This is a genomic window from Vibrio anguillarum, assembly GCF_001989995.2.
Taxonomy (GTDB): domain Bacteria; phylum Pseudomonadota; class Gammaproteobacteria; order Enterobacterales; family Vibrionaceae; genus Vibrio; species Vibrio anguillarum.
Window position 1 is genome coordinate 1 of sequence record NZ_JAHGUP010000095.1, and the last position, 52,411, is coordinate 52,411.

Annotated in this window: 40 protein-coding genes, 1 pseudogene and 1 riboswitch; of the genes and pseudogenes, 29 read left to right on the forward strand and 12 right to left on the reverse strand. The window is 43.9% G+C overall.

What is annotated here, in order from left to right; translation table 11 throughout:
* Positions 1 to 114: 114 nt before the first annotated feature.
* Positions 115 to 312 (reverse strand): PA3496 family putative envelope integrity protein, encoded by a 198-nt coding sequence (locus PL85_RS16375; protein ID WP_017043498.1) that lies wholly within the window; start codon positions 310 to 312, stop codon positions 115 to 117.
* Between the two features lie 354 nt (positions 313 to 666).
* Between PL85_RS16375 and PL85_RS16380 the strand changes: the two are divergent.
* A pseudogene (locus tag PL85_RS16380) lies at positions 667 to 1,121 on the forward strand (transcriptional regulator).
* Positions 1,122 to 1,310: 189 nt separating this feature from the next.
* Here the strand turns inward: PL85_RS16380 and PL85_RS16385 are convergent.
* On the reverse strand, positions 1,311 to 3,287 hold the full coding sequence (locus PL85_RS16385; protein ID WP_017043500.1) for a replication initiator protein RctB domain-containing protein: 1,977 nt from the start codon (positions 3,285 to 3,287) through the stop codon (positions 1,311 to 1,313).
* A 1,229-nt stretch (positions 3,288 to 4,516) separates the two neighbouring features.
* On the opposite strand from PL85_RS16385, the gene PL85_RS16390 reads away from it, so the two are divergent.
* Together PL85_RS16390 and PL85_RS16395 are read left to right on the forward strand one after the other, a co-directional pair.
* Positions 4,517 to 5,734, forward strand: coding sequence for a ParA family protein (locus tag PL85_RS16390; protein WP_026027506.1), 1,218 nt, complete (start codon positions 4,517 to 4,519; stop codon positions 5,732 to 5,734).
* 7 nt (positions 5,735 to 5,741) lie between these two features.
* A complete protein-coding gene (locus PL85_RS16395) occupies positions 5,742 to 6,713 on the forward strand; it encodes a ParB/RepB/Spo0J family partition protein (RefSeq protein WP_096037213.1) in 972 nt (323 codons plus the stop codon).
* A 72-nt stretch (positions 6,714 to 6,785) separates the two neighbouring features.
* Here PL85_RS16395 and PL85_RS16400 read toward each other — a convergent pair whose 3' ends face one another.
* Entirely contained in the window at positions 6,786 to 7,820 is a 1,035-nt protein-coding gene (locus PL85_RS16400) for an ABC transporter substrate-binding protein (protein ID WP_115339964.1), read from the reverse strand.
* A gap of 173 nt (positions 7,821 to 7,993) precedes the next feature.
* Between PL85_RS16400 and PL85_RS16405 the strand changes: the two genes are divergently transcribed.
* The 14 genes from PL85_RS16405 to PL85_RS16470 all read left to right on the forward strand — a co-directional run bounded on the left by PL85_RS16405 (position 7,994) and on the right by PL85_RS16470 (position 23,923).
* Complete coding sequence (locus PL85_RS16405) at positions 7,994 to 10,057, forward strand: tRNA(Met) cytidine acetyltransferase TmcA (RefSeq protein WP_115339963.1); 2,064 nt, start codon at positions 7,994 to 7,996, stop codon at positions 10,055 to 10,057.
* Positions 10,058 to 10,366: 309 nt separating this feature from the next.
* The gene (locus tag PL85_RS16410; RefSeq protein ID WP_013868220.1) at positions 10,367 to 10,630 is read left to right on the forward strand and encodes an STAS domain-containing protein; all 264 of its coding nucleotides are present in this window, start codon (positions 10,367 to 10,369) and stop codon (positions 10,628 to 10,630) included.
* Positions 10,631 to 10,653: 23 nt separating this feature from the next.
* Complete coding sequence (locus PL85_RS16415) at positions 10,654 to 11,013, forward strand: response regulator (RefSeq protein WP_026027193.1); 360 nt, start codon at positions 10,654 to 10,656, stop codon at positions 11,011 to 11,013.
* A gap of 59 nt (positions 11,014 to 11,072) precedes the next feature.
* The gene (locus PL85_RS16420) at positions 11,073 to 13,229 is read left to right on the forward strand and encodes a chemotaxis protein CheA (RefSeq protein WP_115339962.1); all 2,157 of its coding nucleotides are present in this window, start codon (positions 11,073 to 11,075) and stop codon (positions 13,227 to 13,229) included.
* Positions 13,230 to 13,250: 21 nt separating this feature from the next.
* Entirely contained in the window at positions 13,251 to 13,781 is a 531-nt protein-coding gene (locus PL85_RS16425) for a chemotaxis protein CheW (RefSeq protein WP_017044938.1), read from the forward strand.
* Positions 13,781 to 14,245 (forward strand): chemotaxis protein CheW, encoded by a 465-nt coding sequence (locus tag PL85_RS16430; RefSeq protein ID WP_017042330.1) that lies wholly within the window; start codon positions 13,781 to 13,783, stop codon positions 14,243 to 14,245. The genes PL85_RS16425 and PL85_RS16430 overlap by 1 nt, the downstream gene beginning before the upstream one ends.
* Positions 14,246 to 14,255: 10 nt before the next feature.
* Positions 14,256 to 16,274 (forward strand): methyl-accepting chemotaxis protein, encoded by a 2,019-nt coding sequence (locus PL85_RS16435; protein ID WP_115339961.1) that lies wholly within the window; start codon positions 14,256 to 14,258, stop codon positions 16,272 to 16,274.
* Positions 16,259 to 17,119, forward strand: a complete 861-nt coding sequence (locus PL85_RS16440; RefSeq protein ID WP_017042332.1) for a CheR family methyltransferase — start codon at positions 16,259 to 16,261, stop codon at positions 17,117 to 17,119. Before PL85_RS16435 ends, PL85_RS16440 begins: the two co-directional genes overlap by 16 nt.
* A gap of 10 nt (positions 17,120 to 17,129) precedes the next feature.
* Positions 17,130 to 17,771 carry a chemotaxis protein CheD gene (locus PL85_RS16445; protein ID WP_017042333.1) on the forward strand — a complete coding sequence of 214 codons (642 nt, stop codon included), beginning with the start codon at positions 17,130 to 17,132 and terminating at the stop codon, positions 17,769 to 17,771.
* Positions 17,768 to 18,811 carry a protein-glutamate methylesterase/protein-glutamine glutaminase gene (locus tag PL85_RS16450; RefSeq protein ID WP_017042334.1) on the forward strand — a complete coding sequence of 348 codons (1,044 nt, stop codon included), beginning with the start codon at positions 17,768 to 17,770 and terminating at the stop codon, positions 18,809 to 18,811. The genes PL85_RS16445 and PL85_RS16450 overlap by 4 nt, the downstream gene beginning before the upstream one ends.
* A 44-nt stretch (positions 18,812 to 18,855) precedes the next feature.
* Positions 18,856 to 20,034: a methyl-accepting chemotaxis protein gene (locus PL85_RS16455; RefSeq protein WP_115339960.1), complete on the forward strand. Its 1,179-nt coding sequence runs from the start codon at positions 18,856 to 18,858 to the stop codon at positions 20,032 to 20,034.
* Between the two features lie 11 nt (positions 20,035 to 20,045).
* Positions 20,046 to 20,345: an STAS domain-containing protein gene (locus PL85_RS16460; RefSeq protein WP_013868210.1), complete on the forward strand. Its 300-nt coding sequence runs from the start codon at positions 20,046 to 20,048 to the stop codon at positions 20,343 to 20,345.
* A gap of 18 nt (positions 20,346 to 20,363) precedes the next feature.
* On the forward strand, positions 20,364 to 22,058 hold the full coding sequence (locus PL85_RS16465; protein ID WP_115339959.1) for an ATP-binding SpoIIE family protein phosphatase: 1,695 nt from the start codon (positions 20,364 to 20,366) through the stop codon (positions 22,056 to 22,058).
* Between the two features lie 188 nt (positions 22,059 to 22,246).
* The gene (locus tag PL85_RS16470) at positions 22,247 to 23,923 is read left to right on the forward strand and encodes a DUF342 domain-containing protein (protein ID WP_013868208.1); all 1,677 of its coding nucleotides are present in this window, start codon (positions 22,247 to 22,249) and stop codon (positions 23,921 to 23,923) included.
* Between the two features lie 81 nt (positions 23,924 to 24,004).
* Here PL85_RS16470 and PL85_RS16475 read toward each other — a convergent pair whose 3' ends face one another.
* The 4 genes from PL85_RS16475 to PL85_RS16490 are packed head-to-tail and all read right to left on the reverse strand — an operon-like array spanning position 24,005 to position 30,149.
* Complete coding sequence (locus PL85_RS16475; protein WP_013868207.1) at positions 24,005 to 26,119, reverse strand: type I secretion system permease/ATPase; 2,115 nt, start codon at positions 26,117 to 26,119, stop codon at positions 24,005 to 24,007.
* A 15-nt stretch (positions 26,120 to 26,134) separates the two neighbouring features.
* A complete protein-coding gene (locus PL85_RS16480; protein ID WP_094149265.1) occupies positions 26,135 to 28,045 on the reverse strand; it encodes a bifunctional diguanylate cyclase/phosphodiesterase in 1,911 nt (636 codons plus the stop codon).
* Between the two features lie 5 nt (positions 28,046 to 28,050).
* Positions 28,051 to 28,713 carry a transglutaminase-like cysteine peptidase gene (locus tag PL85_RS16485; protein ID WP_026027195.1) on the reverse strand — a complete coding sequence of 221 codons (663 nt, stop codon included), beginning with the start codon at positions 28,711 to 28,713 and terminating at the stop codon, positions 28,051 to 28,053.
* A gap of 44 nt (positions 28,714 to 28,757) precedes the next feature.
* Positions 28,758 to 30,149, reverse strand: a complete 1,392-nt coding sequence (locus PL85_RS16490) for an HlyD family type I secretion periplasmic adaptor subunit (protein ID WP_017046873.1) — start codon at positions 30,147 to 30,149, stop codon at positions 28,758 to 28,760.
* 297 nt (positions 30,150 to 30,446) lie between these two features.
* Between PL85_RS16490 and pdxH the strand changes: the two genes are divergently transcribed.
* Positions 30,447 to 31,082 (forward strand): pyridoxamine 5'-phosphate oxidase, encoded by a 636-nt coding sequence (pdxH, locus tag PL85_RS16495; protein WP_013868203.1) that lies wholly within the window; start codon positions 30,447 to 30,449, stop codon positions 31,080 to 31,082.
* Positions 31,083 to 31,121: 39 nt separating this feature from the next.
* Here pdxH and PL85_RS16500 read toward each other — a convergent pair whose 3' ends face one another.
* From PL85_RS16500 to PL85_RS16510, 3 genes are all read right to left on the reverse strand, one after another.
* Entirely contained in the window at positions 31,122 to 31,838 is a 717-nt protein-coding gene (locus tag PL85_RS16500; protein ID WP_088729799.1) for a helix-turn-helix transcriptional regulator, read from the reverse strand.
* A 310-nt stretch (positions 31,839 to 32,148) separates the two neighbouring features.
* The gene (locus PL85_RS16505) at positions 32,149 to 33,969 is read right to left on the reverse strand and encodes an SUMF1/EgtB/PvdO family nonheme iron enzyme (RefSeq protein WP_115339958.1); all 1,821 of its coding nucleotides are present in this window, start codon (positions 33,967 to 33,969) and stop codon (positions 32,149 to 32,151) included.
* Positions 33,970 to 34,125: 156 nt separating this feature from the next.
* The gene (locus PL85_RS16510; protein ID WP_026028446.1) at positions 34,126 to 35,229 is read right to left on the reverse strand and encodes a PEGA domain-containing protein; all 1,104 of its coding nucleotides are present in this window, start codon (positions 35,227 to 35,229) and stop codon (positions 34,126 to 34,128) included.
* A 426-nt stretch (positions 35,230 to 35,655) separates the two neighbouring features.
* On the opposite strand from PL85_RS16510, the gene PL85_RS16515 reads away from it, so the two are divergent.
* The 8 genes from PL85_RS16515 to PL85_RS16550 all read left to right on the forward strand — a co-directional run bounded on the left by PL85_RS16515 (position 35,656) and on the right by PL85_RS16550 (position 46,865).
* Positions 35,656 to 36,480 carry an AraC family transcriptional regulator gene (locus tag PL85_RS16515; RefSeq protein ID WP_017042345.1) on the forward strand — a complete coding sequence of 275 codons (825 nt, stop codon included), beginning with the start codon at positions 35,656 to 35,658 and terminating at the stop codon, positions 36,478 to 36,480.
* A gap of 291 nt (positions 36,481 to 36,771) precedes the next feature.
* On the forward strand, positions 36,772 to 39,894 hold the full coding sequence (putA, locus tag PL85_RS16520; RefSeq protein WP_115339957.1) for a bifunctional proline dehydrogenase/L-glutamate gamma-semialdehyde dehydrogenase PutA: 3,123 nt from the start codon (positions 36,772 to 36,774) through the stop codon (positions 39,892 to 39,894).
* A 21-nt stretch (positions 39,895 to 39,915) separates the two neighbouring features.
* Positions 39,916 to 40,614: a 1-pyrroline-5-carboxylate dehydrogenase gene (locus tag PL85_RS16525; protein WP_017042347.1), complete on the forward strand. Its 699-nt coding sequence runs from the start codon at positions 39,916 to 39,918 to the stop codon at positions 40,612 to 40,614.
* 68 nt (positions 40,615 to 40,682) lie between these two features.
* Positions 40,683 to 42,173: a sodium/proline symporter PutP gene (gene putP, locus PL85_RS16530; RefSeq protein ID WP_017044927.1), complete on the forward strand. Its 1,491-nt coding sequence runs from the start codon at positions 40,683 to 40,685 to the stop codon at positions 42,171 to 42,173.
* 215 nt (positions 42,174 to 42,388) lie between these two features.
* A complete protein-coding gene (locus PL85_RS16535; RefSeq protein ID WP_013868195.1) occupies positions 42,389 to 42,616 on the forward strand; it encodes a hypothetical protein in 228 nt (75 codons plus the stop codon).
* A gap of 218 nt (positions 42,617 to 42,834) precedes the next feature.
* A complete protein-coding gene (locus PL85_RS16540; protein ID WP_013868194.1) occupies positions 42,835 to 44,724 on the forward strand; it encodes a methyl-accepting chemotaxis protein in 1,890 nt (629 codons plus the stop codon).
* A 221-nt stretch (positions 44,725 to 44,945) separates the two neighbouring features.
* Positions 44,946 to 45,428 carry an Lrp/AsnC family transcriptional regulator gene (locus tag PL85_RS16545; RefSeq protein ID WP_010317305.1) on the forward strand — a complete coding sequence of 161 codons (483 nt, stop codon included), beginning with the start codon at positions 44,946 to 44,948 and terminating at the stop codon, positions 45,426 to 45,428.
* A gap of 21 nt (positions 45,429 to 45,449) precedes the next feature.
* Positions 45,450 to 46,865 (forward strand): coniferyl aldehyde dehydrogenase, encoded by a 1,416-nt coding sequence (locus PL85_RS16550; RefSeq protein ID WP_115339956.1) that lies wholly within the window; start codon positions 45,450 to 45,452, stop codon positions 46,863 to 46,865.
* On the opposite strand, the gene PL85_RS16555 is transcribed toward PL85_RS16550, so the two are convergent.
* Positions 46,862 to 48,760, reverse strand: coding sequence for an SgrR family transcriptional regulator (locus PL85_RS16555; protein ID WP_115339955.1), 1,899 nt, complete (start codon positions 48,758 to 48,760; stop codon positions 46,862 to 46,864). The genes PL85_RS16550 and PL85_RS16555 overlap by 4 nt on opposite strands.
* Positions 48,761 to 48,905: 145 nt before the next feature.
* On the opposite strand from PL85_RS16555, the gene PL85_RS16560 reads away from it, so the two are divergent.
* From PL85_RS16560 to PL85_RS16570, 3 genes are all read left to right on the forward strand, one after another.
* Positions 48,906 to 49,043, forward strand: coding sequence for a hypothetical protein (locus PL85_RS16560; protein ID WP_013868191.1), 138 nt, complete (start codon positions 48,906 to 48,908; stop codon positions 49,041 to 49,043).
* Between the two features lie 182 nt (positions 49,044 to 49,225).
* Positions 49,226 to 49,382, forward strand: a riboswitch (FMN riboswitch).
* Between the two features lie 92 nt (positions 49,383 to 49,474).
* Entirely contained in the window at positions 49,475 to 50,131 is a 657-nt protein-coding gene (gene ribB, locus PL85_RS16565) for a 3,4-dihydroxy-2-butanone-4-phosphate synthase (protein WP_115339954.1), read from the forward strand.
* Between the two features lie 170 nt (positions 50,132 to 50,301).
* Entirely contained in the window at positions 50,302 to 50,784 is a 483-nt protein-coding gene (locus PL85_RS16570; protein WP_038148283.1) for a YehS family protein, read from the forward strand.
* A gap of 130 nt (positions 50,785 to 50,914) precedes the next feature.
* Here PL85_RS16570 and PL85_RS16575 read toward each other — a convergent pair.
* Positions 50,915 to 52,411, reverse strand: a 1,497-nt coding sequence (locus PL85_RS16575; RefSeq protein WP_208895738.1) for a methyl-accepting chemotaxis protein, incomplete at its 5' end; no start/stop codon positions are given.

Consider the following 52,411-nt stretch of genomic DNA (forward strand, 5'->3'; position numbering starts at 1 on the left):
TCAGATCATGAAACATAAAATTAGTTCAAAAAAATCCCCAAGCAGAGGCTTGGGGATTTGTGTATAAGAGACAGGGCTATGCACCACCCTTAGGAGATTAATGGTGAGAACTCGTCAGTGAAGTATGCCTAGCTCCTTCGCTTCTTCAATGGTTAAACCACTTTCTCGAATCTCTCTTAATGCTTCAATACGACGGCGAGCTTCGGCTGATTTAAGGTTTTTAACTGGTTTTTGAGTTTCTACTTCTTCCGTGAAGTCCCACTTATTTGCAATATCAGTCATTTCGTCATGGTCAATAGAATTTATGGACATTGTTACCTCCGAACAAACCACGTAAGGGACATGTAATCTGTAGCAAACGACATTTGATTTGTTAAGCATATTTCGTCCATATTGTGATTTTGGCGATGGTTTAGAAACCTTATTTTTAAAACTATTAATATTACTTTGCCAACCTTGCTAGACGAGGCTAAATTTAAATATTGCATACATGAATTCAAGCGTTTTAGCGCTCATTTTATTCTGTTGCATACTGTCGCAGCCCCCCTACCCCACGCTCTTTCAATGTGCTGATTTTTAGCACATGGTTCCCCATTTCTGTTTGGCAAATAAGCTTGAAATGCACCAGACTGTAGCTAATACATTTAAAGTTGTAGGTAAGACGCGATGTGTAAGCTTCACGACTGGTTAACCGAGATCCATCAATGGCATCTGAACAAGCGCTATGATCAGGTGGCTCAATTACAACCTCTGATCCTTAATGCTCCACAAGAGATCTGGGGGCCGGATCTGAGTGATGATCAAAGTAAAGCAATTGCTTGTTGGCTTGATGCTTGCCTGCGCCAATATGAGTACTACAAGCTCATTGACGGTGAGCTTGCCTTCCAATATCTGCAGCTTGTTACGCTCGTTTTCAGCGTTGTGTCTCGGAGCCGAGTAGTGAACTTGAGTTAAAATCTTGGTGTATAAAACGGATGCAGCAGTTGATGGTACTGAGTTTGGAGCATCTCAACCAACAGCACGTTGATGAGGCCTTATCCCGAAGTTTAATTGATGCTCATGTTCGATTTCTTGCATATTACGCGTGGAACGATGATCAAGGTATAAAGCGAGGGTATTAATTGATTGCAAGGATCAACAGATAAAAAAATAGCGAGTTATATAACTCGCTAAAAACATATATGAGCCAATCTATTAATTCATCAGATATGACAAAAGGTTGTCTATTCGTTTTCTATACTAACGAACCTTCTAAAACAAAATGTCAGCTACATGTCAAGGTTGTGTTGTAAATTGGTTTTAAATACCTTTTAAATACCAATAGCGACTTCATCAAGTGCCCGGAATACGGATTCATCTAAATGCCCCTCGTACACTTGCTTGCACACTTTGCGGCGTACCGCGAGACCCGAGATCAAACGTTCGATCGATAAATGTTTATTCTCGTTTTTCGTGTTATAGAGCTCGATCAATTTACTTAACGTCTCATAAGAGATCGCCTCATTTCCAACCCTCAGCCAATCCAGCTTATCAATCAGCTCTGTACACTCTTCCTTGATGGAGGATGGTGGATGCCCAGTCATTGCTGATAACGCCGTTATACTGCGTTCTAGGGCCTCTGGAGAGGTATATTTAGATAAGGTAATCGTAATTTCATCGGCATTGATCTCTACTAGGTGTTTGCGCTGCTTGACTCTTCGTCCTAGCTTACCCTTTGGAGACGGTGCTTTACGTTGAATCGGTTCAAATTCACCATCAATGATCTCAGAAAGCTCTTCTAGTTTTTGCTTAGAAACCATCTCATTGCGCAGTGGGTTAGGCAACGTTGGAGCCATGTTGCGTTTGCCTGCATTGGTGGTACGAGCGCGCGAGTAGCGCAGGACTTCTTCCACATCGCACTTAATGTCGACTTGGTAATCCATCACTTTTTCTTTATCCACCAGTGTGGTGACCGTCAAATGATAGCCCCAAAGATTCACGACAAATAACGAATCGCTGCCCTTTCCTTCCGATAATCGTTTTAGCTCACGGACAAGATCCATCGAAAAACGACGCCATTCGATATTACGGGCCAACTTTTGGTTCAATTCACTCAGTAGCATGCTGTCGGTATGGCGACGCGACATGCGACTGCGGAAATAGGAGTAGAGTTGGAAGACCAACGTATGTTGCTTTAGGATCTCTGGTGGAAACAAGAAAAAGTAATCGCGAGTGAGTAACTCTTCGTAGAATGAAGGCTCCCACACCAAAATGTACAAATTAGGTTTGATCCTAATTTCACCATCAGCGCCTTCCGTTGGCGCTTCTTCAGAAGCGGTGATCGTTCTTGCTAGGAACCGAAAACGATCACTCTTAAATCCTTCTGGCATGTTTTCACTCAGCCAACGGCCTGTTAACTCATGTAGTTGGAAGTCTGTAAATTCAATCCGATCAATACTATCGCGAATAGAATCTCTTGCTGGGCCACTATCTTTTTTACCGCGAAGCGACAAAATGTCAGTAATGTACAATGGGGTTTTATTCGGTGTGTGTTTGGTATTAAGTTGGTAATCTTCTTGGTGATGATCGTGGTATTGCACCGTTAAGGTGAACAGTGCAAACAGTGTCATTAGATCATCGACTGTCATGATATTTTTAGAAGAACGAGTTTCAATGATCGCACGGGTACCAGAAATCGACACCATTGATTTCTGGTAGCTTTTACGAGTTCTCGGTGGAGCTAATGCTTGATCAATGATCCCAGCCCAATTGGTGGGTGAAACCACAAACTGATCCGCTTCGTCTTTCATCGCTGGTGGAATATTTAGCCCATGTTCTGTCAACAAACGCTTATTGACCTGAGTTTGAGCCAGCGCTTTTGAACGCTTGCGTTTTTCTGTCTGTTTTACTGATTCAGTTACCAGACTGGTTGAACCAAGCACAGAGATGAGCTTATTTGGGTTAACAAATTTATGCAGCATTGTCTTGCCAGCTAAACCTTCTTCAAATCTCACCGGGATCTGTTTAAATAAACCAATACTTACTGCAGCACGCAGCCGTTGCTGAATAGCCGCTCTGGTCAATTGGCCATCGGTTGCTTCAATTAACTCTGTTGTTGAGACTAACCCATCTTGGCTGCGGAAACCTCTTAATGAGATCAGGTTAAGAAGTTCAACGATACTTTTGGTAACACCTTTAAAATGTTGGTATTGATCAACCCAATCAACAGCAGTTTCTGAAACTTCAAAAAGATGCCCATCTTTGTGGCTCCTTGGTGCTTTGATCAATATTTTTTCGTCTGCGTTCATTATTAGATCCGTATCACACTAGCCGTAATATCGCTATAGTTCCAATAGAATAAAGAAAAAGAGATCATAAATAAAGAAAAACTTATTGCTTTTAAATAACTGATCTTTTTGATTATTCTGATCTATATTGCTTATATGATCTAATGATCAGGCCTTAATGAGCAGCCTAGTTGATTGTTTTATAAGGAGAAAAAAAAATCCCCTTCAGAAGCATGATCATAGAAAACTGAAAACATGATCATTGTAGAGAAGAAAGCATGATCAATCACATTCCGAACGATGATCATCAGACGAGTGAATCAATGATCAAACACTTTCTTAAAGCATGATCATGGTTCATGCACAACTTATCCACATGATGAGTTGAAGTGATTATTTTATTTGAGCTAGATGAAGAATATGGGCTTGGTTTTTCTTTGGAAAGATGATCAAGGAAGTGCATTAAATGTTCTTTCAAAGTCGATTTTGGCATAAACACGAATTGAAATGACAAATAACTCTTTTAACGGCTTCTATTATAAGGAGTGAGAGTGTGTCGAAAGCATGATCAAGAGCGTATTGAAGAAGGTTTTGTTATTTGGTGTGTTTTAAATTTTACTTGTTATGTACTAGGTATCTTGCTCAGCCCCTACTCCATCTGCAATCACCCGTAATTATGCGCTATTTTTACATGCTTCCGAGCTTAAATCACACTTGATCATTGATCCGATGAAGATCCATTTGTTTTCTGATTATTTGCCGATAAGGAAGGCGCTAATTCCTCTTGATCATTGTTCCTGTGGCGAGGGATCTCTTCGGACGCATGATCATCATGTTAGCCTTGATCATGCGTCCTGCTCCCCTGACGAAAAGGATAAGTTTCCCCTGCCCTGTCGCTCTAGTTATTATTATTCATGTTCTACGATTATTTAATTGATCTGCCGGGGGAACATCATTCCAAATGACACATACCGTAAATTATGCTGCTCCTCTAATCGTTCCGGGTATTTTAAGCTTATTTACAATGTAAATAAGTTACGTTGTAATACTTTAAATGTTCAAATAAATAATGGACTACGTTAGCTATTATTTAAGGAAAAACGATGACCATAATGAGGTCAATTCATTAAATTCCGATATATTTTTCTATTTATTGTGATATTAACCCAAAAGTGAATGTTCACCTTTTTGTTGAGTATTAAATTGTTTGCTGTACAATCTGCGTTAGGTACTTATTATGGAATTTGGCAATGAAAAGAGAACAAACCATAGCGAATCTCTACCAGCTCGCCGAGCAAACTCAACAGGTGCAAGCTGACCGAATTGAAATTGTTTTAGAAGAACGTAGTGATGACCATTTCCCAGCGATGTCAAAAGCGTTAATGGAAACTCGTTCAGGCTTAACACGCCGTAAGCTAGATGATGCCATTTCCAAAATGGAACAAGCTGGCCATCAATTTACTAAAAACAATGCAAATCACTATTCAATTTCTTTAGCGGAAGCCCATATGCTCATGGATGCCGCTGGTGTGCCTAAATTCCACCAAAGGAAAAAGCATGGTGATCATAAGCCTTGGGTCATCAATGTTCAGAACCAAAAGGGGGGGACAGGTAAATCAATGACGGCTGTCCATCTGGCGGCGTGCCTCGCCCTGAATTTGGATCAGCGTTACCGTATCTGCTTGATTGACTTAGATCCGCAAGGCTCATTACGGTTATTTCTCAACCCGCAAATCAGTTTATCAGAGCACAGTAATATCTATTCTGCCGTTGATATTATGTTAGACAACGTGCCTGAAGACACTGAAGTGGACAAGGCGTTCTTACATAAGAACGTGATGTTACCAACCCAATATCCCAATTTAAAAACCATCTCTGCATTTCCTGAAGATGCAATGTTTAACGCAGAAGCGTGGCAGTATCTTTCGCAAAACCAATCGCTTGATATTGTTCGACTGCTGAAAGAGAAACTTATCGATAAGATTGGCGATGATTTTGACATCATTATGATTGATACTGGCCCACACGTTGATCCATTGGTATGGAATGCAATGTATGCTTCCAATGCATTGCTGATCCCGTGCGCGGCTAAGCGATTAGATTGGGCGTCAACCGTCAATTTCTTTCAACACCTTCCTACGGTTTATGAAATGTTTCCAGAAGATTGGAAAGGGTTAGAATTTGTACGTTTGATGCCGACGATGTTTGAAGATGATAATAAAAAGCAAGTCTCGGTATTAACGGAAATGAATTACCTGTTGGGTGATCAAGTCATGATGGCGACGATTCCGCGTAGCCGAGCATTTGAAACCTGTGCTGACACCTACAGCACCGTTTTTGATCTCACCACCAGCGATTTTGAAGGTGGTAAAAAGACGCTAGCGACTGCGCAAGACGCTGTGCAAAAAAGTGCACTGGAGCTTGAGCGAGTGCTTCACAGTCATTGGTCATCACTAAATCAGGGGTAAGTAAAACATGGCAATTAAAACGTCTGAACTAAATGCGAAACTGTTTGGTAAAGCGAATAAGCGACGTGCAACCACCCCGCAAGAAGCCCAAACGGCAGCGAAAGAACAAGCGCAAATCATCGAATTGGCGGTTGCGGGAGAAGAGTTAGTCACTTTCGAACTGGTCAGGATTCCCGCTGATCAAGTAGCGGAAAAGACGATTGTTTTTACGCAGAATGCGCGTGAACAAGCTTTTCTGAATGAGCATGCTCTATCTGATGTATTGAGTACATTACGCGAGCGTGGTCAGCAATATCCTGCGGTTGGTCGTAAAACCGCTGGGGGCAAAATTGAAGTCCTTGATGGCAGCCGTCGTCGAATGTCTTGTATCTTGGCGGGTAAAGAATTTTTGGTTTATGTCGCTGAAGACATAAACTCGGAACATGCGAAGTTTCTTTCGGATGTGGCAAACGCGCACAAGCCGCTTTCTCTTTATGAGAAGGGTAAAGAGATGCAAGCGAAGCTGGATAACGGTGAAGCGGAAGACCAAAAAGCTTTAGCCAAGATATTTCAGTGCAGTGAGGCCCTAGTAAGTGGTGCTCTAAAAGCAGCGGCTTTGCCACTTGAGCTGTTGCAAGCTTATCCAAATGTGGTTGAATTAGGTCGTCCAACCATAGTTAAATTGCATAAACAATTTAATGAACTCGATGCAAAGCAACAAGCAAATTTGTTGGAAAAGTGTCAATCTGAAGATGGATTTGTTTGGCAGCGTAGTAGCGTACAAGGTGTTGCCCGATTGACGAAAGAAGTCACAGAGACAATTGAGTCTTGGATACAAGAGTTGTTGCCACCTAAGCGCTCTGAGCATGTAAAAATTGATCTGATCAAAGGCCGCGTAAGTTACAGTCGTAAAGGCAGTAATTTAGCGCTTAATTTGAAAAAGGTGGATGATGCTACGGTGCAAGAAATATTAGATTTTATCCAATCTAAGCTTGATTAAGCATCCATCATGTAAAGAATAAAAAACCCGCCACGGCGGGTTTTTTAGTAACTAAGTCTATTCAGTTCGAATCTATTGATTTCTTAAACGCTGCCAGTATTTTTCGTAGATAGCGAGCGCTTCAGGCCCAACATCATTAATGAATTCTCCTTTAGCCATATCTTCATCGGCTGGAAAAATTGTTGGATTGTCGCGAAGTTCTGCTGGAAGCAACGCTCGGCCGCTTTTTGTTGCCGATGCATAACCTAAGCTATTCACAATCTCAGCTTGGTTCTCTGCTTGATACATGAAGTTGATGAATTTATTCGCCAACGCTTTGTTGTTGCTTCCTGATGGAATAGTAAAGTTATCCATCCACAAGACTGCGCCTTCTTCCGGCATTACAAATTTTAGCTCTGGCATCTCAACTTGGCCTTGGTAGGCATTCCCGTTCCATTGCATCCCTAACGCTGCTTCACCTGAGACATAAGGCACATGTGGCGCATCAGAGTTATACAACAGTACATTATCTTTTAACGCGACCAATGATTGGTAGGCTTTTTCAATCTCTTTTTCATTTTTTGTATTAATACTGAAGCCATTTAAGATCAGCGCCATACCAAAGACATCGCGAATATCGTCAATCAACATCACTTGTTGGCTATATTTCTTATCCCACAAATCAGCCCAGCGAGAGATACCTTCTGGTACTAATGCTTCGTTATAGCTGAGGCCAGTGATCCCCCAAATATAGGGCAGGGAATAACTATTTTTGGGATCGTGTGCTTGGCCGAGTAGTGAAGGCATGGCATCTTTCATGTTCGGGATTTGTGCATGATCCAGCTCGGTTAGTAACCCTTCACGTCCCATTTTTTCAATGAAATACGCTGAGGCAAAAACCACATCATAACCGCCACCTTTGAGCAACTTGAGCTTGGTATACATTGACTCGTTATTTTCAAAGGTCGAATAGTTAATCGTTACCCCTTCCTGCTGCTCAAACTGCTTGAGGGATTTTTCTGGAAGATATCCTCCCCATGCATAAACGTTGAGTATTTTGTTGTCCGCGCTTACGTGTGAAGAGGCTAGAACTGCTGTCAAAACCAATCCTTTGATGAAAGTTTTCATTGCATTTGAATTCCTTAAATAGCCCAGAAATGTACTGGGGTGTAGGTGAATAATTAGTTAAAAATGGTCACGATTAAAGCAAATATAATTTGTCGTAAAGAAAAATATTTTTAACGACGCACAGTGATTATAGCGGCTGTGCTACCATTGCGTTTCAGCGAGGTGGCGTAAATATGAACATGATAGCGGCTTATTTAGATGATTTAATGGTGCAGGCTGAGAATAGCCTATGGCGTATGGGGCTATTAATCCGTGGTGAGCCTCAATGGCAACAACACGTGCTTATGCATTTTCTCGCAAAAAATGAGGGGCAAGCCATATTTCAGTTAGGCGGAGAACCGTTACCATGCGTTCGTTATGCCCCCTTCAACAAAGGGCAGCAGTTTCTTGGTCAAGAATGCCATTTACTTATTTGTGACAATTACCACGGTTTTGATGCGAACAGTTTCAGTGCTGCGCTGGGTTCATTGGTCGGTGGTGGGTTGCTGTTGATCATTGAAGCCCCTCAGCGTAACGACTCTTTTGCTGAGCGCTGGTTAACGCGAGCGTTCGAGCAGCTCGTTGTTATAGAGCAGAATCAACCCTGCCCTCCTTTACCCGTTTATCCACGAGTCAGTTCTCAATCACCGATTTATGAACAGCAAGTTGATGCGGTTTCAGCAATTCTTCGTGTGATGGATGGGCATCGCAAGCGACCATTGGTTCTCACTGCCGATCGGGGACGAGGGAAAAGCAGTGCGCTTGGTATTGCTGCGGCTAAATTGATGGCGTCTCGTTCATTAGATATTGTGGTCACGGCACCCTCAATCCATGCCGTAGCGCCGATATTTGAACATGCGGCTAAAGGTTTAGCAGGCGCTCACGTCACCAGACAATCCCTTACTTGGCAAAACTCGTCATTGACGTTTGTGGCACCGGATGAGCTGATTTTGCATCGGCCACAGTGTGATCTCCTATTGGTAGATGAAGCGGCCGCGCTGCCTTTATCAATGTTAAAAAACTGGGTTGAACACTATCATCGTGCGGTCTTCTCTACCACCATTCATGGCTACGAAGGGTGTGGGAGAGGGTTCACGCTTAAGTTTCAAACTTGGTTAGCACACCATCGAGCTGGGACTCGAACTCTCCATTTAGATCAGCCGATCCGTTGGCGTCAGGATGATCCGTTAGAAGCGTGGCATTACGATACTTTCCTCCTTCGCTATGATTTAGCGACATCGCCGACGATGACATCAGAACAGTTAGCGACACTTAAAATTGAGCATCTGGATAAGGCTCAACTCATTGCCAACCCGACACGCTTAGCCGCTATTTTTTCGTTATTAGTGAATGCTCATTACCAGACATCACCAAACGATCTATTTCATTTTTTAGCGGACGATAAAGTTCAGCTAGTTGCTGCAATGGTAGGCGAGGTTTGTGTCGGTTGTTTGCTGACAGTACGTGAAGGTGGGCTTTGCAACGCTTTAGTGGAAGAGATCCAACGAGGAAAACGACGCCCTAAAGGCCATCTTGTTCCAGTCTGCTTAGCTAATCAAGTTGGTATTACGCAGGCAGCGCAGAGTGTTTGTCAGCGCATCATGCGTATTGCAGTTCATCCCGAATTACAAAATCAAGGGTTGGGCAGCCGCTTGATTGAAGCGTGCATGCTGGAAAATGATGCCGACTATTTAGCGACGAGTTTTGGCGTAACGAGCGATTTAATGGCTTTTTGGGCTAAGAACCAATTTGTTCCGATAAAACTAGGGAGCCACAGAGACAGTGCGAGTGGCTGTTTTTCCTTAATCATGGTTCAAGCGAAAAAATTGGATTGGTTAACTCGGGCAGAACAGATTTTCGAACAGCATTTCATTTTCTCGCTATCTGATTCTTTGCAAAGTTTAGAGCCGGCTTTGGTTCGTACCATCTTGTCATTAGTCCGAGATCGTGTCGCATGCGCGGATTCAAATGAAGTTAATTTCCTACCTTATTCATTGCTGCGTTGTTACGCACAAGGCGGTGCGGATTATGAGAGTGTGAGTGTATGGATTCATCGGCTAATTACTTCATTGGATAAAGCTGCTCTATCACTGTTATCTGATGTACTTATTGTCAAAGTGTTGCAAAAGAAAAGCTGGCAAGAGTGTGCCAGTCAATTAAACCTCACTGGACGGAAAATGATTGAGGCTACCCTCCGTCATGACCTTAATCGACTATTAGATGATTTACACTGTAAAGTTGATCATTCAACGCAATGAACTGCAGCCAATTTACAGTGTAAAGCGTGAATAATGTAAGAGCAGACACTTTCTCCAGGTGTACTGTGCTTGTCATATGACAAAAAAGTCCTACTACTTACGTCTTAAGAGTAGGATTTTTTTGTTCTAGTCACAGAATAAAAAAATCCAAACCATATTAATGAGTTAACCATACGGTCCCCCTTATTGTGAGGTTTTTATTTTTGTTCCTAACGTGTTCAATCATTTGCTTAATGAGTATTCCCTCCTACACTCAAAGTCAGGTGTTCTCCTAAAAAATAGAATATAAATAGCACGTAAGGATGAGATATGGATCTTTTGTTGGCGGAGTCTTTGGAAATTTCAACGGTACTAGATTCCAAAGCAAATTATCTTCAATGGCTAAGCCTAACTCCTCCTTTAACAATCGATGCATCACGAGTCAATAGCGTGGATGCTGCCGGTCTACAACTGCTTGCTTCTTTGTTTATGACAGCAGAGCGAGCTGGAATTGAGATCACTTTAGTTAACGCAACAAACACGCTCAATGAAGGTATTGCGCTACTGGCTTTAGAAAGCTTGTTCGCAGAGTAATGAGATTTTGCAAGGAAGGGGCTATGACAAAGATCCTCGCGGTTGATGATTCGGTTTCAATTCGTCAAATGCTAAGCCATACATTGAAAGATGCAGGCTATGACGTTGAAACCGCTACTGATGGAAGTGATGCATTACGTAAGGCACAACAAACCAAATTTGATGTTGTTATTTCTGACGTCAATATGCCAGTGATGGGTGGTTTTGAGTTAGTTAAAGCAATACGTGGTAATGCTCAATATAAGTTTATTCCTATTTTGATGCTAACCACCGAAACGAGTATGGAAAAGAAACAAGAAGGAAAACTCGCTGGAGCTACAGGATGGTTGGTTAAACCTTTCAACCCTGAGACGCTATTGAAAACACTAAAACGGGTCATATAGAACACCGTATTTTATTAAAAGCTTCATTCGTTAAACGACGTTAACTGGCAGGAAGAGCTATGGCTTTAGACATGGAACTGTTGCGCAAGATGTTTTACGAAGAGTGTCGTGAAAATCTTGAAGTGCTTGAAAATGTACTGCTTAATCTTGACCCTAATCAGGTTGAGAAAGAGACTATTAATACCATTTTTCGGGCTGCCCATTCGATTAAAGGTGGCGCTGCGACCTTTAGTTTACTGGATATCAGTGAATTTACCCACTCTGTCGAAGCGTATCTTGACCTCGTCCGTAACGAAAAATCAACTCTCACCGCTCAAAGTGTGGACATTTTACTGAAAAGCGGTGATTGCATTCGCAATATGCTCGCGGGGCATGAGAGCCACGGTGAGGTTGATAGTGAGCTTCAGCAGAGAGTCAGCCAGTCATTGCATACTTTACTTGCCGACAATTCAACAGTTGATCATGAACTAGCAGACCATCACTCACTTGACGCCGAAGATGAACAGACGTCATCGCTCTTAAAGGCTTCTGACAACGAGAACCACTTAGGTTGGAAAGTCGTTTTTACTCCGCATAGAGAACTTTATTTCAGTGGTAATGATCCACTTCGGTTGCTGCGAGAGCTTTATGAACTGGATGATCAGTGCAGGGCGGAAGCTCAGCTTGAGCACTTTCCCGAATTGGCGGAAATAGAGGCTGAGCTTTGTTATTTAAGCTGGACTATTTTTCTCAGTAGCCAAGTGCAAGAGAGTGATATTCGCGAAATCTTTGAATGGGTTGAAGATGAATGTGACTTAATTGTTGAACCTTTAGTACAAGAATCGACGACCCAAGATATGGTCAGCGAGAGCAAGGAATCTTTGGCCGAGGCGCCACCTACGTTTCATGCGAACGCTGTTCCCCCTACCGAATCAGCAGAGCAAGTTGATCTCATAAAACCCATCGATCTCATAAAATCAATAGAGTCTATGCCCGCTGTTGCGCCCAAAGTGGCGAAAGCAGAATCCAGCGTAAGCTCTATTCGCGTCGATATTGAGAAAGTCGACAGCTTGATTAATTTGGTTGGGGAACTTGTTATCACCCAATCAATGCTGACCGAAATCGGCAACGATTTCACTATGGATAAATTAGAAAAGTTGCAAGCAGGCCTAGTTCAGCTTTTGCAAAACAGTAAAGATTTACAAGAAAATGTGCTCAATATTCGCATGCTGCCGATGAGCTTTGCTTTTAGCCGCTTTCCTCGCCTTGTGCGAGACTTGTGCGGCCGACTTGAAAAAAAAGTAGAACTGAACATCATTGGCGAGCACACCGAGCTCGATAAAACCGTCCTTGAACGTATTGTTGATCCATTGGTTCATTTAGTCAGAAATGGTATTGACCACGGAATTGAGCAGCCACACATTCGCCTTGAACAAGGCAAACCAGAAATCGGCACAATTGAACTACATGCTTATCATCAAGGTGGCTCGATAGTGATCGAAGTGAAAGATGATGGCGCGGGGATCAACTGTGAAAGAATATTTCAAAAGGCGCTAGAAAAAGGTGTATTACCTAAAGATACATGGCGTGAAGAGATCACCGACAAACAGATCCTTAACCTTATTTTTGCCGCAGGGTTTTCAACAGCAGAACAAGTGTCTGATATTTCAGGTCGTGGCGTCGGTATGGATGTTGTAAAACGTAATATCGAAGAGTTGGGTGGGCATATTGATGTTGAATCCACGTTAGGTAAAGGCAGCCATTTCACTATCTGTTTACCACTCACTTTAGCCATCCTCGATGGGCAATTGATCAAAGTAGGCGGGGAAGTTTACATCATCCCACTGCTCACTATTATCGAATCTATTCAAATCAACTTAGCTAATGTGAAGTATGCCGCCGGTGGGGTTGAGCTGTACCGGCTTCGTGACGAAAACATTCCTATCTTACGTCTGCAAGATGAACTGGAAATGGGATCAAGTGGTGCTTTGCCCGATAGAATACTCTGCTTTGTTGAAGCTGCTGGGTGCCGCGTTGGCTTATTGATTGATGAGCTACTAGACCAACAGCAAGTGGTTATAAAGAGCTTGGAGTCAAATTACTGCAAAGTGGCAGGCATATCAGGAGCTACGATTTTGGGAGATGGTTCCGTTTCGCTCATTTTAGATATTCAAGGGTTAATCGCCACGTACTCAAATCGACGTTCAAGTTTATCTCCCAAGATTATTGCCGCTTAGTGAAGGTGACAGGGAAGAGCCATGGAATATGATTATTCACCAAATCATCAACAAGAGAATCAAACACAGAGTGTTTTGAATGCTGTGTATGAAGAAAGAAGCTGTGAAGCCGATTTTCTGAGTTTCCGGTTAGCGAATGAGTTGTACGGGGTAGCAATTCAAGATGTTGAAGAGATTCGAGTATGGGAGCCACCTACGCCTATTCCTCGAGCGCCTAGCTTTGTGAAAGGTGTGATTAATTTACGCGGCATGATTGTGCCTATTATCGATCTGCGCCTTCGATTTGGTATGGAGGCTTGTGGCTACTTTCCCACGACTGTGGTGTTGGTACTTCGTAGCCTGCAACAAGAGCGGCCTCGTATTATGGGCTTAGTCGTTGATGCAGTGAGTGATGTGATTGGCCAGGGAGATAATGTGCTGTTTCCTGCCGTGGGGGAAACACCTGCCGCTGCGTATTCGCTCGGTTTGCTCAATGTTGGCGAAGAGGTCATGTCACTGCTCGATACCCAAGGGCTCCTTGATATGCACCGAATACTGAGTGAGGAACCCTGATGTCTAAACAAGAGTTCCTTAGTTTCGTGCTGGATAACGATGAGTACGCTGTGCCAATCCTTGAGGTCCGAGAAGTTCGCGGCTGGAGTGATGTGCGCTCTGTACCCAATGCCCCGGATTACTTAGTTGGCTTACTCAATATCCGTGGTGAGTATGTACCGATTGTTGATCTTCGAATTCGTTTTCATCTGCCACCTGCACAGATTGGGGCCACGACAGTTGTTATTGTTTTGAATGACGCGCAACGCAATCCGCTCGGCATTATTGTCGATGGTGTTTCAGAAGTGTATGACTTAGCCGCTGAAGAGATAAAACCTGTACCAGCCTTATCCACCACGGTTGAACCACAATTTATGAAGGGAATTGCTAGTGTGGCTAACGGTCATTTGATCCTAATTAATATCGAGACCCTTTTTGATGTACCTGGGTTAAATCAGACATTCGTAGAAGACGCTATTTTGTGAGGGAATACTCATGGCATTTTGGAACCGCAAACCAGAACCAAAAAAATTTGTTGAGCAGATAGAAGATCCATTGGTCGATGAGAATGAAGGGCTCTCCAATCAGCAGCTTCTTTCTGCTCTTAATGCAGCAAAAACCGCATTGATGATGATTAACCGAGATTTTCAAATCACCTATCTCAATAAGCAATCATTGATTTTACTTAAGCAGCATGAAGTGCTTTTTCAAAGCGTATGGCCGGGTTTTAAAGCAGAAGAGTCGTCATTGATTGGATACTGCATTGATGGTTTTCATGTCAATCCACAGCATCAACGCCAAATGTTGTCGAATCCAGCCAACTTGCCTTTCACTACCATGATTACTATTAAAGGAGTGAAGATCGAGCTTAATGTTGGCGCCATTATTGATGAAGACGGTATTTATATCGGGAACACATTAGAGTGGCGTGATGTCACTCAAGAGATTGCAAAAGAGCAAGAAATTGGCCGCTTAGCTTCGGCAGTCGAGGGGATGACAACCAACCTAATGATGGCCGATAAAGAGGGTATTATTCAATACTTAAATCCTTCATTGACCAAGTTGATGCGTACAAGAGAAAGTGAGTTGAGGACAGTATTAACAAGCTTTGACGTCAATAATCTGGTCGGACAAAATATCGATATCTTTCATAAAAACCCGGGCCATCAACGTAGCATTATTGCCAACCCTGATCGTTTGCCATTTTCATCCAACATCAAAGTGGGGGCGCTGCAATTTAATTTAACTTGTATTGCGATGCACAATCACAAAGGGGAATATATTGGCCCTGCATTGCAATGGATCGATATTACCGAACAACAAGATGGTCAATACCAAGTAGAGAGCCTCATTCAAAAAGCGATCGCAGGGCAGTTGAATGAACGAATTGATACCACCGTGTACAGCGGATTTATGCGGGAGTTGGGCGAGGGGATTAATAACTTGCTTGATACCTTAGTTTCACCGCTGGCTCAGTGTATTGACGTCATGAGCAAAGTGGCAGATGGCGATTTGAATACCAAGATGGAAGAGGGCAGCCAAGGTGAGTTTGGTCAACTGCAAAATGCGGTCAATACCTCGATTGCTAACCTGCGCGATATGGTTGAAAAAATCACCATTTCTTCTGCCAGAGTGGCTACGGCGTCAACAGAAATCGCGCAAGGCAATAATGATTTGAGCCAACGGGTGGAAGCTCAAGCATCCAATTTAGAAGAAACGGCCGCGAGTATGGAAGAGATGACAGCGACCGTGCGCCAAAATGCAGATAACGCCAAAGGTGCGAACGATCTAGCGAGTGATGCTGCCAAAAAAGCCAGTAAAGGTGGTGAAGTGGTGGGGCAAGCGATCTCGGCCATGTCGGAAATTAATCGTTCGAGTAAGAAGATTGCCGATATTATTGGAGTGATAGATGAGATAGCCTTTCAAACCAATTTATTGGCTTTGAACGCAGCGGTAGAAGCGGCAAGAGCCGGAGAACAAGGGCGTGGATTTGCTGTTGTTGCTGGAGAGGTTCGAAACCTTGCGCAGCGTAGCGCAGCAGCGGCGAAAGAGATTAAAGGGCTGATTAAAGATAGTGTTGAGAAAGTAGAAGAGGGATCGCGTTTAGTTGATGAGTCAGGAGCAACATTGAATGAGATTGTGGACGCTGTAGCAAAAGTATCTGATCTCATCGCCCAAATTGCATCATCCAGTATTGAACAATCGACGGGCATTGACGAAATCAATCGTGCAATTACAGCCATGGATGAGATGACGCAGCAAAATGCCTCTCTTGTTGAACAAACCTCTGCGGCCAGCCAATCGTTGAAAGATGAAGGGAAAGAGCTGATTAGCTTGATGAGCTATTTCACCACCGATGACAACATCAAAACGTTCGAGCCCAAAAGAACAGCCATCTCCGCCCATCAACCCAAACCCAAGGTCAAGAAAGTGGCAGGCATTAAAGCCACCAATAACGTTGCCAATTCTGGGCTCAACCTCAATGAGGATGGAGATGAATGGGAAGAGTTCTAACAGATAGCCATCCAATCATGATGAACAATGACCAAGAATTTGAACTCACCGTAAAGGATTTCAAATTCATCCAGTGGTTTATGCACAAAACGGCCGGCATTTACTTGTCGGATGCGAAGCGAGCGATGGTTTACGGCCGTTTGAGCCGTCAGATGCGTCGACGGGGGATTCAGCGTTTCTGTGATTACAAGGAGCTTATTGAGCATAATGAGCAAGAGCGGATCCACTTTATCAATGCGTTAACGACTAACAAAACCCAGTTTTTTCGCGAGTATCACCACTTTGAGTTTTTAGAAAAAGTACTGCTCGATGAGTGGCGATCACAGGGCGTGCGTCATCCTAAAATTTGGTCTGCTGGCTGCTCTAGTGGTGAAGAGCCATACAGCTTTATTGCGTCGCTATACAGCAGCGGTTTATTTGATTTCGCGGACAATGTTGATATCTACGCAACAGATTTAGACACACAGGTTTTGGCACATGCGCAAGCGGGCATTTATACCGATGAGGCTGTGGTTACTATTCCACAGCACTATCTTAAAAAGTGCTTTGTAAAAGGGCGCGGTATCAAACAGGGAAAAATAAAAATCGCCAGTCAATTGCAACGTTTTGTCCATTTTCAGCAACTGAATTTATTATCTCCTTGGACGCTACCTAAGAATTTAGACCTCATTTCGTGCCGAAACGTGATGATCTACTTTGATAAACCCACTCAGGAGGCTTTGATCGAAAGGTTCTATGAATGGTTGAAACCGAATGGGATTTTATTTTTGGGTCATTCAGAAAGTGTGGGGCGCTGTGCTGATGTTTTTCATCATCTCGGCCACACCATTTACGTGAAAAAATGAGGAACAATTAATGACCTCGTTGGCGATGCATTTGGCAACCGACAATCGGAATTTCAGCCGATTTTATCATCCCCAACAAAAAGTGGATTGGGTAAAGGTTTTGCCCGGTGGGTTGTACTGTACGATGCAACAAGAGGTTATTTGTACCGGTTTAGGTTCTTGCGTTACCGCCTGTATGTGGGACCAAGAGGCCAAAGTCGGGGGGATGAACCATTTTTTATTACCTTTTGATCAGCATTCGCAAATTGATCACTGGCATCCAGATGAAATTGAGTCCACGGCTTCTCGTTATGGTTGTTACGCAATGGAGTTACTGATTAACCAGTTGATCAAAATGGGGGCTGAGCGTCAGCGCTTACGAGTAAAACTCTTTGGTGGAGCACAAATGCTGGGTTTTAAAGCCATGATTGGCCAGAAAAACATAGATTTCATCAAAAACTATGTTGAGCAAGAAAGGCTTATTGTCGAAGCCAGTGACTTGGGGGGTGACGAACCGAGAAAAGTCATTTTCGAACCCATGACAGGTAAAGTGTGGCTAAAAAGAATTCCATTGACCGAAGTGAGCCGGTTAAGTTTTCAAGAAAAGGTTTATGCCACACAGTTGGATCGTAAAGCGCATAAAGAGAGTGATGATGTGGAGCTATTTAAATGAAAAAAATCAAAGTGCTGATTGTCGATGATTCTCCCGTTTTTAGAGCACTGCTCTGCGAGCTGATTAATGCTGACCCTATGTTAGATGTCGTCGCAATGGCACAAGATCCTTACCAAGCCCGAGAGCTTATCAAGCAGCACAACCCTGATGTGCTAACGCTAGATATTGAAATGCCAAAAATGAATGGCGTGCAATTTTTAAAAAATATTATGCGGTTACGCCCTATGCCGGTAGTGATGATTTCAACCTTGACCCAGCATGGCGCTCAAGCCACGTTAGAAGCATTAGAGCTTGGTGCAGTGGATTACTTCCCTAAACCATCGGTCGAAAACACGGCTGAAATGGCAAGTTATAGGGAGCTGGTGAACGACAAAATAAAAATGGCGGCAGGGGCAAATGTCGTTCAATCGCATCATTCTGCGGCGGTTAATCAGGTCGAACTGATAGCGGCTAGCCACCAAGAGGCGCGTTATCAGTTGATCGCAATTGGAGCCTCAACGGGCGGAACAGAAGCATTAAAAAGCATATTCTCTGTTTTACCAGCAGGGTTGCCACCGATCGTGATCACTCAACATATCAGTGCGATGTTTACTCGCCCCTTTGCAGAGCGTTTGAATCTTTGTAGCGCCGTAGAGGTGAGAGAGTTGTCCGCTAATCAAGCGCCTTTAGTGAATGGATGCGCTTATGTTGCTCCCGGAGATAAGCATCTGATGGTGATAAAAAAAGGCACTCACCTTTACTGTCAAGTTGACGATAGACCTGCGGTCAATCGTCATAAACCCTCAGTAGATGTGATGTTTGATACGGTTGCTGAAAATGTGGGAGACAAAGCCATCGGTATCCTCTTAACCGGGATGGGTAAAGATGGGGCGCAAGGCATGCTCAAAATGAAGTTGTGTGGTGCATTGACTTTAGCTCAAGACGAAAAAACATCAGTGGTGTGGGGAATGCCCAAAGCGGCAGTAGAGATTGGCGCAACACAGAATATCAAAGCGTTAAATGCCATACCACAATGGATTTGTGATGAGCTCTATCGCTAGTGTTGTCTCATTACATAAGCTCAACATAGAGAAGCAAGGAATGGGTGATGATAAATAAAACAGTTACACCAAAAGCAAAATATATTTTAGCTTTAGTTTTGCAGCTAATGGCCCTTTTTGCCGTCATGCTTCACTCCCCTAATTTATGGAACATGGGGCTAATGATTTTTGCGGCAGCAATACCTTGGCTAGTATTGTCTATGAATTTTAGTGAACAAAACAAAGCTAAAGCCAACCCCAATAAGGTTAAAGAAGAGTCCACTCTTGAAACGCAGCAACATCTACAGAGTATTGAAAAACTGTTCAAAGAGACGCTACCTAAAGTGAGTAGCCCTTTAACCATGCAGCACACCGTGATTGAAGGTTCAGTAGAGACATTAAATAACGCATTTTTTGGCTTGCAAGATATCAGCCAAAAACAGAGTCATGTCTCAAGTACCTTGGTCAATAACTTATTGGCAAACCAAGGCAGCGAATATGATCTCACCACCGTACTGCCAAGGACTGAAGCGATTATTGATGGCTTTGTACAAATTCTGATTGATATTTCGGAGAAAAGTATTTCAGCGGTACACAGCATTCACGACATGTCAGAAAAATTGGATATGGTCTTTAAACTGTTAAATCAAGTGAGAAGCCTATCGGAACAGACCAACTTATTGGCGCTGAATGCGGCGATTGAAGCAGCGCGAGCGGGCGAGGCGGGGCGAGGCTTCGCGGTAGTAGCTCAAGAGGTACGTGATTTGTCGGTTAAAGCAAGAACGCTGAATACCCAAATTGAATCCGAGATTAATGTTGCTCAACAAACGGTACAGCAAGCAAATAAAACCGTTGGCGATATGGCATCAATAGACATGACTCACGTCATTGAATCGAAACAGAATGTAGACCACATGCTACGTGGTGTCCAACAAGTGAATATAGAAATAGAGCAAGAAGTGCAAAAAATTCAAGAGTTAGGACAAGAATTAACCCAGCAAGTGAGTAACGGTGTTCGAGCTCTTCAGTTCGCTGACATAGTGGTTCAACAAAGTGATTATGCGCATGCATCTATTGATTATTTGCAAGAAGCAAATGAGCTATTGAACGCTTTACTAACACAAAGTATGACCAAAGCAGCATGGGTAGAACAACTTCACCAATTGACAGAGCGTCTGCACAATCGAAGCGGTCCCGCCGCAATCCAAACCAATATTGACGAAGGCGAAGTCGAGCTTTTCTAGGAGGGAGTACGATGAGTATAGAAACTGAAATAGATAGCAATGCGAAACACATTACTATCGCGATTGATGGTGCTTTTGGCTTTAACCTAGTTAAGGAATTTCGTAATAGTTATTCACCCTATCGAGGTTTTAGATTCACCATTGATTTACGTAAGGTGGACTATATTGACAGTGCTGGTCTTGGCATGCTGCTCAATATGCAGAAATATCTTGAGCAAAGTGATGGCATGATCCGAATTACCAATACCTTACCCCAAATAAGGAAAATCTTACTGATTTCTCGATTTGATAAAAAATTTAGTATCGAATAATGCTTAAGGAGTGAGCCGATGCGCGTAACGATTGTTGATGACCATAAATCAAATAGAGAGCTCTGTCGGTTTATTTTATCGCCTATTGTTGAGCACATAGATACCTTCGAAAATGGTGCTGATGCTGTTGAGGCGATGCTCGTCATGGACGTCTTACCCGACGTTATTTTGTTAGATGTGATGATGCCAGTTAAAGATGGTTTCACCACCGCAAAAGAGATCCGCGACTCTTTTCCAAATCACCATATCCCAATTATATTTTTGACCGTGCTTGATGATCATGATTCGTTTGAACGCTGTTTATCGCTGGGCGATGATTTTATTCTTAAACCAGTAGAGCGAAGCGTACTGCTCGCTAAAGTGCAGGCTCATTACCGTATTGTGAAAATGCATAATGAAGTTACTCAACAGCGAGATAAACTCAATTATTTCAACGAACAAGTACAATATGACTACGCCATCGCCGAATCCATTTTCACCAACTTAATGGAGGAGATGAGTGCAAAAGTCAGCAATATCTATGGCATCAGTTATATCTCCACACCTTCGACCATTTTTAATGGTGATCTCATCATTGTGGCGAACCGGCCCTATGGTGGCGTCTACATCATGATCGCCGATGCTACTGGGCATGGATTACCTGCCGCGATTTCAACGATCCCTGCTACGCGTACTTTTTTTTCAATGGCAGAAAAAGGGATGTCGCTTGGCGAAATGGTCGCTGAACTTAATAGTGCGCTGGTAAAGTTTTTGCCTGTTGGCATGATGCTTGCGGCCAGTGTATTTGAGATACGTGCCAACGGCTTCGAGGTTTCGTGGTGGGGAGGTGGTTTGCCTGATGGTTATTTACTGGATGAAGAAAGCAACATCGTTCGTCGTCTCGTTTCCACACATATGCCGTTGGGAGTTCTGGATGCTGATGAATTTGAAGTAAATTTAGTTCATCTCAAATTAAAACCTAACCAAACTATCCTCTGTTATACCGACGGTATTACCGAAGCGATGAATGAAAACGGGGAACAATTTGGCCAGTTGCGACTCGAACAAGTTTTGCAACGGAACGGTAAGACTCAGATTTCAGATTTGTACGATGAAGTATGCCAGTTTTCCAATCGTGGCCATGGTGATGACCTCTCAATTCTTTCAATGACATTTCCAATTACCAATAATAATGAAATATTAGCGTCGCAAAAAAAACAGTTTCTTAGCCATATACCAATGCAAAGCCATCTCTTTTTTCCTGCTTCAATTCTTAAAAAGATTTCAATTATGGTCGAGATGCGTAACATTGTTCGCGGTTTTATCAGTGGTGGCGAGCATCTTGACCTCGTTTGCTCTGTATTGTCAGAACTGTTTGCTAATGCCATTGAGCATGGGTTATTAAAACTTAATTCTTCACTAAAAGATGACCCAGATGGATTTCTCACTTTTTACCAACGACGTGAAGAGTGTATGGATGAGTTAGATGAATCGTTATGGATTAAACTAGACATTGATTATGACCCAACGGTGGGACAATTGAGCTTTTCACTTGAGCATAATGGCGAAGGCTTTGACTACCAACATACGGTTGTAGACGGTAACTGTACACACGGTCGAGGGATTATTTTGGTCTCTAAATTGTGTGAGTCATTGGAATATTCAAAAGATGGTTGCACTGTTAAGGTGACTTACGCCTTTAACAGTAAACATGATTTTCCGATATTGTCTTAATACTGAACAGATTATTTACACTGTAAAATTCTGCGTAACTCATTCTTTCGTTTATTTTTAGGTTATGTGGTTCGTTTCGTCGTGACTAAGTGATGTAGCCCTTAATTTGGTTGCCTAAAGATTTAGTCCATACTGTAAATTGTATACACTGCCATACGAACGGAATCTAACCATATGGGTTAAGTAGTATGTGGAAACGCTTAATTTCGCTTTCAGAGGACAAAAAACAAGTCATTGCCCAGCTGCCTGGGACAGAGTCCATCGACAAAAATTTTGACCAAGCAGGCTTGAAAGAAGCATTGTTTGAGTTATCTGCATCGACATTTTTCTTAAATGAAACTGAAGTTACCCGCTTTATCAACTGTGCAAAAGAGGGGAAGGGTGAAGCATTCTCTGGAATCACCATTGCAGAGAAGAAGAACGCTTCGGTTGAGATTGAATTTAGTGATCGAGATATGTTAGCCAGCATGGTCGTGACGGGTGCATACGGGGGCAGAGCATTGCGCGGTAGTGAGTTGGTGTATGCATTGGCTCATTCCCACGTGACAAAAGGCATCAACAAACTGGCTTTAAAGAAAGTGTTAATGGTAAGTAATACCTTGAAGCCAGGGGAAGTATACACTCAACCTGTTGCGCAGGGGCGCGAACCCATTCAAGGTAAAGACGCACAATTTGTTCCTTTGGTTGAGGATGTCAGTAAGCGCGTGTTAGCACCGACCAAAAAGCAAGGACAGAACAAAATTGATATGCGCAACTTAGGTGAAACCATCACTGTTGGTCAAGATGATGAAGTGATGCGTCGAATTCCTGCAACAAAAGGAACGCCAGGCTATACCGTGCAGGGAAAAGTGCTGGATCCTAAACCAGGTAAAGACTCGGCCTTAGTTGCAGGAAAGGGGTCTTACATCTCACCCAATGACCCGAATGTGCTACTGGCCAGTCAAGCGGGCATGCCTATCCTGAAAAGTAAAACGGTTGATGTCGATAACGCTTTATGTTTAAACAACGTCAGTGTAGCGACTGGCCACGTGAAATTTAAAGGATGTGTTGTCATCACGGGCGATGTCGAGCCTGGGATGATCGTGAGAGCGACGGGCTCAATCACCATCGGTGGGTTTGTTGAGTCTGCTGATGTTCAAGCCCAAGGTAATATTGATGTTGGTAAAGGCATTATTGGCCATACGGTGTTTGATGATGAAGCAAGAACATGCATTATCAAATCAGGAGGCTCTATCACGGCTAACTATGCTCAATTTAGCGAACTGCAAGCGGCAGATGACATCAATTTAGCGGTTCACAGCATGAGCAATGAATTGCGCTGTGGCAATGATCTAAAAGTATTAGATAGTAAAGAGAAGCAAGGCACACTCAGCGGTGGCCACGCGAAAGTTGGTGGTAAGATCGTTTGCTTCAATCTAGGCGTTGAAGGCGATACCGCCACGGCTGTGCAGGCTTTTGCTCGTTATGCTGTGTATAAAGAACGGGTCGCGAAACACAAAGAGCATTATAAACAAGCGCAAGAAGCGACGATGGAAGTGATCCGCCGTGAGATTGAATTTAAGAAAAAGCCTAAAGCGGAACGCTTGGAAGAGGAACTGCTAAAAATTGATGAATTTAAGAAACAGACTAATGATCGTTTAGAAAAAGCAAAATTGGCGTTGGATATGCTGGGAGAGGAATTTGAGCAATTGCTCGAAATGAATACGATCGAAGTCAAAAATAAAGTTTATACCCATGTGTCGGTGCAATTTGATGATGAGCGGATCATCACCAAGCGGGCTCATGGCGCTAGTATCTTCTCATTTAACCAGTATGAGATTAAATGTGCTTCGATGCTTGAAGATGAAGATGTCGGAGGGATCTAACATTCTTATCTCAGAGTGCTAAGCAAAAAACGAGGCATTTTGCCTCGTTTTTTGCTGATTATGCTATTTCTAGTAAGGTAGCTATTGCACTGATCTCACTTTGCCCTGTTTGAGATCGTTTAACACCATCGATTTAGGACCATCGGCAATGACACAGCCTTTCTCCATCACAATGACGCGATCAACCACATCGAGCATTGACGTTTTATGAGTAATTAATATTAACGTCTCACTTGGCGTCAATTGAGACAGTTGATGTTTGATGTGCATTTCAGAGCGATTGTCCATGGCGCTGGTGGGCTCATCAAGTAGCAAAACGGGTGGGCGTCCGAGCAGTGCACGAGCAATGGCTACCGCTTGCCTCTGACCACCAGACAACAGCAAGCCGCCTTCACCCACTTGTCGTTCTAACCCCGCAGGGTCTTGCTGTGTGAACGCGGTAACTCCCGCTCGGTTAGCGGCATCCATCACATCTCTATCATCAACTAAGGGACGCCCGAGCGTGATGTTATCGCGAATTGAACCGTAAAATAGGTTGCTGTCTTGAGGTACGCAACCAATATTACGTCTCACATCAATGTGATGCAGTTGCGCGATATCGGTGTCATCAATGCGAACATTCCCCTCGGTCGGTTGATATAACCCCATGATAAGGCGCTCTAAGGTGGTCTTCCCTGAGCCGATGCGGCCTATGATCGCTACTTTTTCACCCGGATGAATCGTTATACTTAAGTCACGTATTGATGCAACAGGCGCATTAGGGTAGTGAAAAGTGATTTTGTCTAGCTCAATTTTACCTTGAACAATCGGACGATGAATATAGCGTTTACCTTCTTCTTGCTCATCGGGCATTTGCATCACTTGCTCAATGATTTTTAAGGACGATTTGGCTTGGTTGTAGCGTGTTGAAAGTAATGATAGTTGCACCATTGGGCCAATCGCACGGCCGCTGAGCATGGTTGCGGCGATGAGCCCACCCATAGTTAAATCGCCGTTGGATATCAGATAGACGCCTAAGATGATCATGCCAACGTTCGCGGCTTGCTGAACAAAGCCGGCAGTATTTTGAATACCATCAGTAATTCTACGGCTTTTAATGTTCCAGTTCGCCATGTGCGCGACCGCTTCTTCCCAGCGATATTGAAACTGACTTTGAGCGCCAAAGAGTTTCACCGTTTCAAGTCCAGCTAAACTTTCAATCAGGTTGGCGTATTTTTGTGATGCCAGTCGAGAGCCCTCTTCAATCGCCCGTCGTAGAGGTGCTTGGATGAGCAGAGAATAGATAGCAATGATCAGTACACCAGCGATAGGTACCAGCACTAAGCTGCCTGCCATTAGCCAGATCAGCACTAAAAAGAGCAGTGCAAATGGCAGGTCAATCAATGATGAGATGGTTGCTGAGGTAAAGAATTCGCGTATGGATTCGAACTCTTGTAAATGTCGTGCAAACGCACCGACAGAAGGAGGACGAGACTCCATTCTGATCCCCATCACTTTACTAAAGAGCTTGGAAGAGATCAGAATGTCAGATTTTTTGCCCGCTACATCAATAAAATAACTGCGAAGTAGTTTGAGGAGCAGATCGAATAAGAAGATCACAAAAATCCCGCTCGCTAATACCCACAAGGTTTCAAACGCAAGGTTAGGCACGACTTTGTCATACACTAAACGGCTGAACATTGGTGCCGCAATGGCAAACAAATTGATTAAAATGGAAGCGATCAACACATCGCGATAAATGTGCTTTGACTGCCATAACGTACCCCAAAACCAGTGGCCATCACGGGTCTTTAATATTTCTGGTGATCGCTCGTCATAGCGAAACTGTTTTTTCACCATGAAGTAGCGGCCAATATAGCGTTCAGTCAGTTCCTCTAAGGGAATAGCTACGGGGATTAGACCAGACTCCGCAGTGACGACCTCAGCTTCTTGATTCGCTTCGTTGATGCTGCTGAGCACACAGGCCTCACCGCCTTTTAAAATTAAGATAACGGGGAAAACCAACTTTGGGATTTGATCCAATGCTGAGCGATTTTCCTTGGCGATTAACCCCGCTCTTTCGGCTGCTCGAGGAAAGAGAAAAGGCGTCAGTTTCCCATCTGATAAAGGTAGGCCGTTGATCAGTGCTTCTGGGGAATTCGCCAATCCATAATAACGACTCACATAGATAAGCGAATTGAGTAGCGTGTCTTGCATTACATCTGACCTTTTTTATTTATCCACAATAAAGCCTTGGAAGACTTCTATAAAATGCTCGGAAAGGAAATCAAGTTGAGTTTGCGTTTCTACCCTTGACGCAATTGTGGTGATTCCTAAATTGTGTGCTGTGCGAGAAATCGACGTTAAGGTGAACTTTTGCTTTTCATCGTCGAGATGGTGAGTAAATAGATAATCGAGTTTCACGTATTTTGGACGGTACTCGTTGATGTAGTCTAATGATTGGAAATTCCGGCCATAGTTATCGACACCAAAGTCTGCGCCGGCTGCTCTTATGGCATTACAAAATAGCGCCGTATGGTGAGGGGCGTTGAGGAATGCGTTTTCCGGTATTTCAAAGTGTAGGTTCTCACAGATAGAGCGATGCTTCGCCAGAGTCTGAGTGACCCAACGAATAAAACTGGGTTGAGAAAGGCTGCTTTGAGCGATATTAATGGCTAATGGTTCGGCTATCTCTCCCGTTTCGAGCTTGTGAATCATCGTTTCAATAACATATTCATCAAAAATATGGCTGGCATTGAGTTGGTCGAGTGCAAATAAGTATTGGTTAGCGCTGTAGCGTTTGCCATCGTGCTCAATCGCTGAAAAAACTTCGCGGTGGAAAGTTTGTCCCCAGCTATTATTGGCTGACTGCAAACGGAAACTGAACCAATCGTTATGGATAGCTTCTTCAACCAATGCTTTCCATTGCTGTTTACCCATCACAGTTTGTTTGGTTTCACTGCTGACAAAGCCGTAAATCAGCTCTGGATTTGCAGTTGCAATGGCTAACGCGTTGTCGAGCAAGGAAAGTAACTGTGTTGAAGATTTTGGTTCTTTATTATGAACAACACCTAAAGAGACTTTAGCTGATGCCATGCCAGTTGGGTCGGCTAGAGTGTCTTGCACAAAATTCATAATACTATCAGCGATGATTTTGAGTTCACTCTCTTCCATGTTGGGCAAAATAAAGCCAAACTCTTCGGTAGAAATGCGTGCCAGAGTCACATCAGGTGAAGTAATCGACACTTTTAGATGCTCAGCCAAATGGCGCACCATACCATCGCCTGCTTCATAACCCTTTTCTTCGTAAAGCTCTTTGATAAACTCTGCTTGCAAAATAGCAGCGCCACCTATGGCACTTTCTGATAGCCAACTACTGAGTTGACTCATGTAATAGGCGCGGTTGCCAAGTTGAGAAACTGGGTCAATATAAGCACGCTCACGCAGTTGCTGCGCTTCTTGCGCCTGAGCTTTGAACGCTTTTTCAACCTGCGCTGACATGCTATTGATACCATCAACTACATAAATCAGATCTTTGGTCGCTGGCCGCGGTAGCGGTTCACCAAAATGGTTGCGTGCGACTTGCTCCATTTTTTCGACAATCATCTGCAGCGGGCGTAAAGCGCGCTTCAGAATGAAAGCGATGGCGGCAAGGCCAATCACAAAAATAGCGCTAAACGCGATAAGTAGCCGAATCAGCGCCTTCCATAATTGCGCATAGGCCTCGCCAGGGTGGCTGACAATTTCGACTTCAGCAAGCTGCATCCAACCACTGGTTACAACGCGTTGATCATGGATCGGTGCAAACAGGTGTAAATTGGTAAACCATTGCGGAACGTTATTAGGTTTTACAGGGTAAGATCGCAGAATCTCTTCGTCATCGTCTAGAAAAATCAATCGTACGACTGAGTAAGAGCTGCCATCAAACAAGGCATTGATAACCGACTCAACCGCAATCTTATCTTTCTTCTCCAAATAAGGTGCCAGCGCCAAACCGACGGTGTTGATGGTGTTGTTGACTTCAGAGCGCTGCTGCTGCTCTAAGTTGTTGCGGGTCGTATTGAATTCAATAATAAAGACTGAAGTCATCAGCATAATGAAGACGGCAATCATTCCCGCGACAAGTTGTTTATATAGCGTCATATTACTTACTCATCGTAACTTACAATTGGTTTATTCAATTTTAGCGAGCGTTCCCGTTCACGTAAGTCATTCCAAAGACTTAATCGTGAAGAGTCTCCTGCAAGCTGGCCATTTTTGGATTTCATTAGCCATAAATTTTTACCGTTAAAGCTGTAGATCGGTAACAGATCACGGCGTGTTGATGCTGGCTTAATCTCAGGGTTTATATTGTCTAAAATTAAGGGCTCGGCATTGGGTGTTGAATAGTACGCAAGAACCATATGAAACTGATTTAATTCAATGGCTTTAACATACACGAGGCGCAACTTTTTATCATCGATACCCAGTTCAAGCAGGGAGAAGTACTTCGCAATTGTGAAATCTTCGCAATCCCCTGCGTTGCTTCCTAGAAACTCAAGTGGTGTCGCCCAGTAGTCATTTTTCCCCCATAAATCGATATCATTAACAAAGTACAGCTGATTGAAAAATCGATTTATTTCGGTCAATTTGTCACGTTCGGGAGCATTTTGGTGCTTGGCAATTTCTTTGCGCCATGTTTCGACGCGTTTTCCCGCTCTTGTGCCATAGGTAAGCGCGACCGCATCGACCCACTGCTGCTCTTTGGTGTTGAGCGCTTGGGGGGATGAGGGCATAAATAGCAATAAAACCAATGGCAGCCAAAACTTCATCAAAAACCGTCAATCATGAATATATTAAAAAGCATAAGTGAACCTTATTCTCTTAGCGCATTTTTTTGTGCACTGAGTATGGGCTTTAGTAGATAATCCATCACGGTTCGTTTACCCGTAATAATATCAACAGAGGCCGTCATTCCTGAGATGATAGGCAGGTTAGCATCATGCCCTAAGCTGGTTTGATTGGTCCTTACTCGGACTAAATAATAGCTTTTGCCTTCTTCATCTTGAGTTGTGTCGGCACTGATATGCTCAAGTGTCCCTTCCAAGCCGCCATATTTGGTGAAATCATAGGCGCTGAATTTTACGATGGCGGGCAACTCTGGTCTTAAGAAGGCGATGTCTTGTGGGGCAATTTGCGCTTCAACAAGCAAGGTATCCTCTGTTGGGACTACTTCAACAATATCCATACCGGGCTGGATAACACCGCCAACGGTGTTGACGTAAAGCGTCTTAATCGTTCCTGTCACAGGCGATAGCACAACAGTGCGATTTACCTTATCTTCAAGCCCGACGGCTGATTCTGTGATTGCTGAAAGTCTATCTTGGGCTTCGTTCAGTTTGTCTTGCTGCTGTGAGCGAAACTTTTGAGCCGCATCAATACGGTTGAGCACCGCTTCGCGAATCGCTGATTTTAATACTGGGATGTTAAGCTCGCTGGTGGTCATTTCACGGCGAGTATCGTTTACTTGGCGCTGTAGTTTCAGCAGCTCAATTCGTGGCACGACACCTTCGTCTGCTAAAGGTCTAGTGATCTCAAGCTCTTTATTCGCAAAATCATAACTTTGGCGTAAATTTTTCACGCGCGCTTGTATTTCAACCAACTCTTGTAGTTTCTGTTTGACTTGTTGATCTAAAAGAGAAAGTTGGTTGCGTAAGTTATTAAGATCTTGCCGGTAGGCGGCCCTTTGTCTATTAACTAAATCGGGTTGGTTGTCTGTTAACAGCGGTGGAAAGGCGAGTTTGTTATAGTCAATTTTGACGCTATTTTGCCAGTTGTCATCATCAATTTCTTCGTTAATCATCACGCTAGTAATGGAAGCGGATAGCTGTAGAACACTGGCGGTAAGGTTAGCGACTTGTTGTTCACGTTCGCGGTAGTCTGAGCGGAAACGTGTGTCATCAATTAATAACAGTTGTTGGCCTTTTTGCACTCGTTCACCTTCGCGAACCAATATCTGTTTGACTAAGCCTCCTTCCAAGTTTTGAACCACTTGAACTTGCGATGACGGAACGACTTTGCCTTGTCCAACTGTCACTTTGTCGACCTGTGCCCATGAGGCCCAGACGATGGCTAAGAGAAAAAAACAGACCATAACCCAGAGCATCACGCGTGCACTGTTGGGCGTGTTCAGTAGCAGAGCCGCCGTTTTGTCGTCTACGTACTCCAATTCTGTCGAAGAGAGTTTGTTATAACTCTTGTTGCTCATCGCTTATCCTTTGCGCCTAATCGTAGTGTATTTCCCTTTTCTACTTAAAGCTGTAGAGGGAGGCTACAACTGTAAGTTGTTTGGGTATAGTTGCTTGATTTTATTACTTGTCTAGCAAAATGTTAAGGATTTGCCACTCATCATGAGATTACTATTCACCATTTGAATTGATTGTACTTCCTATTGCGTACGTTCTACAGAGTTTAGCTGTGAATTACTGATTTTGTTGAACCTTAGCACTCTTGAGTTATGACGATGATAGGCGCACAATCGTCAAAAATTTCATAAGGAGCAGAGATGGAACTTTCAGACATCCGCCGCGAATACATAAAAGGCGGTTTAAGACGCAAAGATTTGCTTTCAAATCCCATTGAGCAGTTTAACCTTTGGCTGCAACAGGCCATTGATGCCGGTCTTACCGATCCCACAGCGATGACAGTGGCAACGGTTGATGAAAATGGACAACCTTTCCAACGTATAGTGCTATTAAAAAATGTCGAAAAAGACAGTTTTGTTTTCTACACCAATTTAGGCAGTCGCAAAGCACAGCATATTGAACACAACAATAAAGTCAGCTTGCACTTTCCTTGGCACCCATTAGAGAGACAAGTGCACATCACAGGAACGGCTGAAAAATTGTCGGCTTTTGAAAACATGAAATATTTTACTTCTCGTCCTAAAGATAGCCAAATTGCCGCGATAGCGAGCCGCCAGAGCAGCCGTATCTCAGCTCGTGGTATTTTGGAAGGTAAATACTTGGAGTTAAAAAAGAAATTTGAACAAGGTGAGATCCCAGTTCCGAGTTTTTGGGGAGGATATCGCGTTAAAGTTGAATCGATAGAATTTTGGCAAGGTGGTGAGCATCGTTTGCATGATCGCTTCTTGTTTACGCAACATGATCAACAATGGGACGCTGAACGTTTAGCACCATAAGGCCTACTTGTTAAAAGTCAGTCGCAATGAATGCCTCATTTATATGGGGCATTCACTATTGAGTACCACGGATAATTGCGTTTTGAGCAAGGTCTTGGGGATATTTGAGCCATAACCTTGGTCTAGAGCCATATCGATAAGTTGCTCTTTACTGTGGGCTGCAAATTTATGTCGCAATTTTGCTTCATAGCCTTCCACTGTTTTTATCGAAATCTTCATCACCCGAGCAATGTGTTTGGGCTTTTTTCCGTAAAGCAGAAGAAAAAGAACTTCAGATTCTCTCGTGGTTAGGGGCTCGGAAATGGGCTCTAGAACACCTGTGGAATGCTGTGTGGTCGTTAAACCTGTTGCTCGGCATATCCAATGGCCTACTTCCAAAATAGCGGTATCAGTTAGCTCTTGCCCGAAAAAAATTGTACCTTGAACCTCACCTTGTGCGTTGAACCATGGGGTTTTGGTGAAAATATGAGCGCGCCAAGAACCGTCAGCATAGGGGTGGATATCCAGCACTTTTAACGGTTTTTTTGTGGAGATTACACAGCGATCTTGTTGCTGGAATTCTGCGGCGCAAGCGGTTGTCGGGCTTGGCATTTCAAAGTCAGTTAATCCAATGCACTGTTTTGCATCACTAACACCAATTAATTTGCCATAAGCATTGTTTGCGTAAACAAAAACCGAATTAAGATCTTTGCAACCCCAATATCCCGGAAGCTGTTGAAACAATGAAATTTGTTCTGCGCTGAGGAAATTGACCATAGCGGGTTCTCCTAACAATGATATTGATATAATACCAATGGCATGGCGGGTTGTAATCCATAGCGGCATTTGAACATAAAAAAAGCCAGCCTGAAGAAGGGCTGGCATAAATACAAGAATTGCTTCTTGTCGACGAGTAGAAGAGGTTCTATGAATGCTGCGAGGGTGTTGCAAATTCATAGGGATACCACATGGATATCAAATATCAAACGTGTTTGATATTCAACACCACTTTAGACGACGAGAGTGCAATAACAAAGGGGGGAATTCCCCCCTTTGTTATATAAATGGTTGGGCTAGTTCAGCTTACCTAAAGTTCCCTAATGACCCTGAAGCCAACATAATTTGCCGAAGTAGCAGGAGCAATAAACAAATTACCATAAGCCGCCGCCGTTGCAGGGGAGAAGCTCCATGCTCCACCTTTTGCTTGACCTCTTGAGTCATTTGTCCATTCCCACACGTTACCGACAACATCATAAAGGCCTAGGCCATTGGGAGCGAAAGACTTCACAGGAGAGGTGCTTTTATTTGACCAAGGTGTACCACTCCAGCCAGTATTCGCTTTCCCAGTTCCGAAATCATCTCCCCACCAATAGTCTGTTTGTGTACCAGCGCGAGCGGCAATTTCCCACTCTTCTTCAGTCGGCAAACGGTATTTATAGCCAGTTTCCTTACTTAGCCAGCGAGTATAGGCCTTCGCATCATTTTGGCTAATACACACCACTGGCGAGTTGCTCAACTGCTTAAAACCAGGGTCGCGCCAATAGCTACCTGCAATCGGGGTAATTTCAGATTCGGCGACTGCTGTGCACAGTTTTTGTAGCTCAGCATCAGTTTGGTAGGTGGTTTGGTTCACAAAGGTTTCAAATTGACCCACAGTTACGGGGGTTGAACCAATTGCGAAAGCATGATCAAGGAAAACTTGTTTCGATGCGTGCTCGCCAATCAAATATTCGCCTGAGATCAAAGTGACTAACTCAGGAGCTTTAATATCCCCTTTGAGGGAATCAGCAAATTTATGTCCAGGTTTAAGTAGGTTGTCTTTTTCTCGTAGGTTCGCTCTTAATGTATGATCTGAGGTAATTTTCAGCTCTTGATTAAATGAGTAATACCCTTCTTTCTCAATCGTAATCATGTGCGGTCCCACTGGAAGCATCACTTCGACGGGAGTACTGCCATAGTTCACATTATCGATAGAGACTTTATCACTGTATTGGTTCGAGCGAATCGATAGGGTAACCCAAGCAATTTCTTTCTGTTTTTCTGTATTGGCTGAGTATTCGCCTGGGGCGAAACAGTATTGTGATTCGACATTCAGCAACCGACATGGTGTGTTTTCATCCGGTCTTGCATCAAGCTGAACATCTAGTACGGCTTTGTACTTATTGCCATTGTAGAAACCTGAATCTACGGTTTTATGGCGCAGTACATGAATATTAAAAGAGACATTGGCCAGATGTTGTTGGACGAGCTTGGCCTCACTTGTGGCCTCTATTAACTTGGTTTGATACTGGTTTACCGCTTTCTGGAGCGCTAAGTCAGTGGTCTGTTTCGAGCATTGAGCCAATGTCATATCGGCACTACAAGCGTTAGTAAAGCTAACTTTCTCGGTGCTACTCTGTTTGAGTTCATCTCTTAAGCGCTCAACTCGCGCGCGTAATTTATGCTGTTCTAGCTCATTGATATTTTTGCTGACCGTGTTCTGCTCGGCCCTTTTTTGTGCCAGCAGTGCTTCTGACTCTTGGCGTTTTTGCTCAACTTCTAAACGGTTTTTTTGATTCTGCTTTACATTAGCCCAAGCTGCTTGGTAGGCATTTTGTGAAGGCATGATGTCCAGTTCAGGATCATCAATCATTTTCATGTAATCGCGTTCTAAGTCAGTTTTTGCTTTTGCAAGTGCCTTATCAAAGAGTTGGGCTTGCTTTGTTAGCCTGTCTAACTCACTGTTGTGGTTGTTCACAACCACTTGTTGTTCATGGGTGGCCTTCTGGGCTGCCTGTAATTCGGACTGTTTAGTAAACAACGCATCATCAATGGCAATTACTGAGGAAGGCGTTCCTTCTGCCATCGTCGATGTTGCCACTAAGCAAGGCGAAAGTGCTAATAAGAGAGCGGGTAAACCTTGTCGCATTATTATCTACTTCAGTTAAGTTATTAGTTCATTGTGTCTATTCTAAACGAAAACACCATTTTGTCTGAAGTCATCTTTCAATAACTTAATGACAAAATGGCGTTTTAACCGCATCTTTGTGAATTACGACAGAAAAACAGAGTTTTTTTGAGGTAATTAACCCTCTTTATTCGGTCTTAGCTTTATCCAAACCGTATCATTGCCGTTAATTGTTAATACCCGGTTGTAGGTTTCGTAGCCATCTTTAGAGACGGTAACTTGGTGGCGGCCATTGGGCAAAACAATCTCAACAGGTGTACTGCCGTAGTTAATACCGTTGATGGTTACGGCATCGTTGTATTGATCCGACCTTACGGTCACATTTGCCCACTGTTTGTCATTTTTTTGCGTACCTTCAGACACGCCGCCTTTCAAACAGTATCGAGTTGACACGTTAAGCAGTTTACACGCAGCCACCGCTTCTGGTTTCGCTTGAAGCTGAGCTTGCATTTGGGTGAAGTATTCGTTGTTGCCTTCAAAACCACTGCGAATAATTTGGCTATCTTGTACATGGATATTAAGTTCCACGCCTTTCAGGTTTTGCTTGGCAATGACCGATTCGGTTAGGTCATCAAGCAACTTGGCCCGAAACGTTTTTACCGCTTTTTGTTTGGTAAGGTGCTGTCCCTGATTTGAACACTCACCGAGTGTCATTGTCGTTGAACAGGTGGTTTTATAGCCAGTTTCAAGAACACTACTTTCACGCAGTTCGGCTTCGAGACGTTTGACCCTAGCTTCAATACGCGACTCTTCGAGATTCGCATACTCATTACTGAGACGAGCTTGCTTCTGTTTGATTTGAGACAAGCGCATTTCAACTTCGGTCATCGCTTGATTATTCTCAAGGCCTTCAGCTTGGTTCTGCTTCACTGATGCCCATGTTTCTTGGTACTTCTTTTGAAACGAGGCTAAATCTGTGTCTGGATCATCTAAAAGACGGCTATATTGTTTGTCCAAAGCAGACTTGGCTCGATTGCGTTTAGCATCAAGTTCTTCACTTTCTCGTTTAATACGAACATGTTCATTTTTAAGTTGTTGAAGCTTGGCTCCCTCTGCTTCGTATTCTGCAGAAATCGCGTCGATTTCCGTCTGTTTAGTAGTCATTTTTTCATCGATAGCGGTGACAGGATCTACCTGAATAACTTCTTCCGCGTACACCGATGCAGATACCCAAAAAGGGCTTAGCGCAAGCAATAGCGCTGGGATGCGACGTGTGATCATAGGTCCCTGCAACAAATTAACGTTTAACCACAAAAGTGGGAAAGACAAACTTTTGACAGCTTTAATGGATAAGCTGTATTCATAATGCAAAATTTATTCCGAACAATAGCAAAATTCACTTAAATCTATTACTAGGTGACTGATTTTGTAAATTTTATAATTGTGCATCTTCATTTTGAGCCTAATAGCGAAATATGCAAGTCTCTATTTTCGATCTATTTAGGGGTTTTGGGATTGAACACACATTGACCGTAATTTATGTGCACTTGATCATTGTTCCGTTTTGAAAAATCGATCTCATTTCACCCCTAAACTTAAGCTTCATATGCACTTTGATGTTTAATTTTTAAAAAAATACAGCTTTGTTTTCGCTCCTGATAGTTTTGTTATAACATCAGCTTCTAACCTCAACCATGATGCAGCAATATGAGTGACTTTTCTTCGGCTAAGCTATCTAACTATCAACAAAATGACAAAGTTTTGTCGCCTAGGCCGGCAGAGTTAGTGACATTACCCTCGTACATGGAGTGTCATGATCATAGTTATACCCAAGTCGTTATCGGATTAAAAGGCCAAGCTGAGTTTGAAGTACAGGGTGTAGGCAATTTGGTGGGGCCGGGGCAAGGTTGTGTCGTTACCTCTGGAACTGGCCATGCGTTTGGTGGTGTCGTTGGGCAGTCGGATATTTTAGTGCTTAATCTTCCAATCTCCTGTGGAGATGACCCTTTGCTTTTACAAAAAATGAATGAGTTGTCGAATGCGGATATTTACTTTCAGCTGGATGGGCAAATCCAAAAGCTGATCCAATTGCTAGTTAAAGAGATGCAATCGAGCCCTGATGATTTACTGTTGAGCCGTGCCTGCAATGACACCGTTATGGCATTACTGCAACGCCATATTTCTGTATTTGAAACGCATCGCAAAGAGTCTCGTTTTGATCTTGAAGCGATTGATCGTTATATCGATCTGCACCTTGGTCGTAAAATTTCAGTAGCTCAATTAGCGGGCCGCGTTTATTTAGGTGAAAGCCAATTTCATATGTTGTTCAAAGAGCAAATGGGGATCACGCCTCATCAATATTTGTTAGGTAAACGAATTGATATGGCAAAAGATTTGATTGAGCAAGGTTGTTTGAGTTTTGGTCAAATTGCGGAATTAACGGGCTTTTCTGGACAAAGTACCTTCACTCATTCATTTACTCGCTTGCAAGGTATTTCTCCATCGCAATACCGAAAATTGTGTCGTCGCTAATTCTTTATATCCCTGCCTCTTTTTTGTTTGTAATTCCCACATCATTTTTATATTGCTTGCCTTGAACTATCGGCAACACGTGCACCTTTGGTTAAATTTTGGAAACAATGTTGCTATTTTCTGCTTTGTGCATGATGTCAATTGATGTGATTGTGTTTTTATTTTGTTAATAGCCAGAGTTTTTGGCAAAAAACTCGGAGTTTTTGACAAGTATTCTTCTCGCGCTCAAAATACACTGCCAGCCATTGCAGGAAACCCGACCTTTTTCGGGAGTGAGATTGAGGAAAACGCATGTTTACAGCAACAGATGTGTTGAATGCAGAGTTTATCGAGCAACCGCTTGATAAGCTGTGGTCGCTGATCTCTCCACTTTATATGGTGGACGAATCTCAATGGCTGAAGCAGTTATTACCGCTGGCAACAGCTACAGAATCAGAAAAATCGGCGATATTAAATAAAACAACCCAGTTAATCGAAGCGATCCGAGCCGACAAAAAAGCGGTGCAAATGATCGATGCCTTATTACTTGAGTACAGTTTAGATACGCAAGAAGGTATTTTGTTGATGTGTTTGGCTGAAGCTCTGATGCGTATTCCCGATGCGGAAACCGCGGATGCTTTTATTAAAGATCGCCTCAGCGTTGCGGATTGGAAATCTCATCTGAAAAATTCTGACTCTGTCTTTGTCAATGCGTCCACGTGGGGGTTGATGCTGACTGGTAAAGTGATTGGCCTTGCTGATGTGGATACGACTAGTCCAACGCAGGCGGTTAATCGTCTAGTGAATAAGCTTTCTGAGCCAGTGATTCGTAAGGCGATGCACCAAGCGATGAAGGTGATGGGCCACCAATTTGTGCTAGGCCGAACCATTGAAGAAGCACAAAAAAATGGCCGTCCTATGCGTGATAAAGGGTATACCTATTCATTTGATATGCTCGGTGAAGCGGCGTTAACCACGGCCGATGCCAATAAATATTTCAAAGATTATTTGATGGCGATTGAGGCGGTTGGCCGCGAGAAATATGGCTTATCAACTAGCCCGGCACCGTCCGTATCAATCAAGCTTTCTGCATTGCATCCGCGTTATGAAGTGGCTAATCAAGAGCGCGTGCTGAGCGAGCTTTATAGCACACTGCTACAGCTTTTAGCCCGTGCTATCGAGCTGGATGTGGCGATCACTATTGATGCAGAAGAAGCAGACCGTTTAGAGCTGTCATTAAAGCTATTTGAAAAGATATATCGCAGTGAGCCCGTGAAAGGGTGGGGGAAATTTGGTTTAGTTGTACAAGCTTACTCTAAGCGCGCTTTACCCGTTTTAGTTTGGCTTAATGGGTTGGCGAAACAGCAAGGTGATGTGATCCCACTGCGTTTAGTCAAAGGGGCGTATTGGGATAGCGAAGTGAAGTGGTCTCAGCAAAGTGGCTACAGCAACTATCCGGTATACACACGTAAAGAAGCTACTGATGTCGCCTATTTGGCTTGCGCTCGTTTTCTTTTAAGCGAGGATGTTCGTGGTCATATTTTCCCTCAATTTGCCAGTCATAATGCACAAACCGTGACCGCGATTGCGGTGATGTCACAACACAAAGATTTTGAGTTCCAGCGTCTGCATGGCATGGGTGATGCTCTTTATCATCATGCAATGAAAGCCTATCAACAATCGGTGCGAATTTATGCTCCAGTAGGTAGTCATAAAGACTTACTGCCTTATTTAGTTCGTAGATTGCTTGAAAATGGTGCGAACAGTTCGTTTGTGCATCGTTTAGTTGATGCTCGTTGTCCTATTGATACGTTAACGCAACATCCTGTCGATATGTTGCTCTCGTTTGATTCTTTACCAAATACCAAAATCCCTTTGCCACCGCACATCTTTGCCGAGCGCGTTAATTCCTATGGTGTCAATATTGATATTGAAAGTGAGGCAACGCCTTTTGAAGCGAAAGTAGAATGTTGGCTCAGTAAACAGTGGCATGCTTCTCCTATCATCAATGGTGTTGCTCAGTTCGAAAGCATGATCAAGGCAGGGGCATCGCCGGAAGTTGTGGCTGCGCCGTATGACCGTAGGAAGCATGTTGGACAAGTGGTATTTGCCAACCTTGATCATGTTTCCGAAGCTATCTCAATAGCGGAGCAATCCTTTGCTGCTTGGAAGCAAGAAGAGCACAGTGTTCGCGCGGGCAAACTTGATAAACTTGCTGATTTACTCGAAGAGAACTTGGCTGAACTGGTCGCCATTTGTCATCACGAAGCAGGGAAAACCATTCACGATAGCATTGATGAAGTCCGCGAAGCGGTAGATTTTTGTCGCTATTACGCCAAACAAGTTTCCGCGTTAACACCCTTTGAAGTGACGAGTTTTGATAATGAAAAGCGTAAAGTGAGTCGTGAAGGTCGTGGTGTTTTCGTGTGTATTAGCCCATGGAACTTCCCTCTTGCGATTTTTCTTGGGCAAATCACGGCAGCGTTAGTTGCGGGTAATACGGTCGTTGCCAAACCCGCAGAACAAACCAGTTTGATTGCTTCGCGTGCCGTGGAACTGATGTTGGAAGCTGGCTTTCCTGCTGGCGTTATCCAATTGTTACCCGGACGTGGTGCAGAAATTGGCAGTGCGCTGACTTCTCACCCTGCCATTGCAGGTGTCGCGTTCACTGGATCAACAGCGACCGCGCAACGTATCAATCAAGCTCTTGCTCAACGTGACGCCGCGCCAGTGCCGTTGATTGCAGAGACGGGTGGGCAAAATGCGATGATCGTTGATAGTACGGCTTTACCCGAGCAAGTGGTGAGAGATGTGATTCGTTCTGCCTTTGCTTCGGCCGGGCAGCGCTGCTCTGCATTACGAGTGCTATTTGTTCAACAGGATATTGCCGATCGCATCATCAGCTTGATTCATGGTGCGATGAATGAGCTCAAGATTGGTCTTCCTTACCTCCACAGTACAGATGTCGGCCCTGTTATTGATGAAAAAGCCAAACAAAAGTTGCTCTCTCACATTGAACAGATGACCAAGACACAGACCAAAGTTGCGCAATTAGAACTCGGTTCGGAGTGCCAACACGGCGATTTTGTACCGCCAGCGGCTTTTGAAATTTCAGATATTCACTGCTTAACCGAAGAGCAATTTGGGCCGATCTTACATATCGTGCGCTTTAAAGCGCGTGAGCTGGCCGATGTAGTGCAGCAAATTAATCAAACTGGTTTTGGTTTAACCATGGGGATCCATAGCCGCAATGAAACGACGTATCGTTGGATAGAAAAACACGCCCGAGTAGGTAACTGTTACATCAACCGTGATCAAGTGGGTGCGGTGGTGGGCGTGCAACCATTTGGTGGGCAGGGGCTTTCTGGTACCGGACCAAAGGCAGGTGGCCCACATTACTTATACCGTTTTACTCAAACTGAATTTTCTCAGTAATAAAGGCTCAGGAGAATTAGCATGGTTCATCAAGTAACACGTTTTTCTGACGCTTTTTCAGCATGGGAAAATTGGAATATCACCGATTTTGATTCTAAATGTGAGTGCTTACTTTCATTTAAAAATCTACTAGAAAGCGCTATGCCACAACTGGCAACAGTGATTTCTTACCATCTTCATCAGGCATCGGCGCTGTTGGCGCATTCGCATCAATTGATCGGTCCTACTGGAGAAACCAATGAGCTATACACCGCAGGTCGGGGCGTGGCTGTGATCATCCAAGGTGAACACAGTGATAAAGCGCAACAGGCGGTGGCAGCTCAGCTTTGTGCCGCTCTTGTGGCAGGCAATAGCGTCGTCTTATGTAGTGACGATGCGATGTTGATTCGAACACTGCAAGCGGCATTTGAGCAGTCAACACTCCCTACTAATCTCATTCAGTTTACGTCTTTTGATGCTTATCATCCGTTGATGGCGTCGGACGTTCGAAGTGTAGGTTACGTTGGGAACACTTCGGTTGAGCGTAGCCTCAACCGTCAGCTAGCTGATCGTAATGGTGCGATTGTCAGCCTAGTTTCTGAAACGGACTTGAGCGCGATCCCCGTGGCTCATGATCCTCACTTATCGTTGCGCTTTATTACCGAGCGTACTCGCACAATAAATATAACAGCAGTGGGTGGTAATGCGACCTTGCTTGAGCTTGGTAGCGAAACCCATTAATCCTTTCTGTTTTATCCTCTTCTTCGGAAGAGGACATGGAAGGCGATCTTTTAAAGAGGACAAACACAATGGAAAATAGCTTTGCTATTACAACCACCTTTATCCTGTATCTTATTTTGATGCTGGCTATTGGTGTGGTCGCATACCTTCGAACGAAGAACTCCGCAGATTATTTCTTAGGAGGGCGATCATTGGGCCCTTGGCCTGCGGCTTTATCGGCGGGTGCATCTGATATGAGCGGTTGGTTATTGCTCGGTTTACCTGGTTACGCGTACGCCGCTGGTATTGAGGCTTTCTGGCTAGCGGGTGGCTTATTATTGGGCACATGGGCTAACTGGTTAGTGAATGCTAAGCGCTTGCGCACTTATAGCATCACGACAGATTCATTAACATTACCTGAATTTTTATCACGCCGTTTTAATGATAAATCTAAACTGATTCAAACCATTTCAGCCTTCTTTATTTTGCTGTTCTTCCTCTTTTATACCAGTTCTGGCCTTGTGGCTGGCGGTAAACTATTTGAAACGGTATTTGGTTTAGATTATTCAACCGCAGTTATTATTGGCACCATTTGTGTGGTCTCCTACACACTGTTTGGTGGATTTTTAGCCGTTTCTTGGACTGACTTAGTGCAAGGCCTATTGATGGCAGCGGCATTAATGATTGTGCCAATCGCGGCAATCAACGGTGGTTTGGGTCAACTGAGTCAAGATCTATCCGCAATCAACCCAGAGCTACTGACGCTGTGGCATGATGTGAAAGGTGAGCCGTTAACGGGCGTTGCCATTATCTCATTAATGGCATGGGGGCTTGGTTATTTTGGTCAACCCCATATTTTGGCGCGTTTTAAAGCGTCTCGCTCAAATAAAGATCTCACCACAGCACGTCGTATTGCGGTCATTTGGACCGGTTTATCCATGGCGGGAGCCCTATTAGTTGGCTTAGTTGGGCTTGTTTATGTGACGAACACAGGTTCGCTGGAGCTGGCAGATGGTGAAAAAATCTTCATGCTGCTAGTGAATGCGATTTTCCATCCAGTTATTGCAGGTATTTTGCTTGCGGCTATTCTTGCGGCAATTATGAGTACCGCTGACTCGCAATTATTAGTTTCTTCCTCTGCGTTAGCGGAAGATTTTTACAAGCAAGTCATCAAGCAAGATGCAACGTCGGAGGAGATAGTTCGTGTTGGCCGCTTTGCTGTGATTCTAATTTCTATCGTTGCGTTAGTGCTGGCCATGACACCAGATAGTTCCGTGCTCGGCTTAGTTTCGTATGCATGGGCGGGCTTTGGCGCCGCATTTGGCCCTGCAGTGGTATTGAGCCTTTATTGGTCTCGAATGAACCGCAATGGTGCACTAGCCGGCATTATTGTTGGTGGCGTGACAATTGTGGTTTGGAAACAACTGTCTGGCGGTTGGTTTGATGTGTATGAAATTGTTCCTGGGATCATTTTCTCTGTACTTGCGATCGTTGTGGTGAGCTTAGCGACAGCTGAACCCGAAGAGAGCGTGAGAGCACAGCACGTGACCTTTAAAAAGCAGTTGGTTGAACTAGATTGACATTCATACCGTTGTTCAATAACTAGCCCCTTTCTGAGGGGCTTTTTTGTACAGGTTAGATTGTGTAGTGTGCTTAGCAGAAAATAAGGAGATTGGGATGGACGTTTTTTGAAGATAGCTCACGAAACACACACTAAAGTTTGAGGAAAATGAACCTGTAGGCGCAAAATGTGTCAATTATCAATAATGATGCAAATTGTAGGGATTATTGGACCATGTCAAAAGCTTATTGCACCTGTTGTCGTAAAGAGACACCACATAAAGTCGTGATGAAGCGCTGTCAGTCAGAACCTTGTTCAACGTGGCAAGGTGTTCAAAAGTTTTTTGCGCTCATTATACAAGGTGAACCTCATTACAAAATGGAAAAGCAAGGTTTTTGCCGAGTATGTAATCACCCATCAACATTAAGCCACACCGACTTCTCACGCGTCCGCGTTCTCTAAATACTTCCAGCACTGCGCTAAGGTTTTTGGCGTAGTGCGCCTCTCGCTCAAAAGATAATTTTGCTTTTATTCGGCTGACTAAGTTTGATTTAGTGCACATTTACGTGCCGTTCTATTGCACGAGTGTCAAGTATTGGGAACTTAGGCAAAGTAATAATCCATAGTTGTAATACTCTCAAGCCCATTACTTTGGTGAACAAGCTTCAAGGAGCATTGCAATGCAATTGAGTTTAAAGAGAAAAATGGTGTTCTCTGTGGTTGCTGCTATTACATTGACAGCCGCTGCATTGGTTATGGTTGGCTATCAAACCTTTAAAACCGACAGCTGGAGAGCGATTGAGAGTGAAGCGCGTAATACATTACAGGCTCATGCAAAAGGGATTGGTGACTGGTTTAATGGTAAACAAAAAACGCTGCTAGGATTAAAAAACGAAATTGAGCGTAATCCACAATTAGACATTGTTCCTCACCTACGCCAAACCTTGGAGTCTGGTGAGTTTGGGCTGAGTTATTACGGTAATGAACAGGGCGATATGATCCGCAATGACGGATCGCGTAACCAAAATGGTTATGATCCTCGTGAGCGTGGTTGGTATAAAGAAGCCAAAGTCGCGGGTAAACCGATCACAACCGCCCCCTACGTCAGCGTTACCATGCAAACCTTAGTGGTGACATTGGCAGAACCTGTCCGTCAAAATGGCCAACTGATTGGCGTCGCCGCTTCCAATTTAGCTTTGGGTAAATTGATCAAGGACGTCTTAGCTATTGAGGTTCCCGGGAAGGGCAATGCTATTTTGGTGAATACCAAGGGGCTAATTGTTGCCCATCCCAATCAAGAGCTTATTTTAAAACCTACCCAAGAAATGGCCTCACAACTGACCATTCAAAGCATATCAGAGGCGGCAAATTCTCAATTACCACTCTTTGTTGATATTGATGGTCAGGCCAAAGTATTGATGGCGCAAAGTATTGAACATACCGACTGGCTGTTGGTTATGGTGATGGACAAAACGGTTCTTGAACAGCCACTCAATGACATGCTATTGAAACAGAGCTTGATTGGCTTGATGATTTTAGTGATCTTGGCATTAGCGACCTCATGGTTCGTCGCTCGTCAGTTGAATGAGTTGAGTAATATTGCTCAAGCTTTGTCAGATATCGCCGAAGGTGATGGCGATTTAACCCGTCGTTTAGCCGTTCGCAGTGACGATGAAGTCGGTATCTTAGCGGATAAGTTCAATAAATTTGTCGATCGCATCCATGTCATGGTGCAAAGCGTGCGTGATGTTTCCGTTTCCCTTAACCAAGGAGCGACACAGGCCGCAAGCTCAGCCAGTCAACGTAGTGAACGGATTCGTACTCAACAAGATGAAATTACTATGGTTGCAACTGCGGTAACTGAAATGGCATCTGCGACCGCTGAAATCGCGGGCAATGCTGATAATACCGCTAAAAATGCCAATGAATCGGTTGAGCTTGGCGCACAAGGCTATCGCCAGATGCAGCAAAGCAAACAGTCAATCAATCAGTTAGCACAAGAGCTTAGCAGTGCTGTGGGCATCATTGGTGAATTAGAAGTGCACGCTAATGAGATTTCAACCATTCTGTCGACCATTCGCTCGATTGCAGAGCAGACAAATTTGTTGGCCTTGAATGCGGCGATTGAAGCAGCGCGCGCCGGAGAGCAAGGTCGTGGCTTTGCCGTTGTAGCTGATGAAGTCCGAGTGCTTTCTCAGCGCACTCATGCCTCTACCGAGGAGATCCAGTCTAAAATTTCCGGTTTGCAGAAGGTAACGACCAATGCTGTTTCTGTCATGACGGAAAGCCATAAACTGGTCGAAACAAGTGTGCAAGATGTGAACCACACAGGAGAAAGCTTACACGCAATCAGCGAAGCCATTCAGATGATCAGTGATATGGCGACGCAAATTGCATCAGCAGCAGAAGAGCAATCTTTGGTGACAGCGGATATTAATGGCAACACCGAATCGGTACGTGAAGTCAGCGACCAACTCGCCAGTGATGCGCAAAATGCAGTGCAACAAGCTCATGAAATGCACCGTTTAGCGAATGAGTTAGATAAAGAAATTTCTCGTTTCAAACTGTAATCATCTCAACGTACTCAAAGTAAAGAGGCGATAAATAGATTACAACCAAGAAAGTGGGTTCTTGCTCACTTTCTTTTCCTTTTTTCTCCTCAGTCTTTTTATTCTAACGTTCCCCTATTCTATGTGATTTATATCACAATGCCTTGTGATGATAGGTTGGTTTAACGCTGTAAGCCATTATTGTATGCCATATCACTTTTTTTAGAGCGCCGTGTAAAACCATGAGCCTAGACCGCATCGACCAACAGATCTTACGTATTTTGCACAGTAAAGGACGGCTTCCCGTTGTTGAGCTGGCAAAGTTGGTGAATTTAACCACATCTCCTTGTTCTGATCGTGTCAAACGCTTAGAAAAGGAAGGGTACATCAAAGGCTACCATGCAGAACTGTGCCCAGAAAAGTTAGGTCTGGATGTACAAGTGTTCATTCATATTCGATTGGATCAAACCAGTTTCTCTATTTTTGAGCGCTTTTCACAAGCAGTGGCGGACATTCCAGAAATTGAAGCATGTTATTCATTGTCCGGTGATTTTGACACCATGATCAAAGTGAGGGTGAAAGATATGAAAGCCTACCAAAGTTTTATGTCTGGCAAGTTGGGGACATTGCCGGGAGTGATTCAAACGCGCAGTGAATTTGTGATTGAAGAACATAAAGCCAGCTTTGGCATTAATCCTGAGCTCATTTCCAAGACGCTGCCTTAGCTGCGAATGAGGTGAAATACGGTGCAAGAAACAGAACAGCAACAGCCCTTAACTAAAGACGTTACGACACTTTTTACTAGGTTAAAACAGCAGACAATAGCAGAGCCGTATCCTAGCCTTGAGCAAAGACGTATTTGGTTGCAGCGCTTAAAAACCGCGTTACTCAGTGAACAGGCCGCGCTCGTTGAAGCCTTAAATCAGGATTATGGTTATCGGAGTCGCTTTGATAGTACGGTTTGCGATCTGCTACCGGCCGTTTCACACATTAACTACACGCTAAAACACCTCAAATCGTGGACAAAATCGCAATCGCGTCATGCGGGTTGGCTATTATTGCCGTCGACAGTGAGCGTTCACTATCAACCCTTGGGCCTTGTGGGGGTGATTGTACCTTGGAATTTTCCTATCGTGCTCAGTATGGCTCCATTAGTCACAGCATTGGCAGCAGGTAATCGCGCTATGGTCAAATTGAGCGAACATACGCCTTGCACCAACCAAGTGTTGATGCGTATTTTTGCGACGGTCGATGAAGCGGTTGATACTGTAGAAGGTGGGGCTGACGTTGCCGCACAGTTCAGTGCGTTACCCTTTGATCATCTGTTATTTACGGGGTCAACACCGGTAGGTAAATTGGTTGCCCAAGCGGCTGCGAAAAACCTAACACCAGTAACGTTAGAGCTTGGTGGGAAATCCCCCGTGATCATTGCACCTGATGCTGACCTTGCGCTCAGCGTTGATAACATCATGCTTGGCAAAGCCATCAATGCAGGGCAGATCTGTGTTGCTCCTGATTATGTTTTACTGCCGGAAGGCAAACAACAAGCCTTTGTGGAGCTCTATCTGCAACGCTTTAAGCGCTATTTTTCCACTAAAGATGGCTATGATACGTCACATATTATTAATCAAACTCAGTTTGATAGGCTGCAACAATACTTAGACGATGCTAAACAAAAAGGGGCCACATTGCATCCCGTAGAAGGCGATGCAAAAGCGGGAACGTATCAATTTTTGCCTTGCTTAGTGACGAATGTGAAGGTTGATATGTTGTTATCCCAACATGAGATATTTGGCCCCATATTGCCGATATTGAGCTATCACAGTTTGGATGAAGCGATAGCTTATATCAACGCTCGCCCACGTCCGTTAGCTTTATATTTAATGAGTGATGATCACGAGCTGATCAAACAGGTTAGTACACAAACGCATAGTGGTGGCCTAGCTGTGAACGATACTCTGTTGCATGTGGCCGCCGATGATGCCCCCTTTGGCGGTATTGGCGATTCTGGGGTTGGGCACTATCACGGGATTGAAGGTTTTAAGACCTTTTCACACGCCAAAACCGTATTGTTTTCTAAGCGTTGGTTGCCACGTAGCCAGTGGATGCTGCGTTATCGTTTAGTGATGCTGGCAATATTACGCAGGCTATTTATTCGCTAATCAATGGACCACACATTTTTAATATCAGGCCATCCCCAGTTGGTCAGTGCAACATCTTTGAGCACCCCCTGAAAACGTAATGTTTGCTTATGGTGGAACAAAGGGACGAGGCAGTATTCGTTGATCAAACTCGATGCTAGCGGTTCCAACGCGATAAGGTAGTGTGTCAATGGTGTCGTTGATCGAATGTCGATTAACGCTTTGAGCAGCCATTGGCTCTCTGCGGGGCCAATGCAATGGTGCAACATTGGGTTGCCAAATAAATGGCTAAATGCACTGAAATGCCGATTGTCATCTAAATTAATATTGGTGATAACTATGGTTTCGTACAATTTGCCTTGCTGGGCCAGAAAATTCAATTCTCGGTAGGAGTAAATGTTGACGGCAGCAGCCAGCCCCATCTCCTCTAAAATATGTTTCACACCGAAGGCGCAATGAATCAGTACCGTGTAGTCATAGACGGCAATCGAGATTTGATTTGGCAGGCTTGCTTTGGGCGCTGGTGGTCGCACCACAGGTTGCCATACTGGCAGTAGGTTACTGGCAACGACGGCGTCAAACTTAGCTGGTTGTTGTGCTAAATAGTGCTCCAGTTTTTCTCCAGATATCTCGGTAGCTAGGTAGCGTTTCTGATTTTCATTAAGAGGTGAATGAGCACCTTGATTGAACAAAATAAACATGCAGCCATCTTCCACTCTTGACGACTGATTAGAGGTGATGATCGCCAGTTCTTCAACGTTACTCAGCTCTACATCGTGGTGGCAAGAGATGTTTTGTTGCTGATTTTTTTGTTTGATATGCATGCCTTGATGGTACAACTCGTCTTCATTTAAAATCCAAATTGTGACGTGATCCGTTAAAGCTCGGCAGCCATAGAATTGGTCAAATGCGCTTAAAATGAGTTTGTGAGGCGAGTGATCTTGAACTTGAAATGGGCCACAACCTGTCACCATTGGGGAGTATGCATTGTTCACTTGGCTGGCTGGTTGAATGGAATATTTGACGCCAGAGAGCAACCCTGCAAATCCTAAATCAGATTGATTAAGAGAAAATACTACTTTTTGTGGTTGTGGTGCGCTTACATCAACCAAATGCGCGAGCTCTTTTTTGTACTCTTCCAAACTAGAGAGTTTGGCAAATAAACTCACGATCGTATTAGCATCAATCGGTGAGCCATCGTGAAACGCTAATCCGGGGCGAAGATAAAATACCCACTGAAAATGCTGCGCATCATACTCCCAGTGATGGGCTAATTCTGGATGAAAGCGTCCTTGTTCATCACACTGGATGAGGCAGCAATAGATTTGCCTGAGCAGAAATCGCTCACTACTACGCTGTATTTGATGGGGCACTAGCCGTTCAAATGGTCGTTTATACGTCAGTTGAATGTGTAAGCGACCTTCGCGAATAGATGCGCCGGAAGTACTTTGCAACAAACGCCCAAACACTACCTCATCATTATCCAGTATGGTTAAGGCTTTTTCATATTTCCCAGCCAAAATTTGCTCTTTCGCGAGCATTTGTTTGATTGTGTCTAAATCGAGGTTCAGGCGCAGTATCGAGCGTTGGTTACGTCCGACTTTGGGTTGCCACTTGAGCCAACCTTGTTGCTGCATTTTAGCCACCAGATTTCGTGCATGACGCGGTGAGGTGAATAAACATTCTGCAACCTGTGTTAACGACACTTTAATCTCTTGACCCACACCAAGCACGGTCAGGCGTGTGTAATAACGTAATAAAGTAAGATCAGACACTCGCAAATCCTCTGGATGAAAGGGAAGAGATAGGCAGTTCAGTTCTTCGCACGGCCTTGCGCTTTGCCCTCCTTTATGGCCAAGTTGTTTGGGTATAGTAGCGAATTTATGAAGAACTAAATAAGAAATATTAATGATCATTTGTTCCTCATTTATTGATTTTTAGTTTTTAAATATCGTTTTAAGGCTAATTTCGATGATATGAGGAATTAAAAAATAAAAAATTCTCAGTTTTTGTATTCCTTGTTTTGATTCACAATCAACGCATCGATAGCTGAGGAGGTGAATGATGAACGACCCCATAACGACTGACACCAAACAGCCAACACCGCTGGCGATCTATTACCGCCAGCGTTTAGAAAAATCACGTAACCCTATAGAGGTAATGGCGATTTTAGCTCTGATTCATTTATGTCACTGGTGACCATGAATAAAGGCATCTTGCATACCCTAAACTCTTGAGTTAGCTATGCTCCTGTTACCCCCCAATTGCATAATTGCAGGATGCCTTTCCTTTTCGATACACATCACTTTTTCTTCGTCCTACTTTTCATCTTTATCGTAAACGACTACCATGACATCGCTTTTTTAAAGCCAATTTATATTTTAAATTCTCAGGGCGGGGTGAAATTCCCCACCGGCGGTGTGTTTGTTTTTTCAGTTGAGAAGGCAGATGAGCCCGCGAGCGCTCGATGTATCGAGGTCAGCAGATCTGGTGAAAAACCAGAGCCGACGGTTATAGTCCGGATGAGAGAGAATGAAGAGACGCCAGTTAGTTCGCTAGCTGGTGCAATTTGTTTTGGATTTGATCCCTCATAGCAGCCCTGATTCTGGTGATTTTTTAGGAGTACAACCATGAATCAGCTATCTCTACTTGCCAAATTTGGCGACCCTATTACTCGTGTTGAAAACGCACTGTCTGCGCTTAAAGAAGGGCGAGGTGTGTTGTTGCTTGATGATGAAGATCGTGAAAATGAAGGCGATATCATTTATGCGGTTGAGTCACTGACCACACAACAAATGGCACTGATGATCCGTGAATGCAGTGGCATCGTCTGCCTATGTTTGACCGATGAACAGGCTAATCAACTGCAACTGCCCCCGATGGTAATGCATAACAATAGCGCAAACCAAACCGCTTTTACGGTTTCGATTGAAGCAAAAACAGGTGTAACCACAGGCGTTTCAGCGCAAGACCGTGTCACCACAATAAAAACCGCGGCTCGCTTTGATGCTAAAGCCGATGATCTTGCACGCCCTGGCCATGTTTTTCCACTTCGCGCTCGGGCGGGGGGTGTTTTGGCTCGTCGTGGGCATACAGAAGGGACGGTTGATCTTATGCAAATGGCGGGTTTAATGCCTGCGGGCGTATTGTGTGAACTCACCAATCCTGACGGTTCTATGGCCAAAACACCCGAGATCGTTGCGTTCGGGCAAAAGCACAATATGCCTGTATTGACGATTGAAGATATGGTGTTGTATCGAACAAGATTTGATTTGCAATTAGCCTAACTGCGATGGCCCAGAGAGGTAAAGCTTCTTTGGGTCAGTCGCCATCTTCTCTATTATTCGACATCTAATAAAATAGATAGGTGTCCGATCGCTCTTCTGCTACAGTGGCGCGCTATTTCTTCACAGTCTGTCATCTTGATGGCACTGGAAATCTAACCCTAGGATCTATTTTGACCAATAACGATATTTTACGCCGTATTCGCTACACTTTTGATTTTAAAGACTCAGCTATGGTTGAGATTTTTGCTGCGGCGGACGGCTGCGTTACTCAAGAGCAAGTGACTACTTGGCTAAACAAAGAGACGGAATCTGTGTTGAGTGATGTGGATCTAGCGATATTTCTCAATGGCTTAATCAATACAAAGCGTGGTAAACGCGATGGTGAACAACCTCAGCCTGAAACACGCTTAACCAATAATATGATTTTCATGAAATTGCGTATTGCGCTGGATATGAAAGCAGAAGACATTTTAGACACATTAGCTTTCATCGATTTTCGTTTAAGTAAGCACGAGCTCAATGCATTTTTCCGCAAGCCTGACAATAAACACTACCGTGAATGTAAAGATCAAATCCTGCGTAACTTTTTAATGGGTGTTCAGCGTCAACTGCGTCCAGAAGATAAACGCGAATATCAAGAAAAAATCGATTAAACCAAAGAAATCTCCTGTAAGTCATTAGGGATCTCTTCATTGAAAAAAGCCATGTCGACATGGCTTTTTTACTTTAATGATCAACGATCTTCATTCTGACGCTTACGAATATCAGTTTTACCTCTTCTTGCTAAACTTTAAAGCGGTCTACCAACTCATAGAGTTCGTTGGCTCGGCTATTCAGCTGTTGGCTACCCGCTTGGTTCTGATTAGCCAGTTCAGCCGATTGACTACTTTGATCAGATATCACCACAATACGCTCTGATATCTCTTGCCCAACAATACTTTGCTCTTCTGTTGCCGTTGCGATCAGTGCGTTCATATCCATAATCGTGGCAATAGAGTCTTGAATTTTTTGTAATGCTGTCGATGCGGCATTGGCTTTTTCTACGGTGCTTAAGCTACGACTTTGGCTTGAATCCATCGCTTTAACTGCGGCATCAGAGGCATTTTTCAGTTGCCCGATCATGGCATGAATTTGCCCTGTACTGTCTTGGGTACGGCTGGCTAATTTTCGGACTTCATCTGCTACCACGGCAAATCCTCGTCCTTGCTCGCCCGCGCGAGCCGCTTCAATCGCTGCGTTTAACGCCAGTAGATTGGTTTGTTCTGCAATATCTTGGATAACTGCAAGTAGAGACGAAATGTTTTTCACATCGCCTTCCAGTTTTGAAATCACAAGGCTCGCTTCAGCGACCTCTTTGGCGAGATCCTGTACCGATTGTGCGGCTGAATCAACAATTTCATGGGCATCTTTGGCGTTGTCGTCAGCATCTTTTGCCGATTGAGCGGCATGGTGGGCGTTGTTCGAGATCTCTGTTGCGGTGGTGGTCATTTCTGTCATCGCTGTCGCTACTTGATCGGTCTCTTCACGTTGCCCTGATGCAATGGCGTCAACTTGTTGTGCTCGTTGTGTCATGTCATTGGTTTCATCCACAACCTGTTGCCCAACTTGGTGCACGCGCGCAATGATACTTTGCAAGCTGGAGACAAAGGCATTGAAGTTATCACTTAATCTTGCAAATTCAGGGGCGTTGAATTTTTCCATTCTTGCAGTTAAATCAGCGTCACCGTTTGCAAATGAACGAATCGATAAATCAAATAGCTCGAGAGGACGCATGATACTGCGATTTAAAATGATGGCGAAAAAACCGACGATGAGGATAATGATCAAGCTCATCAAACCGATATTGACTAAACTGCTTTGCATATTTTCCGCAGCGAGTGTTTCCATGTTGGCGATTACAGCATCAATGTCATCGGTGTAAAAGCCAGTGCCTATCATTAGATCCCACTGTGGCAAATAGGTAGAATAGGCCAATTTAGGTAGTGGTGTCGTCTCTCCCGGCTTGGGGAAATAGTAGGTAGTGAACTTATCTACTTTGGCATTTTTGATTAAATCTTGGATTAAATAGTTGCCATGCGTATCTTGCATGTTCCAAAAGTTATCGCCTAAACCAGCATTACTTTGGCCCAGTAGTAGTCGATCCCCTTTGCTATTGTAGCCAAAGATATAGCCACTATTTTCAAACGCGATGTCACGCAGTATGGTGATGGCTTCGCTGAGGGGAGCGTTCTTTTGTTTGAGTGATTTGAGCGCTGTATCGGCAATTTGCAGATATGAACG

What these genes read in the sequence shown, in the direction of transcription:
- PL85_RS16430 (WP_017042330.1), top strand. Translation starts at nt 13,781, where the DNA reads ATGTCTAAACAAGAGTTCCTTAGTTTCGTGCTGGATAACGATGAGTAC.
- ribB (WP_115339954.1), top strand. Translation starts at nt 49,475, where the DNA reads ATGAATCAGCTATCTCTACTTGCCAAATTTGGCGACCCTATTACTCGT.
- PL85_RS16485 (WP_026027195.1), bottom strand. Translation starts at nt 28,713, where the DNA reads ATGAAGTTTTGGCTGCCATTGGTTTTATTGCTATTTATGCCCTCATCC.
- PL85_RS16500 (WP_088729799.1), bottom strand. Translation starts at nt 31,838, where the DNA reads ATGGTCAATTTCCTCAGCGCAGAACAAATTTCATTGTTTCAACAGCTT.
- PL85_RS16420 (WP_115339962.1), top strand. Translation starts at nt 11,073, where the DNA reads ATGGCTTTAGACATGGAACTGTTGCGCAAGATGTTTTACGAAGAGTGT.
- PL85_RS16435 (WP_115339961.1), top strand. Translation starts at nt 14,256, where the DNA reads ATGGCATTTTGGAACCGCAAACCAGAACCAAAAAAATTTGTTGAGCAG.
- PL85_RS16525 (WP_017042347.1), top strand. Translation starts at nt 39,916, where the DNA reads ATGGTTCATCAAGTAACACGTTTTTCTGACGCTTTTTCAGCATGGGAA.
- PL85_RS16400 (WP_115339964.1), bottom strand. Translation starts at nt 7,820, where the DNA reads ATGAAAACTTTCATCAAAGGATTGGTTTTGACAGCAGTTCTAGCCTCT.
- PL85_RS16560 (WP_013868191.1), top strand. Translation starts at nt 48,906, where the DNA reads ATGATGAACGACCCCATAACGACTGACACCAAACAGCCAACACCGCTG.
- PL85_RS16545 (WP_010317305.1), top strand. Translation starts at nt 44,946, where the DNA reads ATGAGCCTAGACCGCATCGACCAACAGATCTTACGTATTTTGCACAGT.
- PL85_RS16510 (WP_026028446.1), bottom strand. Translation starts at nt 35,229, where the DNA reads ATGATCACACGTCGCATCCCAGCGCTATTGCTTGCGCTAAGCCCTTTT.
- PL85_RS16440 (WP_017042332.1), top strand. Translation starts at nt 16,259, where the DNA reads ATGGGAAGAGTTCTAACAGATAGCCATCCAATCATGATGAACAATGAC.
- PL85_RS16475 (WP_013868207.1), bottom strand. Translation starts at nt 26,119, where the DNA reads ATGCAAGACACGCTACTCAATTCGCTTATCTATGTGAGTCGTTATTAT.
- putP (WP_017044927.1), top strand. Translation starts at nt 40,683, where the DNA reads ATGGAAAATAGCTTTGCTATTACAACCACCTTTATCCTGTATCTTATT.
- PL85_RS16540 (WP_013868194.1), top strand. Translation starts at nt 42,835, where the DNA reads ATGCAATTGAGTTTAAAGAGAAAAATGGTGTTCTCTGTGGTTGCTGCT.
- PL85_RS16460 (WP_013868210.1), top strand. Translation starts at nt 20,046, where the DNA reads ATGAGTATAGAAACTGAAATAGATAGCAATGCGAAACACATTACTATC.
- PL85_RS16415 (WP_026027193.1), top strand. Translation starts at nt 10,654, where the DNA reads ATGACAAAGATCCTCGCGGTTGATGATTCGGTTTCAATTCGTCAAATG.
- PL85_RS16480 (WP_094149265.1), bottom strand. Translation starts at nt 28,045, where the DNA reads ATGACGCTATATAAACAACTTGTCGCGGGAATGATTGCCGTCTTCATT.
- PL85_RS16410 (WP_013868220.1), top strand. Translation starts at nt 10,367, where the DNA reads ATGGATCTTTTGTTGGCGGAGTCTTTGGAAATTTCAACGGTACTAGAT.
- PL85_RS16395 (WP_096037213.1), top strand. Translation starts at nt 5,742, where the DNA reads ATGGCAATTAAAACGTCTGAACTAAATGCGAAACTGTTTGGTAAAGCG.
- PL85_RS16515 (WP_017042345.1), top strand. Translation starts at nt 35,656, where the DNA reads ATGAGTGACTTTTCTTCGGCTAAGCTATCTAACTATCAACAAAATGAC.
- PL85_RS16375 (WP_017043498.1), bottom strand. Translation starts at nt 312, where the DNA reads ATGTCCATAAATTCTATTGACCATGACGAAATGACTGATATTGCAAAT.
- PL85_RS16445 (WP_017042333.1), top strand. Translation starts at nt 17,130, where the DNA reads ATGACCTCGTTGGCGATGCATTTGGCAACCGACAATCGGAATTTCAGC.
- PL85_RS16450 (WP_017042334.1), top strand. Translation starts at nt 17,768, where the DNA reads ATGAAAAAAATCAAAGTGCTGATTGTCGATGATTCTCCCGTTTTTAGA.
- PL85_RS16555 (WP_115339955.1), bottom strand. Translation starts at nt 48,760, where the DNA reads ATGATCATTAATATTTCTTATTTAGTTCTTCATAAATTCGCTACTATA.
- PL85_RS16505 (WP_115339958.1), bottom strand. Translation starts at nt 33,969, where the DNA reads ATGCGACAAGGTTTACCCGCTCTCTTATTAGCACTTTCGCCTTGCTTA.
- PL85_RS16425 (WP_017044938.1), top strand. Translation starts at nt 13,251, where the DNA reads ATGGAATATGATTATTCACCAAATCATCAACAAGAGAATCAAACACAG.
- PL85_RS16535 (WP_013868195.1), top strand. Translation starts at nt 42,389, where the DNA reads ATGTCAAAAGCTTATTGCACCTGTTGTCGTAAAGAGACACCACATAAA.
- PL85_RS16385 (WP_017043500.1), bottom strand. Translation starts at nt 3,287, where the DNA reads ATGAACGCAGACGAAAAAATATTGATCAAAGCACCAAGGAGCCACAAA.
- PL85_RS16405 (WP_115339963.1), top strand. Translation starts at nt 7,994, where the DNA reads ATGAACATGATAGCGGCTTATTTAGATGATTTAATGGTGCAGGCTGAG.
- pdxH (WP_013868203.1), top strand. Translation starts at nt 30,447, where the DNA reads ATGGAACTTTCAGACATCCGCCGCGAATACATAAAAGGCGGTTTAAGA.
- PL85_RS16470 (WP_013868208.1), top strand. Translation starts at nt 22,247, where the DNA reads ATGTGGAAACGCTTAATTTCGCTTTCAGAGGACAAAAAACAAGTCATT.
- PL85_RS16490 (WP_017046873.1), bottom strand. Translation starts at nt 30,149, where the DNA reads ATGAGCAACAAGAGTTATAACAAACTCTCTTCGACAGAATTGGAGTAC.
- putA (WP_115339957.1), top strand. Translation starts at nt 36,772, where the DNA reads ATGTTTACAGCAACAGATGTGTTGAATGCAGAGTTTATCGAGCAACCG.
- PL85_RS16390 (WP_026027506.1), top strand. Translation starts at nt 4,517, where the DNA reads ATGAAAAGAGAACAAACCATAGCGAATCTCTACCAGCTCGCCGAGCAA.
- PL85_RS16465 (WP_115339959.1), top strand. Translation starts at nt 20,364, where the DNA reads ATGCGCGTAACGATTGTTGATGACCATAAATCAAATAGAGAGCTCTGT.